Raw genomic sequence first — 45,298 nt, forward strand, 5'->3', positions numbered from 1 at the left:
CCCGCCCACCCCCGCGCCCCCCCGGCGACCGGAGTACAGACGTGTGCTCCTCCGAGCTCCCGCGGCCCCCCCCCCGGGCCCGTACGGCCTGAGGGGGAGCGGGATTCGCCCGGCAGGACCGGACCTCCGTCCCGCGCTTGGTCCCGCGCTGGCCCGCCGACGACACGACGGACGTCCGGTACTCCGTGAGGACCACCGGCGGCCAACGCCTCCTGAAGGCCACCCTCCCCGACCGCACCCTCCCCGCCCGGTGCGCGGCGCACCCCGGGGCCGCGCCGAAGGCGCCGGAGATCGAGGCCGAGTGGTTCCCCGAGGGCGTCGAAACCCGGCCCACCGTCCGCTGCGGCCTCTACTACGTCTCCCTGGACGGCGACACCCTCTACGCGTGGCAGCTCAACGACGACTGGCTGAACGCGGGCGCCGACCGCTGATCACCGGACCCCTTCGCGAGACGATCCGTCCTGCCGGCCGGCGTGAGGCATGCCCGCAGGTCAGCGCGGCGTGGCGGACTGCGGGCGCCCCGGATATCTGGTCGGAACCCCGTGGATCCTTTGCTATTGTTGTCCATGTCGCCGCGGGAAACCGGGGCCGACCACCTGGTCCGGGTGGCGGAATGGCAGACGCGCTAGCTTGAGGTGCTAGTGCCCTTTATCGGGCGTGGGGGTTCAAGTCCCCCCTCGGACACCAGTGAGCAGGAGCCCCACACATCGTGTGGGGCTCTTCTGCGTTCCCGTTCCTCCGGGGGAGGCCGGCGGGCGTCACACCCGGAGCACCCCCAGGCCGTCGGGCGGCGGGAGGGTGCCGGGGACGACCTGGGTGAAGGTGCGGGGGAGCGAGAGGCGCGGCCCGTCGGCGTACGGGGCGTCGAAGAGGTAGGCCGTCGCCGCCGCGGGGTCGCTGACCAGGTGGGGGCCGTCCGGCGCGGGCGCGCCGCAGGTCATCCGGGTCAGCGGGGCGCGGAAGAGCCGGCCCAGGTGGCGCAGCGTCTCCGGGGTCATCCGGGTCGACGGGGGCGCGACCTCGGGCGCGGGCTCGGCCCGCGGGGCGTCCGGCGGGATGGCGCCCGAGAGCAGCAGGGCCAACAGCACCGGGACGGCCTTGCGGCGCAGGGCCTCCGTCGCCGGGCGCAGCCGGTGGGCGTGGGCGGCGGGCAGGGACAGGGCGAGGCTACCGGCCGCGTCACCCGTCGCGATCGGGACGGCCGCGCAGACGACACCGGGGGAGTACTCGCGGAGGTCGAAGACGGGGGCGCCCGGAGCGACCGCGTCCAGGGCGCTGAACAGGGCCCGGCTGTCGGTGATGGTGCGCGGGGTGAGCCGGGCCGGACGGTGACGGGCCACGTGGTCGGCCCGCCCGTCGTGGTCGAGCTGCGTCAGCAGGCACTTGCCGACCGCGCTGGCGTGCGCGGCCGCGCGGAAGTCCACCCACTCCCGGACCGGCGGGGCCCCCGGCCCGTCCGCCATCTGGGTGATCCGGACCTCGCCCTCCGCGTACCGACTCAGGTAGACGGCGGCGCCGGCGCTGTCGCGGGCCAGGGCCAGTGTGCGCTGGAGCTGACCGGCCAGGCCCTGTCCGCCGGGGGCCGCCAGCCGGTCCAGGGCGGGGCCGCGCGCCCAGACCCCCGCGCCCGGACGGTACGCGTACTCCTCCTCGCACAACATGGCCAGCAGCGGGCCGAGTTCCGCCTCGGCCAGGCCCGTCTCCCGGCTCAGCCGGCCGGCCCGGACGCCGAGCGGGTGCCGCTCCAGGACCCGTACGAGGTCCAGCGCGCGCCGCGCCTGCGCCATGGCCTCGCCGGTGTCGGCGCTTGCGGCGGGCCGGGAGCCGGCCGCGCGGGCGGCCGAGGTCAGCGCGGGATGGCGCAGCGGGCCCGCGCCGGGGCGGGGCCGGGGGGCGTGCGGCGGGAGCGGCGGCAGGAACGCGGCCAGTACCGTGACCAGCCCGGGCGTCGGCAGCGGTACCGGGCCCAGGTCGGGATCGTCCGACTGGTCGACGTAGCGCAGGACCGCGGCCTGGGCGCACAGGCGTACCTCGCGCAGCTCGCGGCGGGCGCTCGGGCGGAAGCCGCGCAGGCCCACCTCGCGGGCCCAGACGCGGGCGTCGTGGTGTTCACCGCGTCGGGAGTGGTCGAGGAAGAGGCAGTACGCGGCGCTCGCGGTGCGGGCGACGCCGGAGCCGGCGGCGAACTGCCACCAGAACCGGGATCCCTCGCGCAGCCCGGCCAGGTGCAGCAGGCAGCCGAAGACGACCGCGCCGGGCAGGTCGGCGTGCCGGCTGTCGAGGAAGCGACCGAGGTCGTGCTCCGCGCGGGGGTCGCAGACGACGGTGAGGCAGACGGCCTTCAGGTCGCGGCGGGCCCGCTCGGCGTCGAGGGGACAGTCGCGGGCCGGATCGCTCCAGCCGAAGGGACGGCGCCGGACCCGGACGGGGGCGGGCACCCCGGGTGCGAGGGGGACGCGCAACAGGCGGGCCTCGGCGGCGCCGAGGTCGTAGTGCGGGTAGCGGTCGCGGACGCCGGCCCGGTCCAGGAACTCGGCCAGCGCGCGCGGGTCCCCGGCGCGGTCGCGGCCCTCCGGCGGCCTCATGAGTCGCCGGCCGCGTCGAGCAGCCGGGCCAGCCGTCGGTGCGCCTGGCCGAGCTGCGAGCGGACCGTGGCCTCGTCGACGCCCATCACGGCGGCCGCCTCGCCGGGGGTGCACCGGAGCCCGTAGCGGAGCATCACGGTGTCCCGTTGGCGCTCCGCGAGGCGGGAGACGGCGGAGTAGAAGCGGATCGTGTCGGTCAACACCTCGTACTGATCGGCGTGCGCCTCCTTGAGGGCGGCCTCGAAGGCGCTGATGTCCATCGGCTCGGGCTGCCCGCACCGGGGGTCGCGACGACGCTGCCGGTCGACGAGGCGCTGCTTCAGGACGGTCCAGGCGTACGCGTCGAGGCGGTCCATGTGGAGCATCCGGAGCCACTCGTTCATGATCGAGTCGAAGGTGGCGTCCACGGCGTCCTCGGCGGCGGCGTCGGAGCCGAGTTGGAGGTACGCGAAACGCATGTACGCCGGCCGCCGGTTCGCGTGGAAGGCCCAGTACGACAGGCGCGCGGTCGGATCCCACTGGCTCATCGGCGTCGGCTGCCGGCGCCGACTCGGCAGCCCCACGGCCCCACCGGACTCCTCCGGTCCGCCATCGTTCACCGTTCTTCACCTCATCCCCTGGTGCGGGGGCCATCAGAGCAGCACGGGCGCACTCGGAGGGCGCAGAGGAGAAACCTGGAAATATTACGTTCGGTGATGTCTGATTCTTGATCGACCTTGACCGCGTAACGGCCTGACCAGTGCGTATGCATATGCCGGAGGCGTCCCCGGGGGTCGTGCACATCCGCGGCGGGCCACGACGTGTGACCATCCCAAGATTCACTCGTTTGTCTGAGCGTGGCCACCTCACAGCGATTCGGCTCCACCGCCGTCGAACAGGCCGAGGCGGTGCTCGTCGAGCACTACCCCCACTTGGTCCGCCTCGCGTACGTCTCCCTCCCGGGCTCCCTCGGGCGGCACACCCGGGTGCTGCTGGCGCACCGGGTCGTGCAGCGGGCGCTGCCCCGGGCCGGCGGCGGCCCCGATCCGGGCGGCCCCGACAGCCCGGGCGGACCCCTGGGCGGCGTACGGGTCCGGGTGCTGCGCGCCGCCCTCGCCCCCGCCGGGCGGGCGCGCGCCCTGCTCGCCCGGGTCGGCTGGCCGGCCGCGCCGCCCTTCGTCTGGGGGCTGCGGTTCTGGCCCCCGGCCGGCGGGATCGACGAGGCGGCCCGGCTGTTGGAGGGGGCGCCGGCCCCGGTCCGCGCCGCCTTCGTGCTGCACCGGCTGGACGGACTGCCCGAGGAGGCCGTCGTACGGCTGCTCGGCGCGGCCGGCGCCGCCGACCCGGCCGACGGGGTCCGCGAAGCCCTGGCCGTACCCGTCGACGCGGAGCTCCTGTCGGCGCTGCGCGCCCCGGAGTTCGACTCCAGCGTGGTCAGCACCCGGCCCACCGACCTGCTGCGCCGCCGCCGCAGGGTCCGCGCCGGGTGGGCCGGCGTGGCGGCGGTGGCCCTGATCGGCGGGGTCCTCGCCGCCGACGGGAGCCCGGCCGGAACCCCGACCGCACCCGCCGCGGGGCCGGTCGCCGCCGGGGTGCTCGACCCCGCGCGACTGCTCCGGGTCCCGGCCGAGGCCTGGGCCGACACCGCCCGGGTCGACTTCACCGCCTGGCCCGCGCGCGGCGCCCGCACCGCCGACCGCTCCCTCCTCGCCCGGGCGCTGGGCGCCTGGGCGGCCCGGCCCGGCGGCGTCACCGTCACCGCCGCCCCCGGCACCGCCACCGATCCGCCGGCGCACCACCCCCACCTGCTGTACGCCGGGAACGTCCCGGGCCCGGCGTCCGGGGCGGCCGGCGCGGAGGCGGCCCGTGCGGTGGTGCTGCTCCTCGACGGCGACCGCGTCGTGCGCTACACCGAAGCCGCGGCCGGTCCCCGCGGGCGGACCCTCGACTTCGCCCGCACCGACGAGGCCGGGGTCACCACCGCAGCCGCCCTCGCCCTCGGCCCGCGCGCCGACGGGGAACCCGCGCGCTACCTGCTCGCCCCCTGGATCGCCGGCGCCGGCACCCGCGATCTGCTCCGCCCCGGGGACGCCACCACCGCACTGGCCGTCGGCGCCGACGGGGTCACGGCCCCGGCCGCGGTGCCCCGTGCCGCCGGGCCCTGCGACGCTTGGCCCGCGCTCGAACTGACCTCCTCCGCCCGGATCGTGGAGAAGCACTCCTTCGTCCTCGCCGACCTGGGCACGCCGACCCCCGTCCACCTCACCTACACCCCGCTCCCCGACGGTCCCGGGGCCGTCGCCGCCCGTCAGCCCCGCGAGGCCACCGGCTCCGCCGCCCGTGCCGCCTGGGCACCCGTCGCGTGCCGGCTGCGGGAGCTGCGCGGCGGCGGCGTACGGGCCGTCAACGTCTGGGACTTCGCCGCCTCCGAACTCCCCGACGGCGCCGGCCGGGCCGTGTGGACCTGCACCCGCGCCTCCGGCTGGGCCGGGCCGGGCGACGTCCTCGTCCAGCTGCGCCTGCCCGCCGGGCCGCCGCAGGACGTCACGCGCGCCCGGTCCACCGCCGCCTGCGGACGCTTCGGCCAACACCTCCTCGCGGGCACCCGCTGGCGCTCCCCGGCGGGCCGCTGGTACCTCCTCGCCGCCGGGAGCCGCGAGGTCGCCGGCATCACCGCGTCCGGCGCGGTCCGCGCGGAGGCGAACGGCCGCACCCTGACCGCCCCGGCCGCCGCGGAAGCCGCTCCGGTGTCGTTGACGGGCCGACTCGTGAGCGGCGGCCGGATCACGGCGCTCGACGGAGCGGGGGGCGGCCGGGACTGAGGGGCAGGTGGGACCTGGGGGACGGGCGATCGCGCCCGCGGTGTGTGCGGTGTCCGTCGCCGGGGGCGGACCGCCGTCGCGGCCGGTCCGGGTCCCGGACGCCGGTCGGTGGCCTGGTCCGCCGCCTGTAGCATGGGCCCATCGCGAGGGCCGTGACGGAGAGGTCACGACCCTCGCTTTTGCGTTACGTCCACCCCGACAAAATGCGGCGCGTGCCCTTTCGACGGTTCGATACGATGAACCCCATCACAATCCGTCACCGGCACATCGTCACCGCATGAACGAAATGGAGCATCCGAGGATGGCTCGACACCTGATCACCAGCGCGCTTCCCTACATCAACGGGATCAAGCACCTGGGCAACATGGTCGGGTCGATGCTTCCGGCGGATGTGTACTCCCGGTACCTCCGCCAGCGCGGCCACGACGTCCTGTACATCTGCGCCACCGACGAGCACGGCACCCCCGCCGAACTCGCCGCGAAGGAAGCCGGCATCTCCGTCGCCGACTTCTGCGCGCAGGCCCACGACGCCCAGAAGGCGGTCTACGACGGCTTCGCGCTGTCCTTCGACTACTTCGGCCGCAGCTCCTCCCGGCAGAACGCGGAGATCACCCAGCACTTCGCGCGCAAGCTCCAGGAGAACGGCTTCATCGAGGAGCGGGCGATCCGGCAGGTCTACTCGCCCGCCGACGAGCGCTTCCTGCCGGACCGCTACGTCGAGGGCACCTGTCCGCACTGCGGCTACGACAAGGCCCGCGGCGATCAGTGTGAGAACTGCACCCGCGTCCTGGACCCCACGGACCTGATCGAGCCCCGCTCGGCCATCTCCGGCTCCACCGAGCTGGAGGTCCGCGAGACCAAGCACCTCTTCCTCCTCCAGTCCAAGCTCCAGGTCGAGGTCGAGGCATGGGTCGCCGAGCACGAGGAGGAGTGGCCGCAGTTGGCGTCCTCCATCGCCCGCAAGTGGCTGACCGAGGGCCTGCACGACCGCGCGATCACCCGTGACCTCGACTGGGGCGTGCCGGTCCCGGCCGACACCTGGCCCGAACTGGCCGCCGACGGCAAGGTGTTCTACGTCTGGTTCGACGCGCCGATCGAGTACATCGCCTCCACCAAGGAGTGGGCGGACGCCGAACCGGCCGACCGCGACTGGAAGTCCTGGTGGTACGAGGCCGAGGACGTGCGCTACACGCAGTTCATGGCCAAGGACAACGTCCCGTTCCACACGGTGATGTTCCCGGCCACCGAGCTCGGCACCCGCGAGCCGTGGAAGAAGGTCGACTACGTCAAGGCCTTCAACTGGCTGACGTACTACGGCGGCAAGTTCTCCACCTCGCAGAAGCGCGGCGTCTTCACCGACCAGGCCCTCGCCATCCTCCCGGCCGACTACTGGCGCTACTTCCTCATCGCCAACGCCCCCGAGTCCGACGACTCGTCCTTCACGTGGGAGCACTTCGCCGCCACGGTCAACAAGGACCTCGCCGACACCCTCGGCAACTTCGTCAACCGCGTCCTGTCCTTCTCGCGCAAGCGCTTCGGCGACGACGTCCCCGCGGGCAACGCGGCCGGCGAGGCCGAGGCGAAGCTCGGCGACCAGATCGCCGACCTGCTGGCCGAGTACGAGGGCCACATGGAAACCCTCCAGTACCGCAAGGCCGCCGCCGCGCTGCGCGCCCTGTGGTCGGCCGGCAACTCCTACCTGGAGGAGAAGGCCCCCTGGTTGGAGATCAAGACCGACCCGGAGGGCGCGGCGCTGACCCTGCGCACCGCGATGAACCTCATCCACCTCTACTCGGTGGTCTCCGAGCCCTTCATCCCGGCCTCGGCGCGCGCCATGCGCTCCGCGTTCTCCCTCGCCGAGGACACCGCGACCTGGGTGACGCCGGAGCAGGCGAAGGCGCTGGACGCGGTCCCGGCCGGCACCCCGTTCACCGTCCCGCCGGTGCTCTTCGCGAAGATCACCGAGGAGGACCTGGAGTCCTACCGTGAGCGCTTCGGCGGTTCACCGGAGGCCTGAGGCCCTCGGAGGCCCCAGGCTCCCACGCTCGAACGCCCGGAGGGGCGCGGCCCCACCACGGGCCGCGCCCCTCCGGCGCGTGCGGGCGGCGTCGGAAGGCCGGCGGACCGGGCCGGTGGTAGGGAAAACCCCACCACGAAGAGGCCACCTGGGTATGCAGACCCGCAGGGGGCCGCACGGCTGGAATGGGTCCATGACCCCTTCCCTCACCGCCCGGTGGACCGCCGGCTGGTTGCTCGCCGCCGGCTGGGCCTTCTCGTTCCCCTTGTTCTCCTCGCTCGGGCCGCACCGGCTGTGGGGGTGGTGCGCGGGCGCCGGATACCTCGCCGCCGCCGGGGCCCGCGCCTTCGGCCGGCGCCGTGCGGCGCTCGGCGCGGCCCTGCTCGGGGCGATCGCGATACCGCTGGTGTACCTGGTGCTGACGGGACAGGGACAGTCGGAGGTCGGCGTGATCGAACGGTCCGGGCGGCTCCTGCTCCGGACCGGACGGATCTACGTCGACCAGCCCGCCGGAGTCGAGGAGTACACCCCCTACCTGCCCGGCATGGCGCTCCTGGGCGTGCCCCGCGCCCTGCTGGAGGGCGCCTTCGGCGCGGGCGGGAGCTGGGCGGTGCGGCCGCTGGGGGACGCCCGGATCTGGTGCGCGGCCGTCCTGTTCGGCGCCCTGTGGGCGGGGCGTCGGCTGCTCGGCGGCACCCGCTCGCCCCTGCTGCCGGTGCTGGTGGCCTCGCCGGTCGTGGCGCTGCCGCTGGTGGTGAGCGGGGTGGACCTGCCACTGGCCGGCCTGTGCTGCCTGGCGCTGGCCGCGGCCGGATCCGGGCGGCCCGGGCTGTCCGGGGCGGCGCTCGCCGCGGCCTGCGCCCTCAAGTGGACCGCGCTGCCCGCGGTGGCGGTCGCCGTCGCGCTGCTCGGGGTGCTGCGGGGAACACGGGCCGCCGTACGCTGCGCGGCCGTCGCCGTCGGGGGTACGGTCGCGCTGGTGCTGCCGGGCCTGTTGCTCCAGCCGGCGGAGCTGTGGCGGCAGGTGTTCGCCTTCCCCACGGGCCGCGCGGACGTCCCCACCCCGGCGAGCAGCCCACTGCCAGGACACCTGTTGGCCGAACTCGTCCCGTGGGGGTGGTATCTGACGGTCAGTCTGTTGCTGCTCGGCGGTGTGGCCGTCGCCGTCTCGTTGGTGGTGCGGCCGCCCCGTACGGTCGTGGCCGCCGCCCATCGGCTCGCCCTCGGCCTGACCCTGGCCTTCCTGTTGGCGCCGGCGGGCCGCTTCGGCTACCTGGCACTGCCCGTGCTGCTGGTGGCCTGGGCCCGCACCGCGACACCGGTGGGCGCGTCCCGCGTGGTGGCCCGCTCCCGGCGGCGCCCGGAGCCGGCCGGGGCCCGGTAGGGATCCCCGCGCGGACGGCCCCTGCGGTGCGGGCGGCTCACGCCCCGGCGGAGCCGCGGAGGTGGGCGAGGACCGCCAGGACGCGGCGGTTGCCCTCGGTGGGGTCCAGCTCCAGCTTCGCGAAGATGCTGCCGGCGTGCTTGACCACCGAAGCCTGCGTGATGAAGAGGCGCTCCGCCACCGTCTGGTTGTTGAGCCCTTCCGCCATAAGGGACAGCACCTCCCGCTCACGCGGGGTGAGGCGGCCGAGGGGCTGGTCCCGCGGCGCGGGGGCGAGCAGGACGCGGACCACCTCCGGGTCGATGACGGTCTGCCCGGCGTGCACCCGCCGCAGGGCGTCGAGGAACTCGGTCACCTCACCGACCCGGTCCTTCAGCAGGTAACCCAACCCGCCTCCCGGCCCCGCCGAGAACAACTGGGTGGCGTACGCCGTCGCCACGTACTGGGACAGCACGAGCACCGGCAACGAGGCGTCCCGGGACCGCAGTTCGAGCGCCGCGCGCAGGCCCTCGTCGCGCAGGCCGGGCGGCATCCGTACGTCGGTGACGACCACGTCCGGCCGCTCGGCCTCCACGGCCCGCAACAGCCCGGCCGCGTCGCCGACGGCAGCGAGGACCCGGTGCCCGCCGAGGGTCAGCAACTCCGACAGGCCGGCCCGCAGCAGTACCGAGTCCTCGGCGAGGATCACTCGGAGCACGGCACCTCCACCCGGAGTTCCGTCGGCCCGCCCACCGGACTCGACACGATCAGCCTGCCCTGCAACATCGCCACCCTGTCCGCGAGACCCGCCAGACCCGCCCCCGCGCCGGGATCCGCCCCGCCGCGGCCGTCGTCGGTGATGGTGAGGGTGAGCCGGCCGTCCTCGACCCTACCGGCGACACCGACGTGCGAGGCGCCGCTGTGCTTGGCGGCGTTGGCGAGGGCCTCCGTGACGGTGAAGTAGGCCGTGGTCTCCACCGGTTCGGGCAGCCGGGGCACCGGCAGGTCGACCGTCACCGGCACCGGATGGCGCAGCGCCACCTCGGCCACGGCCGCAGCCAGCCCGTGGTCGCTCAGCACCTGGGGGTGGATCCCCCGTACCAGGTCACGCAGTTGCTCCAGGGCCAGCTTCGCCTCACCGCGTCCCCGGGTCACGAGACCGGCCGCGCCGGCCGCTCCGGGAACCTTGCGCAACTCCATCTCGGCCAGCCCCAACGTCATGCTGAGCGCCACCAGTTGCTGCTGCGCCCCGTCGTGCAGGTCCCGCTCGATCCGGCGCCGCTCCGCCTCGAAGGCGTCGACCAGACGCACCCGCGAGCGGGTCAGCTCCAGTACCCTGCCGTCCTCCTCGCGCGGCCCCAGCAGCAGGCGGGCCGCCTTCACCTGCGCGCCGCTGAGCAGCGCGCCCGCGTACGCGGTGACCACCAGCCCCACCAGCCCCACCGCGCTCCCGGCCAAGCCCTCCACGGGATCCGCCACCGCGCGGCCGGGGATCAGCATCACGGTGTCCGGGGCGATGGCCCACACGAGGACGGGCGTGGCGATCAGGATCGCGGAGAACGCCAGCAGCGCGATCACCCCGAACCCGGCCGCCCCGAACACGGGCCCCAGCAACGCGGCGTACCCGAACTCCCGCCAGGTGGCCCGCTCCCGCAGCCGCGTCCGCAGCCAGGCGGCCGCTCCCGCCCCGGCCAGGGAGGTGTGCGGATCCGCCACCGGGTGCGGATCGACCCAGCGCAACCGGTGTCGCTCCAACGTCCCGAGCGGGACCGCGCCGGCCACCGCGGCGAGCAGCAACCCCAACCCGATCCCGACCACGGACAGCACCACCCCGAACCCGACGAGCACCACCAGCACCACCAGCACCGGATACCCGAGCACGGCCCCGCTCGCGAGGTACGCCCAGCAACGCCACGGCCACCACGACCCGAGGAACCCCAGCGGCCGCCGCACCACGCCCCACACGGCAACGGCCGGCCCACCACCGGGGGCGTCCGCGACGTCGGGCCGGGGCATGGATCTCCTCTGCGCGTAGGTAGGTTGCGGACCGGGGCAAGCCTACGCAAGGCAACCGCGGGGTGGTGCGCCGCACCGGCAGGCCGCGGTGGGTACCGCCCCGGGGCGTTCGAGGTTCGGACACAGATCCCGCCCGGTCCGCCGCGTGTCGAACTCGCCCCTTGATCGTTTCTTCAGCCGTAACCCTCATGTGGCTGCCGATCGAGAGGACCGCGGTGACGGCTTGGCAGTACTTCGCCGGGGCGGGCCTGGTGGCCGCGCTCTGCCCCCTGCACGGTCACGTGGCCGTCGCGGGTGACGGCAACGGTCGTGGCGCCCGGGTGGACGTGTGCGTACCCGGTGGGACGGTACGGCCCCCCGGCGGCCGGCCGCGTCCCGTCGAGCCGCCCGTGGCGCGGCCCCCGGCGGCGTCCCCGGTGACGCCCACCCCCGGGGTCACGGTGTCCCCGGCCGGGGAGCCCACGGTGCGCCACCCCGGGGTCGCCCCGGGCCTCCCCGGGGTTCCGGTGCTCCCCGCCCCGTCCGACCCCGCCGGCCCGCCCGGGGCCGCGGCCCCGGCGCCGGGTGACGACGCGAAGCCGGCACCGGCTCCGCCGGCCGCCGGGGAACGACCGGAGACCGCGTCCGCCGAGGCCGTCGCCCCGCCCGCGCCCAGGGCCGCCGCCGCCTTCGCCAGTGCCTTCCGCATGCGCCCGTACCACTCGGCGGCCTTGGAGCGGCGCGGGCCGGACGGTCTCGGCACCATGACGCTCATGGCCGTCGTCACCACCCCCGCCGTACTCGCGGCCGCCGCGCTGCGCCCCCGCTCCAAGGGCCGCGGCTAGCGAACCCGCCCCCCGCACCCCTCGTACCACCGCACCCACGAACGGGAGATCCCTCGTGTCCGAATGGCTGGTCCTGGCCATCGCCATGGCGCTCGTCTGCGCCGTCGTCCTCACCATCACCACGATCCGGCACCGCCGGGTCGCGGCCGACGAGGACACCAGCGAAACCCCCGACGTGATCGAGTACATGACGATGATGGTCGGGGTGGTCTACGCGATCGTCCTGGGCCTGGCCATCGCGGGCGTCTGGGAGGCGCGCGGCGCCGCCGAGGACAGCGTGCGCCGCGAGGCCCAGTCCCTGTACGAGGTCACCCAGCGCGCCGACGTCTATCCGGCCGCCGTACGCGACCGGATCCGCGGCGAGGTGGACGCGTACGTCACCCACACCGTCGACGTGGACTGGCCGCGGCTGACCGCCGGCGAGGCGACCACGCCCGAGGGCGGCGTGCTCCTCGGCAAGCTGCGCACCGACGTCACCCACCAGAGCCCGGCCACCGAACTCCAGGCCCAGGCCTACCAGCCGCTGCTGGACCACATCGCGACCGCCGACGACGCCCGGCACTCGCGCACCCAGAGCTCCGGTTCCACCCTGCCCGGGGTGGTCTGGTTCGGGCTGCTGGTCGGCGGCATCGTCACGATCGGGCTGATCTTCACCCTGCAGATCCGCCGCTCCGGGCGCGAACTGCTGCTGGCCGGCCTGTTCAGCGCGCTGATCGTGTTCCTGCTGTTCATGGTCTGGAGCTTCGACGCACCCTACGGGCGGGACGGCATCGACTCCGCCGGACCGTTCCAGGACCTGTTCCCGGCGGTCTCGGTGACGGCCTCCCGCTGAGCGCGGCCGGTGGCGCCGCCCGATCCCCGTCCGGGGTCAGGCCCCCGGCAGGGCCGGGTGCCGTCGGGCGGCGGCCACCAGCGGCGAATGCCGCAGGGCGTGCGAGATCCGGACGAGGTCGCGCGGCCCGTCGGCCATGATGAGCACCTGGTCCTCCGCGTCCGCGTCGAGGTCCCCGAGGCCGTCCGGGTCGGCGGCGCAGGCCCGGACGGCGGCCGCCACCATCGCCGCGTCGGCGACCGCGCCGGCGGTCTCCTCGTCCGCGCCGTCCGCCAGGGCCCGTTCGTAGGCGTCCTCCCGCTGTCGGCGGTCGAAGCAGGGGCCGAGGCGCAGGAACCCGTCGTGGATGTCCGACTCCCGCTGGATCACCCGGATCTCGGCCGGTGACCACCAGGACATCCGGACCGACGGCGTCCCGCGCGGGGCGGTGCTGTGCACCTCGTGCCACAGGGCGCCGAGCCGCCGGTACGTCGCCCAGGTGTGCCAGTGGTCGGACGCCCGCTGGCACACCAACGGCATCACGAAGCCCACGGCGCTGACCAGCGCCCCGGCGGAGGCCAGCGGAGGGGCGGCGTAGGTGCTGAGGTCGTCCAGGTTGTGGCCGGTCCAGCGGGCGATGACCGCCGTGAACTTGGTGGCGTCGTAGGTGAGGCTGAATGCGTACCCCGAGACGATGGTCACCAGACCGGTCCGCAGCCAGCCGTGCACCTGGAGGGACCAGCGCCAGCACATGGCGACCATCGTCACGGCGGCCACGTTGTGGGCCAACAGGTAGAAGGCGATCATCACGCGGATGTACGGGGTGTTCGCGTAGTGCGTGTCGAAGTCGCGCAGCCGTTCCTCGGGCACGTCACCGAGTACGAACAGCACGATGATCGCCACGATGACGACGGCGTAGCCGGCGATCCACCGTTGCGAGGTGCGCCGCGTCTCCTCGGGCGGACCGCCGCGCCAGTTGAACACCAGGACCAGGCAGGAGGCGCTGAAGGCCGTCATCAGGCAGTAGACCAGCGGGGCGGAGAGGTTGGGGATCCCCGTCCAGCGGTTGACGGCCGCGATGGTCGGCGGGGCGGCGAACGTGAACACCGCTCCGGCCAGGACGAGCAGGACGCAGACGGACCGCAGGAGCGGATCGCGCCAGTTGCTGCGCAGCGCCGGCAGTTTGAAGACGAGGGAGATCGCCATCGCGGCTGCCGGGATGTAGTAGTCCTGACCCTTCAACGGTGGTTCCTGTTCGACATCAACGTTCTTTCCTGTGCCCCCGGTAGCCGAGCGAGGTCTCGATGCGACCCGCCAGTTCGTCGCGTTGGGCCGGGGCCCGGTGGCCGGCGGATCCGGCGAGCCAGGTGCGACACCTACTGCCGAGGAGTAACCCGAAGGTCTCGGCCTCGGTCTCCTCCTGGACGTCGGCGCGGGTGCGCGCGGCGACCCGGCGGACGGTTTCGCCGAGGTCGGCCTCGTCGGTGAGCAGGCGGGCGGCGACGGCGGCGCCGTCGACGTGGTGGCTGCAGTGACCGGCCTTCATGTGCCACAGCTCGTGGCCGAGGATCACCAGCTGGTGGTCCGGCGCGGTGCGTTCCTCGATGACCACCAGGTCACGGTCCGCCATGTCGAGCCACAGCCCGCTCGCCGTGCCCTGCGGGAACGCGGCCATGCGGAAGTCCACCCGACGACCCCGGTGCCGGCTCATGCCCTCGCACAGGGCGGCGTAGAGGTCCACGGGTTCCACGGGGGCGGCCAGCCTGATACCGGCCACCAGCTCCGCGCACAACCGCCGCTGCGCTCTGCCTATGCTCACCGTTCTCCCCGTCGGCGTGGATCCGGATCAGGATTCAAGGATCAGATCCAGACTTTCGACTGGGTCATGATTCGTTCGGTTTGACACTTTCGAGAAGCATGTCCAGCCATTCGGTCACCTTGTCCCGGTGCTTGTCGCTGGGCAGTTGGGCGGCGCGCCAGGCGATGCCCCGTACACCGTGGTTCTGCAGGAGTCTTGCCAGCGGATCGCCGGCCGAAGCGGCTTCCGCCGGTACGGTTTGCCGCTCGCGCCCCGCGAAGTCCTGGAGCAACTGTTGCTCGGTGCGCTGGAGGGCGTCGGTGAGGGCGTCGGCGTCGTGCGCCGTGAGGAAGCCGGCGTGCACTCCGAAGAAACGCTGGATCGCGTCACAGTGTTCCATGGTGGGGCGGCGGTCGCCGTTGATCAGGGCGCCCGCCTGCTGCCGGGACATCCCGGCGCCGTCCGCGATCTCCTGCTGCGTGTAGCGGCGACCGTTGGGTTTGACCCGGGTGCGTCGGAGCAGGTCAAGGCGCTGGAGGAAGCGGGCCTGGAGATCGGGTTCGCCGGCGGGTCGACCGTCGAGGAGGGTTTTGATCACGTCCGTCGGGACACCTGAAGCTTCGGAGAGCCGCCGCAGGTCGAAGACCTGGTTCAGGGGGCGGCCCATTTTGTTCGCGAGCTCGGCGACCCGCGTGACGGTCGCTGCCAGGGGCGCGTTGGCCACCGCGACGGGAGCCGGGAAGCCGTCTGTCACCAGTGGTTCTCCTAGATCGCGCGAGGTCAGTGGGCACGTGGTCGGCCTCAGGGAATCTATCCGCTCTGCCTCGGGAGAGCTAGAACTTGCCACAGCTGTGGCGGGAATGAGCTGTCGCCAGGCTGGAATTGCCACAATAGTTGACACTCGAATGAAGTCGGTAGCAGGATCGCCACACGGAAATGAAGATCCAGACCGTGAGGAGGGGGAGCTCTCGGTGCCACATCTCGCAGCGGTGGGCCCGTCCGATGGCCTCGTCCGAGCCGGTGAGGAACGCCTGCCGGGCGAAGAATCCGCGCGTGGCGCAGTGCGGTCGGAACGGCGCAAGGAGATTTTGCGCCAGCGCCGTGAGGAACTCGGGCTGAGCCAGGAGGACCTCGCGTCGCGGCTGCGCATCAGCGTGCGCGCCTACGGAAACTGGGAGCGCGGACTCGTCAAGGAGTGGACGGACCGCAAGCTCCTCGCCCTGGCCGAGGCCTTGGAGATGAGCGAGCGGCAGTGCTTCTGGCTCTTCCGGGTCATGGTTGACCGCGATCCGCCGCCCACCTGGCGCGCGGCCGAGGAGAGTCGGCTGCCCCAGGACCCGGCCCAGCGCGACTACCTGTGTGACTACGCGGCCCTGATGGAGGCCGTGCCCTACCCGAGTTTCCTGGTGGACCACCGATGGGACGTGGCCCTCACCAACTCCGCCTTCGACCAGCTCTTCCAGTCGGTGCGCCCGCATCCGACGGCCCTGCCGGACGACAACTTCCTGCGCTTCGTGCTGTTCCACCCGGACGCCGCGGCCGTGCTGGAGGACCACGAACCGGCATGGTGCGTACCGCTGCTGGCACAGTTCGCGACCGCGCTGTCGGCCGCGCCCGAGGACGAGGGGCTGCGGAGCATCCGGCAGGAGGTGGCCCGGGACCCGTTCATGGAGGCCGCCTACCGCTACGGCGTCCCGCACTGGCTGAGCACCCACGGCGAGGGGGCGGCCGAACAGGACGGAGCGGTACGAACGGTCCGTCATCCCGACCCGGAATGGGGCGCGGTGCGCTGCCGCATGGTGGCGGAATCCAGCCGAATGCTGGAAGCGATGGGACTCACCCGGATCACCCTGGTGCTCTCGGCCCCGCAGGGCCTGCCCAAGGGGCCGGTGCGCGGCGGGGGCGGAATCCCGCAGCAGCAGGGGGCGCGGCTGCGGGCCGTGCCGTCGCTGGAGGACTGACCGGCCGGGGGCATCGGCCCTCCGCCCGGGTGTCGCGGTGGGGTGCCACCGCTCGGATGCCACGATCCGTGCCACGATCCGCGTCACGCGCGGAGGCCACGGACCGTGGCATCGTTCGTGTGGGGGACCGCGGCCCGGGACCGCGGCTCCCGGTGGGTGCGGCGGGCCCTTCGGGTCCGACGGGTCCGGTGGTTCGGCGGGTCTGGTCGGTCCGGTGGTTCGGCGGGTCCGGTCGGTCCGGTGGTTCGGCGGGTCCGGTGGTGACGGCGAAAGGGCGGTAAGAGGCGTGCGGTTGACCATCCTCGGCGGGGGCGGATTCCGCGTCCCGCTCGTGTACGGAGCACTTCTCGGGGACCACGCCGAGGGCCGGGTGTCCCACGTGACCCTGTACGACGAGGATCCCGGCCGGCTCACCGCCATGGCCCGGGTGCTCGCCGGCCAGGCGGCCGGCGTCCCGGACGCCCCGACGGTCACCGCCACCCGCGACCTGGACGAGGCCCTGCGCGGGGCCGACTTCGTCTTCTCCGCCATCCGCGTCGGCGGCCTGGACGGCCGGGCCGCGGACGAGCGGGTGGCGCTGGCCGAGGGGGTGCTGGGTCAGGAGACGGTCGGCGCGGGGGGTGTCGCGTACGGCCTGCGGACGGTGCCGGTGGCCCGGGAGATCGCGCGCAGGATCGCCCGTACGGCGCCCGAGGCCTGGGTCATCAACTTCACCAACCCGGCCGGCGTGGTCACCGAGGCGATGGCCGAGGAGCTGGGCGACCGGGTCATCGGCATCTGCGACTCGCCGGTCGGGCTCGGCCGCCGGATCGCCCGACTGCTCGGCGCCCGTCCCGAGGAGGCCTGGATCGACTACGTCGGCCTCAACCACCTCGGCTGGGTACGCGGCCTGCGGATCGCCGGCCGCGACGAACTGCCCCGACTGCTGGCCGACACCGCGGCGCTGGAGTCCTTCGAGGAGGGCCGGTTGTTCGGCGCCGAGTGGCTGCGCTCGCTGGGGGCGATCCCGAACGAGTACCTGCACTACTACTACTTCAACCGTGACACCGTACGGGCCTACCAGGAGGCCAAGCAGACGCGCGGCGCCTTCCTGCGCGACCAGCAGCGCAGCTTCTACGCCGAGGCCGGGGGCCCCGGGGCGTCCGCCGGATCCGCGCTCTCGGCCTGGGACCGGACGCGGGCCGAGCGGGAGGCCACGTACATGGCCGAGAACCGGGAGGTGGCCGGCGTCGGCGAGCGCGAGGAGAGCGACCTGGAGTCCGGCGGCTACGAGAAGGTCGCCCTCGCCCTGATGCGGGCCATCGCCCGGGACGAACGCGCCACCTTGATCCTCAACGTCCGCAACCGGGGCACCCTGTCCGTCCTCGACGCGGAAGCGGTCATCGAGGTGCCCTGCCTCGTCGACGCGAACGGAGCCCACCCGGTCGCCGTCGCCCCGCTGCCCCTGCACGCGGTGGGGCTGGTGACCTCGGTCAAGGCGGTCGAACGGGAGGTGCTGGCCGCGGCGCGGAGCGGTTCGCGGACGGACGCGGTCAAGGCCTTCGCCCTGCACCCGCTGGTCGACTCCGTGAGCGTGGCCCGCAAGCTGGTCGACGGCTACGCGGCGGAGCACCCGGGCCTCGCCCACCTGCGCTGATCCCGGGCGGGGATCACCCGTACGGCCTCGTGCCGCATGCGGGACGGCGGGGGCGCTGTGAGAGTGCGATGTGTGACCACAGCCCCCGCCACGGCCCCCGCGCCCCCCGTGCTCGACCGGCGGCGGCGCAACGTCATCTTCGGCACGATCATGCTGGGTGTGCTGCTCGCGGCCCTCGACCAGACCATCGTGGGCACCGCGCTGCCCACCATCGTGGCGGACCTCGGCGGCGGCGACCACATGTCGTGGGTGGTGACCGCCTACCTCCTCGCGGAGACCGTCTCGACGGTGCTGGTCGGCAAGTTCGGTGACGTCTTCGGCCGCAAACTGATCTTCCAGATCTCCGCGATCGTCTTCATCACCGGCTCCTTCCTGTGCGGCCTCGCGAGCAACATGACGCTGCTGATCCTGTGGCGCGGTGTCCAAGGCATCGGCGCGGGCGGACTCATGGTCACGGCGATGGCGCTGATCGCCGACGTGGTGCCGCTGCGCGAACGCGGCAAGTACCAGGGCGCGATCGGCGCCGTCTTCGGCGTGGCCACCGTCATCGGGCCGCTGCTGGGCGGCCTGTTCACCGACTCCCTCAGCTGGCGCTGGTGCTTCTACGTCAACGTGCCCATCGCCATCCTCGTGGTGATCACGGCGGCGCGGACCATCCCCACCGTCCGCGCCGCCGGCAGGACCGTGATCGACTATCTCGGCATCGCGCTGGTCTCGGTCGGCGCGAGCGCCCTGATCCTGGGTACCAGTTGGGGCGGCAACGAGTACGCCTGGTCCTCCCCGGTGATCATCGGCCTGTTCGCGGGCGGCGTCGTGGCCCTGGCCCTGTTCTGCCTGGCGGAGGTCCGCGCCGCGGAATCGATGCTGCCCATGCGGCTGTTCGGCAACCCGGTCTTCTCGATCTGCTCCGTCCTGAGCTTCGTCGTCGGCTTCGCGATGCTCGGCGCGATGACCTTCCTGCCGACCTACCTGCAGTACGTGGACGGGGACTCGGCCACCATCTCGGGCGTCCGGACCCTGCCGATGGTCATCGGACTGCTCATCGCCTCCGTCTTCAGCGGCAATTTCGTCAGCAAGACCGGCCGCTACCGGATCTTCCCCATCCTCGGCTGCGCGGTGATGGGCCTCGGCCTGTACCTGCTGTCGCTGATGGGACCGGGCACCAGCGCCTGGTTGGCGTCCCTCTACATGTTCGTGCTGGGCACCGGCATCGGCCTGTGCATGCAGGTGCTGACCATCGTCGTGCAGAACACCGTCGACTACGCCGACCTCGGTACGGCCACCTCCGGCGTCACCTTCTTCCGTACGCTGGGCAGCGCCTTCGGGACGGCCGTGTTCGGCACCATCTACGCCAACACCCTGGCCCCCGCCCTGAAGACGGCGGTCGGCGAGGCGGCCCGCGCCACGGGCGAGGACCCCGCGCGGCTGGCCGCGGCCGCGCAGAGCCCGATGGGCGTGCGCGGTCTCGATCCGGAGGCGGCGGGCCCGGTGATCGCCGCGTACTCGGACACCATCCAGACGGTGTTCCTGTGGACGGTGCCCGTGGCCGTGGTCGGCTTCGTGGTCGCGCTGTTCCTCAAGGAGGTCAAGCTGCGGGACTCGGCCCGCGCCGGATCCACCGACATGGGGGACGGCTTCGGTTCGCCCGCCACGGCCTCCGGGGACTCCGCCAAGCTGCTGGAACTGGCGGTCGGGAAGATCGTGCGGAACATGGGCGCGCAGGACGCGCGGGGCATCGTGAACGCCTCCGACACCCGGCTGGACATCGCGGGCGCGTGGGCGGTCATGCAGGTCGAACGGATGACCCGGACGATCGGCCACGCGAGCCTCGGCCTCATCGCCGGGCGGCGGTCCGTGCCGCCCGAGGTCCTGCTCCCCGTCTACGACCGGATGGTGGAGGAGGGATACCTCACGCGCGACGATCACTTCTTCTCCCTCACCCGGGCCGGGCAGCGGGAGGCGGACGTCATCTCGGCGGCCTGGGCGCAGTGGCTCGGCGACCAGTTGGAGAAGGACCGCGGCCGGCCGCGCAGCGCCGAACTGCGGGTGGCGGCCGACGCGATCGCGAAGCGGCTGCTGGCAGAGGACCTGGCCGAGGGCAACTTCGCGCCGTACGCGGGGCAGCGGGCCTGAGGGGGGCGCTCCGGTTCGCTCTCGCCGGGCGTGGGGGGAACCGTCGTGCGGACCGGGGGACTCCCGTGCGGACCGGCGGAACTCCGGGTGGAGCCGGGGGAACTCCGGGTGGACGCCGGACGTCCTACGGGGTGAGACGCGTGCGGTGACGGGGACGACGGGGGACGAGCATGGCGATCACACTTGCCGAGGAGATCATGCTGTTGTCCCTGGACGACGAGTCCGGGGCGGCGAAGCAGCGGCAGGCGGCCGGATGGGCGGTCGCGGGCGCCCTCCTGCTCGAACTCGTCATGGCGGAACGGGTGTCGGTGTCGGGCAAGTACTTGACGCTCGTCGACCCCACCCCCACCGGGGAAAAGCTGCTCGACGGCAGGATCCTGTCGATCCGGACCTGGCTGCGGGACCGGGACAAGCGTCGGGTGACGGAGTGGCTGACCAAGGACGCCACCAAGGCGGTCGCCGCCACCCTGGAGAGCCTGGGGGAGCGCGGGCTGGTCGTCGAAGAAGTGCGCAAGGTCCTCGGGGTGTTCCCGCAGCGTCGCTACCCCGAGGCCGACGGCTCCGTGGAGCGCGCCCTGCGCGAGCGGCTCGCCGCGGTCGTGCTGGAGGGCGCCGAGCCGGACGAGCGGACGGCGGGGTTGATCGCCCTGCTGCACTCGGCCAAGCTGCACAAGTTGGCCTTCCCGGGGGCGGAGGGCAAGGCGGTGGTCCCGAGGATGCGGGAGATAGCCGCCGACGAGTGGGCGGCCGAGAGCGTGCGCGTCGCGATCCGCGACATGCAGGCCGTGATGGTCGCGGTCACCGCAGCCACCGTGGTGGCGGCCACCGCCTGAGGTTCGGGGCGCGGAGGCCGTCGGGCGGGCCCGGCGGGCCTCGGACGGGCCGCGGCGGGCCCGTCGTTCAGGAGTCGGCGTCGGCCTTGTTGCGGCAGGTGTACGAGGCGTCCTGCGGCGGAGCGGTCAGGTCGGGGCGCCAGCTGTGCAGCACCGCGGCCGTGGGGGCGTAGAGCTCCGCCGGAATCCCGGTCGCGGCGAACCACTCCCAGCGGACGATCTTGTGGGGCTCGGTCACGCGGGGCGTGCCCGTGGCGGAACGGGTGACGGCGGCCGCCGTCAGTCGGGTCACCCCGGACGCCGAGTCGATCCCGACGGCGAGCACCTCGACGGCCCCGGGCGCGGCGCGCAGGTCCGTTTCCTCGGCCAGTTCTCGGGCGGCGGCCTGTTCGAAGCCCTCACCGGGGTCGACCTTGCCGCCCGGGAGCTCCCAGCGGCCGTCGTGCGCCTGCCCGAGCAGGATCCGGTCATCGGCCCCGATCACGATCAGCCCGACGCCGACCACGGCGTGGGGGCGGGGCGCGGCTCGTCCGGGGCGTTCGTTCCCGTCGGTCATGGTTCCATTTGCCGGTTCGGCAACGTGATTTGTCAAGCGCCGCCGGCCGGGCGCACCCTCGCGGCCATGGACGATGTGACGCGGACCGAATACGACGTGGTGATCGTGGGCGGCGGAGCCGCCGGGCTCGCCGGGGCGCTGACCCTGGCCCGGGCCCGCAGATCGGTGCTGGTGCTCGACTCGGGGGCGCCGCGCAACGCGCCCGCCGCCCACCTGCACGGATACCTCGGCCGGGACGGTGAGAGCCCCGCCGGGCTGCTGGCGCGGGGCCGGGAGGAGGCGGCCGGCTACGGGGCGCTGTTCCGGTCCGGGCGCGCCGGGACCGCGGTCGCCGCCGACCGGGAGGAGGGCGGCTTCCTGGTGCGCTGCGGGGACGGTTCGTCCGTCCGGGCACGGCGGTTGCTGGTCGCGACCGGGTTGGTGGACGAGTTGCCCCAGGTGCCCGGGCTGCGGGAGCGCTGGGGGCGGGACGTGCTGCACTGCCCGTACTGCCACGGCTGGGAGGTGCGGGACCAACCCCTGGCCGTGCTGGCCACGGGCCCGCTCGCGGTGCACCAGGCCCTGCTGTGGCGGCAGTGGAGCCCCCGGGTGACCCTCGTCGCGCACGGCACGCGGCTCGGCCCCGAGGACCGGGAGGCGCTGGCCGCCCGTGGCGTCGCCGTGGTCGACGGGAAGGCGACGGGCCTGGTCGTTCACGGGGACCGGCTGACGGGGCTGGCGCTGGCGGACGGCGCGACGGTGGCGTGTCGGGCGTTGGTGGTGGCTCCCCGGTTCACCGCCCGTTCGGGCGTATTGACCGGCCTGGGTCTGCCGACGACGACGGTGGAGCGGGGCGGGGCGCCGATCGGTACCTGCGTCGAGTCCGAGGCGGCCACCGGAGCCACGGCCCTGCCGGGCGTGTGGGTCGCCGGGAACGTGACCTCCCCGGTGGAGCAGGTCGCCGGCGCGGCGGCCCAGGGCGTGCGGGCGGGCGCCGCGATCAACGCGGACCTCGTCGCGCAGGAGACGCGCGAGGCGGTCGCGGCGTGGCGGGCCGGGGGCGGGGAGGGCGGTCGGTAGGGCCGCACGGATGGCCGGTCGCCGGGTGCCGGGGAGGCCGGGCGGCGGCCGCGAACACGGCGATTCGGACAACCGTGCGGGTTTTGTTCGAGGCTCGTCCGTGCAGGCTCTGGCGGTGTGATCGTCGTACGGTTCATCGGCCGCCCAGGGGGACGCAATGGCACACGTACTGGTCATCGGCGGAGGGATCGCGGGGCTGGCCACGGCCCTGCTCGCGGCACGGCGCGGGCACACCGCCGAACTGTTCGAGCGGGACACCCGCGCCCCCGGTACCGCCCTCGACCGGGACTTCTTCCGCTGGCGGCGACCGGCCGTACCGCAGGCGGCGCAGCCGCACGCGCTGCTCGGAGCGGCCCGCAAGGTGCTGCTCGACGAACTGCCCGACGTACACGCCGAAATGCTCCGGCTCGGCGCCCGCGAGCGACACGAACTGGACTGGTTCGACGCCCGCCCGCCCGCGCTGCCCGGCGACGAGGACCTCGTCATGCTCCAGGCCCGCCGCATCGTGCTGGAGAGCGCGCTCGCCACGGCCCTGCGCGCCGAACAGGGCGTGGTCACCCGGTACGGGGAACCCGTGGCGGGGCTCGTCACGCTGGGCGAGGAGGGGAGCGGAACCGGAACCGACCCCCGGGCCGATTCCCGCGCCGGCATCCGGGTGACCGGGCTGACCACGGCCAACGGGGCGTACGAGGGGGACCTGGTCGTGGACGCCGCCGGGCGGCGCGGCGGCGTCGAGCGCCTGCTGGCGGCGGCCGGCTGCCGTCCCGCCGCCGTCGAACGGCACCGCACGGGGCTCGCGTACTTCTGCCGCTGGTACCGGCTGCCCGAGGGCATGGAGGAGGGGCCGCGCCGGCCGTGGACGGTGACCGGCGGGGGCTTCGCGGGCTGTGCGGTCTTCCCGGCCGACAACCGGATCTTCGCCGTCACCCTGTTCGTGCACACCGACGACCCCAGCCGGGGCGCGCTGCGCACCCCGGCCGTCTTCGACGCCGCCGCCCGCGCCTTCCCGCCGGGCGAGGCCTGGCTGGCTACCGGGGCCGAACCGCTGTCCGGCGTACTGGCCATGGCGAGCCTCGACAACCGGTGGAGCGCCCTGGCGGACGAGCGGGGTCCCGTGGTGAGCGGACTCGTCCCGGTCGGGGACGCCCTGACCCACACCAACCCGACCCTGGGGCAGGGCACCTCGCTCGCCCTGTGGGCCGCACACCGGGTGGCCCGGTCGGCGCACCGGGATCCGGGAACGCTCCGCTTCGCCGCCGAGTACCACGACTGGGCCGTCCGTACGCTGAAGCCCTGGTTCGACTTCCAGGTCGTCGCCGACTCGGCCATCGGGGAGCGCTTCGCGACCCGCGCCGGCCGTACGGGGACGGCGCGCGAGGTGGCCGCGCTGTTCGACTGCGCGCTGGAGGACCCGGAGGTGATGCGGGCCCGCGCGAAGGTCCGCCACCTGGCCGAACCCCCCGCACGGGCGTACGCGGACCCCCGCGTCCGGGCCCGCGTGACCCGATGGCTGGCCGCCCGCCCCGACTACGCCCCGAACGCGGTGGGCCCGGACCGGGCGCGATGGGAGCGGCTCACGGCGGTCTGAGACTCATCGGGGCCGGGGCCAGGGCCGGGGCCAGGGCCTGCGGCTCCCCGGTGTCCGGTCCGTGGTGCGCCGCGGCCACCGAGGGGCCGCAGGCCGGGCCCCGGGCGGCGCGTCAGCCGCGGGCCCCGAGCACTTCGGCGAGGTCGTAGCCGATGACCTCCTCCAACTGGGCGTACGTGCAACTCCGCGGGGTCCGGTCCGGGCGCCAGCGGCGGAACTGGGCGGTGTGCCGGAAGCGGTCGCCCTCCATGTGGTCGTACGCCACCTCACAGACGCGCTCGGGGCGCAGCGGCACCCAGGAGAGGTCCTTCTTGCCGGTCCAGCGGCTCTGGGCGCCGGGCAGGCGGGCGCTCTCGTGCGCGGACTCCTCGGCCCAGGCAGCCCAGGGGTGCTCCCGCGGATCGTCCAGGCGCAGCGGTTCGAGTTCCTCGACCAGTTCGGCGCGGCGTTTCATCGGGAAGGCCGCGCAGACGCCCACGTGCTGGAGGGTTCCGTGCTGGTCGTGGAGCCCGAGAAGCAGCGATCCGATGATCGGACCGCTCTTGTGGAAACGGAAACCCGCGACGACGACGTCGGCCGTACGCTCGTGCTTGATCTTGAACATGAGGCGGGCATCGGGCCGGTACGGGAGATCGAGGGGCTTGGCGATCACCCCGTCCAATCCGGCGCCCTCGAACTGCTCGAACCACTCCCGCGCGAGCGCGGGATCGGTGGTCGCGGGCGCGAGGTGGACGGGGGGACGGGCTGTGGAGAGGACCTGGACGAGGGCGCTGCGGCGCTCGGCGAGCGGGGTGTCGAGGAAGGCGTCGTCGCCGAGGGAGAGCAGGTCGAAGGCGACGAAACTGGCGGGTGTCGTCCCGGCGAGCAGTTTCACCCGGGAGGCGGCGGGATGGATGCGCTCGGTCAGGCGGTCGAAGTCGAGCCGCCCGTCGTGCACGATCACGATCTCGCCGTCCACGACGCAGCGATCCGGCAGGTTGTCCTGCAAGGCCGCCACCAGCTCGGGGAAATACCTGGTCAGGCTCTTACCGGTGCGGCTGCCGATCTCGATCTCGGCGCCGTCGCGGTACACGATCGCCCGAAAACCGTCCCATTTGGCCTCGTACTGCATGCCGGCCGGGATGGCGGACACGGACTTGGCGAGCATCGGCTTCACGGGGGGCATCACCGGCAGTTCCATGTACAGGATTCTGCGGTGGTACGTCCGGCCCCGCCCGGTATGCGCACCCGGGCGAGCCCGCCTACCGTGGCGCACATGGCTGCTGCGGGTGGTGCGATCGAGCTCGACGCGGGCGGACGGGCGGTACGGCTGTCCAGCCCCGACAAGATCTACTTCCCCGAGCGGGGACTCACCAAGAGGGACGTCGCCGAGTACTACCTGGCCGTCGCCGACGGCATCACCCGCGCCCTGCGCAACCGTCCCACGACCCTGGAACGGTTCCCGGACGGCGTGGAGGGCGAGTCCTTCTTCCAGAAACGGGCTCCCAAGAACCTGCCCGACTGGATCCCGACCGCCCACATCGCCTTCCCCAGCGGCCGCACGGCGGACGAGATCTGCCCGACCGAGCCCGCCGCCGTCCTGTGGGCCGCCAACCTGGGCTGCCTCACCTTCCACCCCTGGCCGGTGCGCCGCGACGACACCGACCGGCCCGACGAACTCCGCATCGACCTCGATCCGCAGCCCGGCACCGACTACCACCACGCCGTGGCCGCCGCCCACGAACTGCGGGCCCTGCTGGACGAACTGGGGCTACGGGGCTGGCCCAAGACCTCGGGCGGGCGCGGCCTGCACGTGTTCGTGCCGATCGCACCCCGCTGGACGTTCACCGAGGTGCGGCGCTGCGCCATCACCCTGGGTCGGGAACTGGAGCGGCGGATGCCGGGCAAGGTCACCACGGCCTGGTGGAAGGAAGAGCGCGGCGAGCGCATCTTCGTGGACTACAACCAGACGGCGCGCGACCGGACCATCGCCTCCGCGTACTCCGTCCGCCCGCGCCCCCACGCCCCCGTCTCGGCGCCGCTGCGGTGGGACGAGGTGGACGACGCGGAACCGCGCGACTTCGACATCGTGACCATGCCGGCCCGCTTCGCCGAACTCGGCGACCTGCACGCCGAGATGGACGAGCACGCCTTCTCGCTCGACACGATCCTGGAACTCGCCGACCGGCAGGAACACGATCACGGGCTGGGGGACATGCCCTACCCTCCGGATTACCCCAAGATGCCGGGCGAGCCGAAGAGGGTCCAGCCGAGCCGGGCGAAGCACGAGGACACCCCCGACACCGCCTGAGCGGGCGACCATTCGGCGAGCGCCGAGTGATCATGTTGGGGAACACTGTGCGGATGAGTTTCGTGGCACCTCCGACAGCACAGGACCGGGCCCTTCGGCACGTCGCGGAACGGGCGTCGGGCCCTCCACTGGATCCGACGCTACGGGTGACCCTGAACTTCCACCCGGACCACCTGTCGCAGGGCGTACCGATCCTGGACGCCATGGCCGAGGACGACGTCTACCGTTCGCAGTTCGTCACGGGGACCAGCAACGGCGGCCTGACCGCTCATCCCGGCGGCGACCGATGGCGCTGGGAGAGCCGGATCTTCGACGGCGCGTACGACGCGGCGACCCCTCATGAGCGCCCCGTCTACGGCGCGTTGAACTTCCGTCGCAAGCCGTTCGGCGGGGCGCCGCGGTTCGGCTCCGCGCACTTCCGGCTGACCGCGGAGAGCCTGGAGCGGACGACGTTCTGTTACCCGGACAGTTTCCTCGAGCCCTCGGATTTCGCCGTCGCGGCCCGCATGGGGCTCGTCGCCCTCGCCCTCGCGGATCGGCAGGACGCGCTGGACGACTACATCGAGGCCCACGTGCACGGGCCGGTCCGGCTTCGCCGCGACGTGGAGGCGTTGGTTCTGGACCCCTGCTACCGCCGCACGCCGGTCGAGGCCGCGGCCCTGCGTGTCGGCTGCCCGGTGGAGTGGCACCCCGGCTTTCGGCTCGGGGTCGAGGAACTCCGACGTCACCCGGACTACCGCGGCCGGGAACACGTCGATCTGGGGACGCGGATCGCGGTCGACGGCGTGCTCGATCCTCGGATCGTCGGGCGTGCGGCGAGCGCCGGCCTCCACGACCCCCGGGCGGTCAAGAAGGTGTGGCACTACCTGGCGCGGTTCGGGGCGCCCGCGCAGGCCACCGACGCACCGGTGCCCCCGGTATCGATGGCGGGGGTGGTGGTCGATGGTGAGTGAAGCGGCCGGGCCGGGGCGTCGTCCGCTGTTGTTCCTGGACGTCGACGGGCCGCTGATTCCCTTCGGAGGGTCGGGGTACGGCACGTACCCGGGTCGGTGGGAGACGTACGGTAACCCGCTGCTTGGTCGGCTCGACCCTCGCCTCGGCGCCCGGCTGTTGACGCTGCCCTGCGATCCGGTGTGGGCGACGACGTGGGTCGAGGAGGCCAATGAGACCGTCGCCCCGATCCTGGGACTGCCCCGGCTGCCGGTGGTCGAGTGGCCGGAGCCCGCTGCCGACGAGGGGCGGGACGGCCTGCACTGGAAGACCCGACCCCTCCTGGCCTGGGCGGGGGATCGCGCGTTCGCCTGGTTCGACGACGAGATCGCCCCGGCCGACCGCACCTGGGTCGCAGCCCACCACCCGCAGCCCACCTTCCTCCACCGGGTCGACCCCCGTACCGGCCTCAGGGACCCGGACTTCGAAGCCCTCGCCCACTGGCTGACCACTCTCGTGGCCTGAGGCGGTCGACCGGGAAGCGGGGCGAGGGGCGTTTCCGGCGGCTCCTCAGTCGAGGCAGAACTCGTTGCCTTCGATGTCCTGCATCACGATGCACGACTCGTTCTCCTCGTCGGCGACGAGGACGAGTTGGCGTACCGCGCCGAGCGCGACCAGTCGGGTGCACTCGGCCTCAAGCGTGGCGAGGCGCTCCGCGCCCACGAGACCGGTGCCGACCCGCACGTCGAGGTGCACCCGGTTCTTGACGACCTTCCCCTCCGGGACGCGCTGGAAGTACATGCGCGGGCCCGCTCCTGAGGGATCGGAGCAGACGAAGCCCGCGTTTCGACGCTCGGGCGGCAGCGAGAGGTTGTAGGCGTCCCAGGTGGCGAACCCTTCCGGCGGAGCCGGTACGACGTAGCCCAACACTTCGCACCAGAAACGGGCGACGCGCTCCGGGTCCGCGCAGTCGAAGGTGACCTGGAACTGCTTGATCGTTGACATCGGACCACCATAAGTGGCGCGTCGAGACATCGGTGCTGGACGGGGGGACGGGGTGGGGTCTAAATAAGCACGAACGGCCGTGCTGATATCCTTGCTGGGGTCCGGCCGACGCCGGTCGGTTCTGCGGAGATCCCGAAGGAGTGGGCATGCGTCCCATGGCTGCACTGGTGAGCGTCACCCTCGACATCGCCGCCCGGGTGGCCCCGGGCCTTGCGGGGAAGGCCGCCTTCGCGTTGTTCATCCGGCCCCTCGGGCGGCCCCCGTTGCGACCCGGGGAAGTCGAGGTGATGGGGCGGGCGGAGCGGGGGCGGCTGACCGTCAACGGCGCGTCCGTCACCACGTACCGGTGGGGCGACGGCCCGCGCCCGGTGCTGCTGGTGCACGGCTGGTCCTCGCGCGCCTCGCGGCTCGCCGCCTTCGTGGAGGCGCTCCGCGCCCAGGGCCACAGCGTGGTCGCCTTCGACGCCCCCGGACACGGGGAGTCCGGGGGCCGCGCCGCCTCGATACGCGACTTCCGCGAGATCATTCACGGACTGCACCGCGAACACGGGGAGTTCTCCGCGATCGTGGCCCACTCCATCGGGGTCCTGTCGACCCTGTTCACCCTGCGGGACGGCGTCCGAGTGGAGCGGGTGGTAGGCATCGGGGGAGTGGCCCACTTCGACCACGTCATCGACGGGTTCCGCCGCGCCCTGCCCGTCGGGCCCGCCGTCGTACGGGCGCTGCGCGGCCATGTGGAACACCGACTCTTCGCCGGGACCCCGGACATCTGGCGCCGCCTGGACGCCCGACTGGATCCGGGCCCGGCTCCCGAACGCATCCTGCTCGTGCACGACACCGAGGACGACACGACGACGCCCGCGCAGTCGCGGGCGCTCGCACAGGCCTACGGGGAGCGCGCCCGACTCATCGAGACGCACGGCCTCGGCCACCGGCGCATCCTCCGCGACCCCGAAGTGGTCGCGGCGACGACCGAGTTCCTCGCCGGCATGCAGTCCGCCGCCGCCCCCTGAGCCGCCCCGGGCCGTTGCGGGGCGGACCCGGTTCCGGGGGGTATGGGCGTGCTGCCGCCCGGCCCGCCACTCGCCTTATCGGGCGCCCGATCGCACGCGGCGTAGGGGTTGTACGGGCTGCCGGCCCGGTCGGCTGTGCGTGCGGGCCGGTCCGGCGAGCCGGAGAGGCGAGGTCGCTCCGTCCGGGCCGACCCGTCCCCGTCACCCGGTCGCGCCCGCCGCAGGCGGTCGTTCCGGGAGTTGCTCCGGGGCGGCCGCCACACCCCTCAGGCGGTCGAGGATGCCCCGGCCGGCCCGCTCGTACGCGACGGAGTCGTCCAACAGCAGCGAGTGGGCGTTGGACAGTTCCATCAACGCGATGACCTCGAAAGCCAATTGCGGCACGTCCGCCGGCCCGAACGTCGCGCGGAACGCGCCCGCCAGCCGGGCCTCGTCCAGGACCCGTTCCACGTACCGCGTCCAATCGGAGCGGGCCGTGGCGATCTCGTCGCGCACCGGGCCGGGCCGTGCGTCGAACTCGGCGGAGACCGTGGCGAAGAAGCACCCGCCGGGAAACACCCGTCCCGCCGAGTAGGCGATCCACCGCTCGCACAGCAGCCACGCCTTGGCGACGCCCGGCGGCTCCTCGCGCAGCGGGCGCACGACGTGCTCCACGAACACGTCCACCGCGGCGCGAACCGTCGCGAGCTGAAGGTCCTCCTTGGAGCCGAACAGGGCGAACACCCCGCTCTTGCTCAGCCCCAGGTCGGTGGCGATCCTGCCCAGCGAGAGCCCTTGAGGCCGTCCACCGATGCGATCCGCACGGTCCGGTCGAGTACGGTCCGCCGCGTCTGGTTCCCGCGCTCCACGCGCCCGTCTGCCATTCGGCCAGCGTACCGAACGCACGATCGTTCACTCTCTGCCGCAGCCGCAGCCGCAGCCGGATGCCGGTGTGCACAGGTGTTGATCGCGTGTTGATGAGACGTACATCGGGGGGAGCCACGATCGGCGCATGTCGATGAACACCACCACCAGCACCACCCCCGCCTGGTACGCCCTCGCCCTGTGCGCGCAGACGGGACCGAGCTTCTTCTTCCCGGAACCCGGCTCGTCGCTGCGGGACGCGAAGCGGCTGTGCGGGGCGTGCGAGGGCAGGGCGGCGTGCCTGCAGTACGCCTTGGCCAACGACGAGCGCTTCGGCGTCTGGGGCGGCCTCTCGGAAGCGGAACGGCAGGCCCTGCGCCGGCGCGGCTGACCCGCCGCCCACGGGCGCGGCGTCCCGGGCGCACCTGCCCGGGTGCCGCCCCGCACCCGACGAAGCCCCGGGGAGCGTGGCTCTCCCGGGGCTCTCGTCGTGGGCCGCCCCACAGGGGCGGCGGGGGCCGGTCTCAGCCCTTGCGGGCGGCCACGCGTGCGGCGCGGGCGGCGAGGCGCTCGTCGAACTTACGGGCCTCGCTGTCGAGCCCGTCCATGAACAGGCCGAGTTCCTGCTGTGCCTGCTGACCCTCGGGGCCCAGACCGTCGATGTCCATGATCTTGAGGAAGCGGATCACGGGGCTGAGTACGTCGTCGTGGTGGATCCGCAGGTTGTAGACCCCGCCGATCGCCATCTGCGCGGCCATCCGCTCGAAGCCGGGCATGCCGTGACCGGGCATCCGGAAGTTGACGACCACGTCCCGGACGGCCTTCATCGTCAGGTCCGGGGCGATCTCGAAGGCCGCGCCCAGCAGGTTGCGGTAGAAGATCATGTGCAGGTTCTCGTCCTGCGCGATGCGGGCCAGCATCCGGTCGCAGACCGGGTCACCGGACTGGTGGCCGGTGTTGCGGTGCGAGATGCGGGTCGCCAGCTCCTGGAAGGCCACGTACGCGACGGAGTGCAGCATCGAGTGGCTGTTGTCCGACTCGAATCCCTCGGACATGTGCTGCATGCGGAACGCTTCGAGCTTGTCCGGGTCGACGGCGCGCGAGGCCAGCAGGTAGTCGCGCATCACGATGCCGTGCCGGCCCTCCTCGGCGGTCCAGCGGTGGACCCAGGTGCCCCAGGCGCCGTTGCGACCGAAGAGCGTCGCGATCTCGTGGTGGTAGCTGGGGAGGTTGTCCTCGGTCAGCAGGTTGACGACCAGCGCGATCTTGCCGATGTCGGTGACCTTCGACTGCGCCGGGTCCCAGGCTTCGCCGTCCTCGAAGAAGCCGGGGAAGTTCCGGCCCTCGCTCCACGGGACGTACTCGTGGGGCATCCAGTCCTTGGTGACCGTCAGGTGGCGGTTGAGTTCCTTTTCGACCACCTCTTCCAGCGCGAACAGCAACTTGGCGTCGGTCCACGCCTCCGAGCTGCCGAGGTGGGGAGAGGTGATCGTCACGGGTACTCCTGGGTGCAAAGCGAATTACCTACGGTTCCGTAGCCTACGGAGTCGTAGGTTAAGCGCGACATCAAGGCCAGCCAAGCCCCAGGGGTGGCTATGCGCCGTTACGTCCGGTTATTTACGCAGTTTGAAAGCGTGCTGAGCGGGGTTTGTGGTTCGAAAATCACGCCGAAAGAGGACGACGGTCTCTCAATTTGACGTTCCGGGTTGCCGAACCGAGGCCCCATGGGGGCGTGGTCGGCGCAGGTCCTGACATGCCACGGGAAAAGATCATGTAGCCGTACAAGTGGTAGCAGTGGTGGCCGCTGTTGCGCTACGGTCGGTAGCGCGGATCTCACGCGGGGCGACCCCGGGTCCGTGGCGCCGGCTTGCCCTCCCCAGTGGGTTCGGCCGGAGGCGGCGACGCGCGCCCCACCGCACGTACACCGCACCACCCTCTTGTACACCGCTCCACCTCGCCCGGCCAATCCCCCCGCATCCCCCCTGTGCACGGCATCCCCCGCACACCGCATCACCGGCGCAATACGCCACCGCGCGCTCCGCGCGCACCCCGCACCGAGGACAGCAGAAGTGGGAGCAGCACGATGACGGGCACCCTCCGTGGCCTGCCGGTGGACCGCGAGTTCCGGTCGGCCCCGCCCCTCGCGGAGAAGCTCCGCCACTCGGTACGCCTGCCCGGCGGCCCCCACGGCGCGGGAGCCGCCCGGGCGACCGTACGGTCCCTGCTGCTGCGGCACGGGCTGGCCGACCTGTGCGGCACCGCCGCCCTCGCCGCCTCCGAGCTCGTCTCCTGCGCCGACCGGTTCACGCCCGGCCTGGAGATGACGCTCACGGTGCGGTGGCAGTTCGACGCGCTGCGCATCGTCCTCTACGACCAGCACCCCGCGCACGCCTCGCCCGACGACGGGGAGGAGTGCCGGCGGCAGCGCAGTCGGGCGATGTGGCTGCTGGCCCGGGCGGTGGAGTCCGGCGGTGGGGACTGGGGGCTCACCCCCGTACTGACCCCGCGGGGCGGCACCAAGTCCTGGGCCTTACTCTCCCGTTGAGGGCGGACCGGACCGGGCCCGGTCGTACCCGACCCGACCCGACCCGACCGACCCATCGCGACGCTCAGTCCTCCCAGCGGGACTCCCTGACCTCCTCCGCCGTCGTCGACCGCAGCTCGCCGTCGAGCAGCAGCCACCGGGTGATGCCGATCGACTCCAGGAACGGGACGTCGTGGCTCGCCACCAGCAAGGCGCCCTCGTACGACTCCAGGGCGTCGGTGAGCTGCCGTACGCTCGCCAGGTCCAGGTTGTTCGTCGGTTCGTCCAGCATCAGCAACTGGGGAGCCGGCTCCGCGAGCAGCAGCGCCGCGAGCGCCGCCCGGAAGCGTTCGCCGCCCGACAGGGTGCCCGCCGCCCGGTCCGCGCGGGCCCCTCGGAAGAGGAAGTGCGCGAGCCGTGCCCGGATCACGTTGTTCGTGGCGTGCGGGGCGAACCGCGCCACGTTCTCCGCGACCGTGCTCTCGTCGTCCAGTACGTCCAGGCGCTGCGGCAGGTAGCGCGTCGGCACGTGCGTGAGCGCCTCGCCGGAGGTGGGCGGGACGAGGCCCGCGATCGTCCGCAGCAGCGTGGTCTTGCCCGACCCGTTGCCGCCGACCAGCGCGATCCGTTCCGGCCCGCGCACCTCCCACACGCCCGCCACCGCGGCCCCGTGGGCCAGGCGCAGATCGGTGGCCGTCAACACCCGGCGTCCCGGGGGGACCTGGGTGGCGGGGAGGTCGATGCGGATCTCGGCGTCGTCGCGGACCGCCTCCACGGCCTGGTCCAGCCGCTCCCGGGCTTCCGTCAGCTTCTCCGCGTGCATGATGCGGTGCTTGCCGGCCGACTCCTGGGCGGCCCGCTTGCGGGCACCCATCACGATCTTCGGCTCGCGCTTGTTCTCGTACATCTTCTGGCCGTACCGCTTGCGCCGGGCCAACTTGACCTGCGCTTCGGCCAGTTCGCGCTTCTGGCGCTGTACGTCGCCCTCCGCGACCCGGACCATCCGCTCGGCGGCCTCCTGCTCGCCGGCGAGCATGTCCTCGTAATCGGCGAAGTTGCCTCCGTACCAACGGACCTCGCCGTCCCGCAGGTCCGCGATCTGGTCGACCCGGTCCAACAGCTCGCGGTCGTGGCTGACCAGCACCATCACCCCGGTCCACGATGCGACGGCCGCGTACAGGCGGCGCCGGGCCCGCAGGTCCAGGTTGTTGGTCGGTTCGTCGAGGAGCAGCACGTCGGGTCGGGCGAGCAGCAGGGCGGCCAGCCGCAGCAGGACGCCTTCGCCGCCGGACAGTTCACCGACCGTGCGGTCCAGGTCGATCCCGGCGAGCCCGAGTTGGTCGAGCGTCGCCAAGGCCCGCTCCTCCACGTCCCAGTCGTCACCGAGGGCGGCGAAGTTCGCCTCGGTGGCCTCACCCGCCTCGATGGCGTGCAGGGCGGCGCGGGTGGCGCGGATGCCGAGGACCTCGTCCACCCGTGCCCCGGTGGCGAGGGTGACGTCCTGCGGGAGGTAGCCGATGGACCCGGCGACGGAGATCTGGCCGGTCGTCGGACGCAGTTCACCGGCGACGAGCTTCAACAGGGTCGACTTGCCACAGCCGTTGAGGCCGATCAGGCCGGTGCGGCCGGGGCCGACGGCCCAGTGGAAACCATCGAGGACGGGAGTGCCGTCGGGCCATTCGAAGGAAACGTCGGAACAGGTGACATGGGTGGGGGCATGACTCATAGAGGCCTCCAGGTTGCGTGGAATGGTGCGTGCAACGCGGGGAGACAGCCGACCGTCACGTGATCGTGTCGGTGGTCGGTGTCTCGGACCTCAGATGAGCAACGTCCTACTCCGTTTCGACGGCAATGGGGCGTTCACGAAGCTACGGACGGCCCTGGCCGCCCGCAACCGAATATCGGGCGCGGGTCAGCGGGAACCGCGCATCAGCTCGGCCAGGCTGTGGTCCATGTCCAGGTAGTGGTGCTCCAGACCCAGCGGGACGACCGCCGCGGCGCGTTCCAGGAAGCGCTGGAGCTCGGCCGTCACCATCAGCACGATCGCCACCCCCTCGGCCGCGTGGAACTCGATCGTCGTGCGGTCCCCGTCGTACGGGCGCACCCGTACGTCGCCGCTGCCGGACGGCTGCCGGATGCCCGACGCCAGCAGCTCGCGGGCGAAGGTCCACGAGACCTCGACGCCCTCCAGGGTGGCGAGCGCGGGGAAGGCCATGCGGACGGCGAAGGGATCGGCGCGGTCGTAGCAGAGGGTGACGGGCACGGTCTCGACCTTCGGCGCGGTGGCGATCAGTCGGGCCTGCACGGCCTGCTCGATGACAGTGATCAAGGCTCGCTCCCTTGCGGCGGATCTGCTGTCGGGCCCTGGGGTGGAGCCCGGCAACCGGATAGACGCCGGAATCGGCACGTCCGTGCATGCGGGATGACGTGAGCTGTGTCACCGATTGGCCGGAACTCGCCCGTGTGATCGCACAGAGTGACGACTGGGGGACGATGCGCCAAGGATCGCCGGTCGGGCCGGTGGAGTCCGGGCCCTTCGGATTAAGTCCTGTTACCGCTCACTCCACAGGCCCAAAGCCGCCCGGATGTGCCCCGGACGGCCCCCTGAGGCGCCCTGGACGGAGATCGCGGGGTGCGTTAGCTTCCGGCGCCATGAGACTTCTAGGAGTTGGCATGTGCGCGGCAGCCCTGTTGGTGGGGTCGGTGGCCGCTCCGGTACAGGCGGACACCGGCGGCGCGGCCCCCGCCGCAGCGGGCTTACGGGGCCACGCCTGGTCGGTGAAGCCGACCGACAAGGACTCCCGTTTCCGCGGCCTGGCCGCGGTCGGCCGGAGCACGGCCTGGGTCGCCGGCTCCAAGGGCGTGGTGCTGCGCACCGTCGACGGGGGCCGCAGTTGGCGGGACGTCTCGCCGCCCGGCGCCGTCGCCGAGGGGCTGGAGCTGCGCGACATCGAGGCCTTCGACGCCCGCCGGGCGGTGGCCCTGTCCATCGGCGAGGGCGAGGCGTCGCGGGTCCTGCGGACCGAGGACGGCGGCGCCACCTGGACCGAGGCCTTCCGCAACCCCGATCCGCGGGCCTTCTACGACTGCCTGACCTTCTTCGACTCCCGCCACGGGCTGGCCATGAGCGACCCGGTGGACGGCAAGTTCCGCATCCTGGCCACCGACGACGGCGGCCGCAACTGGAAGGTGCTGCCGGACGCCGGGATGCCGGCCGCCCTCCCCGGCGAGGCCGGGTTCGCGGCGAGCGGCCAGTGCCTGGTGGCCTCCGGCCCGCGCGACGTATGGCTGGCCACCGGCGGCGGCCCGACCGCCCGCGTACTGCACTCCGCCGACCGCGGCCGCACCTGGCGGGCCGCCGACACCACGATCCCCGCCGGGGACCCGGCGCGCGGGGTCTTCGCCCTCGCCTTCCGCGACCGTACGACGGGCCTCGCGGTGGGCGGCGACTACCGCACCGGCCAGGCCTCGCCGCAGGCCGCCGCCCGCTCCACCGACGCGGGCCGCGGCTGGAGCCCGTCGGCGACGCCGCCGCCCGGCTACCGGTCGGGCGCGGCCTGGTACCCGTACGGGCGGTCCACCGCCCTCGCCGTCGGACCCACCGGCACCGACGTCACCACGGACGCCGGCCGCACCTGGCGGGCGCTGGACCCCGGCTCGTTCGACACCGTCGACTGCGCGCCCGACGGCGGCTGCTGGGCGGCGGGGGAGAAGGGGCGGGCGGCCCGACTGGAGCGGCGCTGAGGCCCGTCTGGCCGTGGGGGCAAGGGGCCGTCGAACAGGTCCGTCCCCGGGCCCCGCGGGGCGGTGAACCGCACCGCGGGGCCCGCCAGGGAGGCGTGACGTGTGGGGCGGTCAGGTCGCCGGGTTCTCGCGGACCGTCGCAAGGTCCGCCGAGGTCCTCGTGGCGAGGAACTCGGTGATCCGGTAGGAGCAGACGCCGGCGACGACGAAGGGGTCCCCGGCCGCGATCTCCTCGATCTCGGCGCGCGAGACGCCACCGGCCAGGATGACGCCGCCGTCGCGCGGGACCTTGCGGCCGGACGCCAGGAAGACGCCGTTCGCGTAGTGGCCGGCCAACCAGGCGACGTGCGCGTCCATTTCGTCCTCGACGTCTTCGATGGGCGCGATGTAGGTGAGCTCCATGACGAACATGATCACCAGGCTACTCTCGGACCATCATGACCACTGTGAAAACCCCCGCCGACGAGGCCGAGGCCCGGGCGGTACAGGACGAACTGCGCCATCACGTCGTGCTCGCCGAGACCGGCCCGCCACCCGGCGCGGGCCTGGTCGCCGGCGTGGACGTCGCCTACGACGACGCACGCGACCTCGTCGCGGCCGCCGCCGTCGTGCTGGACGCCGCCACCCTCGCGGTCGTGGCCGAATCCACCGCCGTCGGGCCCGTCAGCTTTCCCTACGTCCCCGGACTGCTCGCCTTCCGCGAACTGCCCACCGTGCTCGCCGCGCTGGACGCGCTGACCGTCACCCCCGACCTCGTCGTCTGCGACGGCTACGGCCTCGCCCACCCGCGCGGCTTCGGCCTCGCCTGTCACCTCGGCGTGGTCACCGGGCTCCCCAGCATGGGCGTCGCCAAGAACCCCTTCACCTTCACGTACGAGGAACCGGGCGCCCGGCGCTCCGACGCCGCCCCGCTGCTCGCGGCGGACGGCGCCGTGGTCGGCCGGGCGCTGCGCACCCAGGACGGGATCAAGCCCGTCTACGTGTCCGTCGGCCACCGTGTCACGCTGGACAACGCCTGCGCCCACGCCCTCGCGCTGAGCCCCCGCTTCCGGATCCCGGAGACCACCCGGCACGCCGACTCGCTGTGCCGCCGCGCCCTGCGCGAGGCGACGGGCTGACGCGTCCGGCCGGTCGCGCCGCCCGCCCCGCCCGCGCCGCACGACCCGCTCAGTCCTCCGCCGCCACCCGGAAGCGGATGCCCGCCTCCTGCAACCGGTCCAGCAGGGCGTCGCCCATCGCCACCGCCGTGGTGAGCTGCCCGGCGGTGTCCGGCAGGGCGTCGTGGGCCAGGCACAGCGCGGACTCGGCCAGCATCTTCGCCGTCTCGCCGTACCCCGGGTCGCCGCCCGAGACCTCGGTGAACACCCGCCGGCCCCCGCCCTCCCCGACGAAGCGGAGGGTGAACCAGCTGCGCGCCCGGCGTTCCGCGTCCGGGCCGCTGCCCGGCTCCCAGCGGCCCATCAACCACCGGCGGGCCGCCGGGACCTGCGCCAGCGCGGCCACCGCGCCCACGGCCGCCGTACCGCCGACCGCGACCGGCAGATGCCGTACGGCGGCGTAGTGCCGGTAGCGGAAGTCCGGACCGTACCGCGCCAGCGCGGCCGCCGACCGGGCCACCACCGCCGGGTCGAGGGTGGGCAGCGGCAGCGCCCAGGAGCCGGTCTCCCGGCTGAAGCGCGGGGCGCCCACGGGCCCCCGTACGCGACGCCCGGGCAGCCGCGGTTCGTGCAGGCGCCGGGAGCGGGCCGCGGCCAGGGTCTGCGGACCCCGGCCCAGCGCGGTGAGGGCGGAGGCCAGGGTGCCGCCGGAGAACAGGGCGTTGGAGCGGACGAACCCGTCCACCCGCAGCGGTACGCCCTCGGGCAGCCGGTTCACCGTGAACCAGGCCCCGAGGTCGGCCGGAACCGAGTCGAAGCCGCAGGCGTGCACCAACCGCGCCCCCGTCTCCCGGGCCCGGGCGTCGTGGGCGACGTACATCCGGTCGACGAACTCCGGCTCGCCGGTGAGGTCGACGTAGTCGGTGCCCGCCTCGGCGCAGGCCTCGACCAGCTCCGCCCCGTACCAGACGTACGGGCCCACGGTCGTGGCCAGCACCCGGGTGGAGGCGGCCAGTTCGCGCACGGCCGGGCCGTCGGAGGCGTCCGCCCGCAGCAGCGGCAGGTCGGCGCAGGCCGGGTTGAGGGCGGTCAGCCGCTCGCGCAGCCGCTCCAACTTGCCGAGGTCGCGCCCCGCGAGGGCCCACCGGCAGGCCGCCGGGGCGTGCGCGGCCAGGTACTCGGCGGTCAGGGCTCCCACGAAACCGGTCGCGCCGAAGAGTACGACGTCGTGGGCCCGTTGCGGACCTTCCTTGCGGACGTGCTCGTTCATGAACCGCTCCTCCCGGCTGGTATCGGTGGCTGAGGCTAGCGTGGGACGCGACTGTCCGTGCGCGCAGGTGTGACCTGCGGTAAGTGGGAGGCGTCGATGAAGGCTGCGGTGCGCAGGTGGGAGGCGGTGCGGGAGTTCGCGCTGGGGCTGCCGGAAGCCGTGGAGGAGCATCCGTGGGGGCCCGAGGACGCGGTGGTGAAGGTCAACAGGAAGATCTTCGTCTTCCTCGGGAACGCGGACGGCCCCGAAGCCCCCGGCGTGTCGGTGAAGCTCAAGGACGAGGCCCTGCACGGCCACGCGATGACGGCGCCGGGGGCCGAGCCCACCGGGTACGGGCTGGGGCGGGCCGGCTGGGTCTCCGTGCCGCTGGGGGAGAAGGGGGCGCCGACGGCCGAGGTGCTGTGCGAGTGGGTGGAGGAGAGCTACCGGACGGTGGCGCTCAAGCGGCACGTGAGGGAACTGGACGCGCGGATCGCGGACCGGGCCGCGGGTCGGGCTCCGGAACGGGACGGCGGCGAGAACGACTGGGCGAGAACGACTGGGCGAGAACGACTGGGCGAAAACGACTAAGCGCTTGCTCTTGTGCTGAGTGGAGCGCGTTCCTAGCATCGCTGGTGTTACATCGGTTGTGTCACACACTCGCACCAGGGGCGCTGGGGGCTCGATGGCAGTGACGGGATCAGGAACGGAACCGGGCGCGACACCGGCCGCGGAGACCGGCGCGGGCCCCGCGTCGGCGGGCGGCCCGCTCGCGGGCGTGCGCGTCGTCGAACTGGCGGGCATCGGCCCGGGCCCGTTCGCCGCCATGCTCCTGGCCGACCTGGGCGCGGACGTCGTCCGGGTGGACCGGCCCGGCGGGGGCGGCCTCGCCGTCGACCCGGCCTACGACGTCACCAACCGCAACAAGCGGTCCGTACTGATCGACCTCAAGGCCGCGGACGGGCCCGCCCGGGTGCTCGACCTGGTCGAGCGCGCCGACGTGCTGATCGAGGGGTTCCGCCCAGGGGTCGCCGAGCGGCTCGGGGTCGGCCCCGCCGACTGCCACGCCCGCAACCCCGCCCTGGTCTACGGTCGGATGACCGGCTGGGGCCAGGACGGGCCGCTCGCCCACACCGCCGGGCACGACATCGCGTACATCGCCGTCACCGGGGCGCTCGGCATGATCGGCCGGCCCGACGAGCCGCCCGCCGTGCCCGCCAACCTGGTCGGGGACTACGCGGGCGGCTCGCTCTACCTCGTCATCGGCGTCCTCGCGGCGCTCCGGCACGCCCGCACGCCCGGCGGCGCCGGGCAGGTCGTGGACGCCGCGATCGTCGACGGCACCGCCCACCTCACCGCCATGATCCACGGCATGGTCGCCGCGGGCGGCTGGCAGGACCGGCGCGGGGTCAACCTCCTCGACGGCGGCTGCCCCTTCTACGGCACCTACGAGACCTCCGACGGCGGCCACATGGCGGTCGGCGCGCTGGAGCAGCAGTTCTACGACACCTTCGTCGGCCTCCTCGGCCTCGGCGACCGGGCGCCCGCGCGCAAGGACCTGGCGCGCTGGGGCGAACTCCGCGAGGCGGTCGCCGAGCGCTTCAAGTCCCGTACGCGCGCCCAGTGGACCGAGGTCTTCGAGGGCACCGACGCCTGCGTGGCCCCCGTGCTGTCCCTGCGCGAGGCGCCGCACCACCCGCACCTCGCCGCCCGCGGCACCTTCACCGACTTCGGGGGCATCACCCAACCCGCCCCCGCGCCCCGGTTCTCCCTCACCCCGACGGCCGTCACCACGGGTCCCGCGCGGCCGGGCGCCGACACCGCTTCGGTCGCCGCCGACTGGGACGTACCGGCCCTGCTCGGTGAGGACGCCTGATGGAACTCTCGATGATGCTCGACCACGCGGGCGACCCGCGGATCGAAACCGTCAAGAACTGGCTCTAGGAGGCCCCCTGATGAAGCGCCGGATCTTCGACGTCGACCACGACGCGTTCCGCGAGAGCGTCCGCACCTTCCTGAGCAAGGAGGTGCTGCCGCACTACGAGCAGTGGGAGAAGGACGGCATCGTCAGCCGCGAGGCCTGGCTGGCCGCGGGCCGCCAGGGGCTGCTGGGCCTGGCCGTCCCGGAGGAGTACGGGGGCGGTGGCAACACCGACTTCCGCTACGCCGCCGTGATAGCCGAGGAGTTCACCCGCGCCGGCACGCCGGGGCTCGCCATCGGCCTGCACAACGACATCATCGGCCCGTACCTGACCTCGTTGGCCACCGAGGAACAGAAGCGCCGCTGGCTGCCCGGTTTCTGCTCCGGCGAGACGATCACCGCCATCGCGATGACCGAACCGGGCGCGGGTTCCGACCTCCAGGGCATCCGCACCTCCGCCGAGGACCGGGGCGACCACTGGCTGCTGAACGGCTCCAAGACGTTCATCTCCAACGGCATCCTCGCCGACCTCGTCATCGTGGTCGCGAAGACCACCCCCGAGGGCGGGGCGCACGGGCTGTCCCTGTTCGTCGTCGAGCGCGGCGCCGAGGGCTTCGAGCGGGGCCGCAACCTCGACAAGATCGGCCAGAAGGCCCAGGACACCGCCGAGTTGTTCTTCAACGACGTACGCGTCCCCAAGGAGAACCTGCTCGGCGAACCGAACGGCGCCTTCCTCCACCTGATGACCAACCTCGCGCAGGAGCGGATGGGCATCGCCATGGCCGGCATCGCCGCCGCCGAGCACCTGCTGGAGATCACCAGCCGGTACGTGAAGGAACGGGAGGCCTTCGGCCGCCCCCTGTCCAAGCTCCAGCACATCCGCTTCGAGATCGCGGAGATGGCCACCGAGTGCGCGGTCACCCGTGCCTTCATCGACCGCTGCATCACCGATCACTCGCACGGCGAACTCGACCACGTCCACGCCTCCATGGCCAAGTGGTGGGCCACCGAACTCCAGAAGCGGGTCGCCGACCGCTGCCTGCAACTGCACGGCGGCTACGGCTACATGAGCGAATACCGGGTCGCCCGTGCCTTCACCGACGGCCGCATCCAGACCATCTACGGCGGCACGACCGAGATCATGAAGGAGATCATCGGCCGTTCCCTGCTGGGCTGAAACCTCCCCTGGGAAACTCCCCTTGGAAACCTCCGAAAGGCTTGACCAGTGAGCACCGAAGCTTACGTATACGACGCGATCCGCACCCCGCGCGGGCGCGGCAAGGCCAACGGCGCCCTGCACGGCACCAAGCCGATCGACCTGGTCGTGGGCCTGATCCACGCCCTGCGCGAGCGCAACCCCGGCCTGGACCCGGCCGCCATCGACGACATCGTCCTCGGCGTCGTCGGCCCCGTCGGGGACCAGGGCTCCGACATCGCCCGGATCGCGGCCATCGCCGCCGGACTCCCCGACACCGTGGCGGGCGTACAGGAGAACCGCTTCTGCGCCTCCGGTCTGGAGGCCGTCAACCTGGCCGCCGCCAAGGTCCGCTCCGGCTGGGAGGACATGGTCCTCGCGGGCGGCGTCGAGTCCATGTCCCGCGTCCCGATGGCCTCCGACGGCGGCGCCTGGTTCGCCGACCCCATGACCAACTGGGACACCGGCTTCGTCCCGCAGGGCATCGGCGCCGACCTCATCGCCACCATCGGCGGGTTCTCCCGCCGCGACGTGGACGAGTACGCCGCCCTGTCCCAGGAACGCGCCGCCGCGGCCGTCAAGGCGGGGCGCTTCGCCCGGTCCGTCGTCCCGGTCACCGACCGCAACGGCCTGGTCGTCCTGGACCACGACGAGTTCATCCGCCCCGGCACCACCGCCGACTCGCTGGCCAAGCTCAAGCCGTCCTTCGCCGACATCGGCGACCTCGGCGGGTTCGACGCCGTCGCCCTGCAGAAGTACCACTGGGTCGAGAAGATCGACCACGTCCACCACGCCGGCAACTCCTCCGGCATCGTCGACGGCGCCTCCCTCGTCGCCATCGGCTCCCGCGAGGCGGGGGAGCGGGGCGGTCTCACGCCGCGGGCCCGCATCGTCTCCGCCGCGGTGTCCGGCTCCGAGCCCACCATCATGCTCACCGGCCCCGCCCCCGCCACCCGCAAGGCCCTCGCCAAGGCCGGGCTCACCATCGACGACATCGACCTCATCGAGATCAACGAGGCCTTCGCCGGCGTCGTACTGCGCTTCGTCGCGGACATGGGCGTCTCCCTCGACAAGGTCAACGTCAACGGCGGCGCCATCGCCCTCGGCCACCCGCTCGGGGCGACCGGCGCGATGATCCTCGGCACGGTCATCGACGAACTGGAGCGCCAGGACAAGCGCTACGGGCTCGTGACCCTGTGCGTCGGCGGCGGCATGGGTGTCGCCACCATCGTCGAACGCCTCTGATCCGTCCTGTACCCACGCCCCCCGGACCTTCCGAAACGAAAGCAGTGACCATGAGCGAGTCCACCACGATCCGCTGGGAACAGGACGAGACCGGCGTCGTCACCCTCGTCCTCGACGACCCCGACCAGTCCGCCAACACCATGAACCAGGCCTTCAAGGACTCCATCGCGGCGATCGCCGACCGCGCCGAGGCCGAGAAGGACTCCATCCGGGGCATCATCTACACCTCCGCGAAGAAGACCTTCTTCGCGGGCGGCGACCTCAAGGACATGATCCGGCTGCGGCCCGAGGACGCCCGGCTCGCCTTCGACACCGGCACCGAGATCAAGCGCTCGCTGCGCCGCATCGAGACCCTCGGCAAGCCCGTCGTCGCCGCCATCAACGGGGCTGCGCTCGGCGGCGGTTACGAGATCTGCCTGGCCTCCCACCACCGCGTCGCGCTCGACGCGCCCGGCTCGAAGATCGGCCTGCCCGAGGTCACCCTCGGTCTGCTGCCGGCCGGCGGCGGCGTCACCCGTACCGTCCGCCTCATGGGCATCGCCGACGCGCTGCTCAAGGTCCTGCTCCAGGGCACCCAGTACAACCCGGCGCGGGCCCTGGAGAACGGCCTGGTCCACGAACTGGCCGCCACCCCGGAGGAGATGCTGGCCAAGGCGCGCGCCTTCATCGACGCCAACCCGCAGTCGCAGCAGCCGTGGGACGTACCCGGCTACAAGATCCCCGGCGGCACCCCGTCCCACCCGCGGTTCGCGGCGAACCTGCCGGCCTTCCCGGCCAACCTGAAGAAGCAGCTGAACGGCGCCCCGTACCCGGCCCCGCGCAACATCCTGGCCTGCGCCGTCGAGGGCTCCCAGGTGGACTTCGAGACCGCGCTGACCATCGAGGCCCGGTACTTCACCGAGCTGGTCACCGGGCAGACCGCCAAGAACATGATCCAGGCGTTCTTCTTCGACCTCCAGGCCGTCAACGCCGGCCGCAGCCGCCCCGGCGGCGTCGAGCCCCGCACGGTCCGCAGGGTCGCGGTCCTCGGCGCCGGCATGATGGGCGCCGGCATCGCCTACTCCTGCGCCCGCGCGGGCATCGAGGTGGTGCTCAAGGACGTCACCCCCGAAGCCGCCGCCAAGGGCAAGGCGTACTCCGAGAAGCTCCTCGACAAGGCGCTCTCCCGGGGCCGCACCACCGAAGCCAAGCGCGCCGAGATCCTCGCCCGGATCACCCCCACCGCCGACGCCGCCGACCTGGCCGGCTGCGACGCCGTGATCGAGGCCGTCTTCGAGGACACCTCCCTCAAGCACAAGGTGTTCCAGGAGATCCAGGACGTCATCGCGCCCGACGCGCTGCTCTGCTCCAACACCTCGACGCTGCCGATCTCCGGCCTCGCCGAAGGGGTGAAGCGGCCGGCCGACTTCATCGGCCTGCACTTCTTCTCGCCCGTCGACAAGATGCCCCTCGTCGAGATCATCAAGGGCGAGCGGACCGGCGACGAGGCCATCGCCCGCGCGTTCGACCTGGTCCGCCTGATCAACAAGACGCCGATCGTCGTCAACGACTCGCGCGGTTTCTTCACCTCGCGGGTCATCGGCCAGTTCATCAACGAGGGCGTCGCGATGGTCGGCGAAGGCATCGAGCCCGCCTCCATCGAGCAGGCCGCCGCCCAGGCCGGCTACCCGGCCAAGGTGCTCTCCCTCATGGACGAGCTCACCCTCACCCTGCCGCGCAAGATCCGCAACGAGACCCGCAAGGCCTTCGAGGCCGAGGGCCGTACCTGGGCCGAGCACCCGGCCGACACCGTCATCGACCGGATGGTCGACGAGTTCGACCGCCCCGGCCGCAGTGGCGGCGCCGGCTTCTACGCGTACGACGAGGCCGGCAAGCGCGCCGGCATCTGGCCGGGCCTGCGCGAGCACTTCACCAAGGTCGGGTACGAGATCCCCTTCGAGGACATGAAGGAGCGGATGCTGTTCTCCGAGGCCCTGGACACCGTCCGCTGCCTCGACGAGGGCGTCCTCACCTCGATCGCCGACGCCAACATCGGCTCCATCATGGGCATCGGCTTCCCCGCCTGGACCGGCGGCGTGATCCAGTACGTCAACGGCTACGAGGGCGGCCTGCCCGGGTTCGTGGCCCGCGCCCGGGAACTCGCCGAGCAGTACGGCGAGCGATTCACCCCGCCCGCCTCCCTGGTGGCGAAGGCCGAGCGCGGCGAGACGTACGCCGACTGAGCGCGGCGGGGCGTCGCCCCGGCGCGGGCGCCCCGGTCC

General features: G+C 73.1%; 39 protein-coding genes, 1 tRNA gene and 2 pseudogenes. 26 read left to right on the forward strand and 16 right to left on the reverse strand.

The window, feature by feature from the left end; all coding sequences use genetic code 11:
• Positions 1-185: 185 nt before the first annotated feature.
• A complete protein-coding gene (locus tag AB0D46_RS32705) occupies positions 186-431 on the forward strand; it encodes a hypothetical protein (RefSeq protein ID WP_362882870.1) in 246 nt (81 codons plus the stop codon).
• Positions 432-599: 168 nt separating this feature from the next.
• A tRNA-Leu gene (locus tag AB0D46_RS32710) sits at positions 600-687 on the forward strand.
• Positions 688-1,067: 380 nt separating this feature from the next.
• Here the strand turns inward: AB0D46_RS32710 and AB0D46_RS32715 are convergent.
• Positions 1,068-1,787: pseudogene (locus AB0D46_RS32715) on the reverse strand (IclR family transcriptional regulator C-terminal domain-containing protein); the annotation flags it as partial.
• A 794-nt stretch (positions 1,788-2,581) separates the two neighbouring features.
• A complete protein-coding gene (locus AB0D46_RS32720; RefSeq protein ID WP_362882872.1) occupies positions 2,582-3,184 on the reverse strand; it encodes a sigma-70 family RNA polymerase sigma factor in 603 nt (200 codons plus the stop codon).
• A 237-nt stretch (positions 3,185-3,421) separates the two neighbouring features.
• On the opposite strand from AB0D46_RS32720, the gene AB0D46_RS32725 reads away from it, so the two are divergent.
• From AB0D46_RS32725 to AB0D46_RS32735, 3 genes are all read left to right on the forward strand, one after another.
• Positions 3,422-5,386, forward strand: coding sequence for a hypothetical protein (locus AB0D46_RS32725; protein WP_362882874.1), 1,965 nt, complete (start codon positions 3,422-3,424; stop codon positions 5,384-5,386).
• Between the two features lie 301 nt (positions 5,387-5,687).
• Positions 5,688-7,403, forward strand: a complete 1,716-nt coding sequence (metG, locus tag AB0D46_RS32730) for a methionine--tRNA ligase (RefSeq protein ID WP_362882940.1) — start codon at positions 5,688-5,690, stop codon at positions 7,401-7,403.
• A 193-nt stretch (positions 7,404-7,596) separates the two neighbouring features.
• Positions 7,597-8,787, forward strand: coding sequence for a glycosyltransferase 87 family protein (locus AB0D46_RS32735; RefSeq protein ID WP_362882876.1), 1,191 nt, complete (start codon positions 7,597-7,599; stop codon positions 8,785-8,787).
• Positions 8,788-8,824: 37 nt separating this feature from the next.
• Here the strand turns inward: AB0D46_RS32735 and AB0D46_RS32740 are convergent, their stop codons facing one another.
• A complete protein-coding gene (locus AB0D46_RS32740; RefSeq protein WP_362882877.1) occupies positions 8,825-9,484 on the reverse strand; it encodes a response regulator transcription factor in 660 nt (219 codons plus the stop codon).
• On the reverse strand, positions 9,472-10,782 hold the full coding sequence (locus AB0D46_RS32745; protein WP_362882879.1) for a sensor domain-containing protein: 1,311 nt from the start codon (positions 10,780-10,782) through the stop codon (positions 9,472-9,474). Before AB0D46_RS32745 ends, AB0D46_RS32740 begins: the two co-directional genes overlap by 13 nt.
• 215 nt (positions 10,783-10,997) lie before the next feature.
• On the opposite strand from AB0D46_RS32745, the gene AB0D46_RS32750 reads away from it, so the two are divergent.
• Positions 10,998-11,606: a hypothetical protein gene (locus AB0D46_RS32750; protein ID WP_362882881.1), complete on the forward strand. Its 609-nt coding sequence runs from the start codon at positions 10,998-11,000 to the stop codon at positions 11,604-11,606.
• A gap of 55 nt (positions 11,607-11,661) precedes the next feature.
• Positions 11,662-12,438 (forward strand): hypothetical protein, encoded by a 777-nt coding sequence (locus tag AB0D46_RS32755; protein ID WP_362882882.1) that lies wholly within the window; start codon positions 11,662-11,664, stop codon positions 12,436-12,438.
• A gap of 36 nt (positions 12,439-12,474) precedes the next feature.
• On the opposite strand, the gene AB0D46_RS32760 is transcribed toward AB0D46_RS32755, so the two are convergent.
• From AB0D46_RS32760 to AB0D46_RS32770, 3 genes are all read right to left on the reverse strand, one after another.
• Complete coding sequence (locus AB0D46_RS32760; RefSeq protein ID WP_362882884.1) at positions 12,475-13,659, reverse strand: MAB_1171c family putative transporter; 1,185 nt, start codon at positions 13,657-13,659, stop codon at positions 12,475-12,477.
• A 19-nt stretch (positions 13,660-13,678) separates the two neighbouring features.
• Entirely contained in the window at positions 13,679-14,236 is a 558-nt protein-coding gene (locus tag AB0D46_RS32765) for a toxin-antitoxin system, toxin component (RefSeq protein ID WP_362882886.1), read from the reverse strand.
• 64 nt (positions 14,237-14,300) lie between these two features.
• Positions 14,301-14,969 (reverse strand): helix-turn-helix transcriptional regulator, encoded by a 669-nt coding sequence (locus AB0D46_RS32770; RefSeq protein ID WP_362882888.1) that lies wholly within the window; start codon positions 14,967-14,969, stop codon positions 14,301-14,303.
• 334 nt (positions 14,970-15,303) lie between these two features.
• Here AB0D46_RS32770 and AB0D46_RS32775 point away from each other — a divergent pair, with 334 nt between their 5' ends.
• The 4 genes from AB0D46_RS32775 (at position 15,304) to AB0D46_RS32790 (ending at position 20,778) form a co-directional block, all read left to right on the forward strand.
• Positions 15,304-16,176 carry a helix-turn-helix domain-containing protein gene (locus tag AB0D46_RS32775; RefSeq protein ID WP_362882890.1) on the forward strand — a complete coding sequence of 291 codons (873 nt, stop codon included), beginning with the start codon at positions 15,304-15,306 and terminating at the stop codon, positions 16,174-16,176.
• Between the two features lie 286 nt (positions 16,177-16,462).
• Positions 16,463-17,812: a 6-phospho-beta-glucosidase gene (locus tag AB0D46_RS32780; protein WP_362882892.1), complete on the forward strand. Its 1,350-nt coding sequence runs from the start codon at positions 16,463-16,465 to the stop codon at positions 17,810-17,812.
• Between the two features lie 36 nt (positions 17,813-17,848).
• Positions 17,849-19,945: an MDR family MFS transporter gene (locus AB0D46_RS32785; RefSeq protein WP_362882894.1), complete on the forward strand. Its 2,097-nt coding sequence runs from the start codon at positions 17,849-17,851 to the stop codon at positions 19,943-19,945.
• A 170-nt stretch (positions 19,946-20,115) separates the two neighbouring features.
• Positions 20,116-20,778: a GPP34 family phosphoprotein gene (locus tag AB0D46_RS32790; RefSeq protein WP_362882896.1), complete on the forward strand. Its 663-nt coding sequence runs from the start codon at positions 20,116-20,118 to the stop codon at positions 20,776-20,778.
• A 67-nt stretch (positions 20,779-20,845) separates the two neighbouring features.
• Here AB0D46_RS32790 and AB0D46_RS32795 read toward each other — a convergent pair whose 3' ends face one another.
• Positions 20,846-21,334 (reverse strand): NUDIX hydrolase, encoded by a 489-nt coding sequence (locus AB0D46_RS32795; RefSeq protein WP_362882898.1) that lies wholly within the window; start codon positions 21,332-21,334, stop codon positions 20,846-20,848.
• A gap of 66 nt (positions 21,335-21,400) precedes the next feature.
• On the opposite strand from AB0D46_RS32795, the gene AB0D46_RS32800 reads away from it, so the two are divergent.
• Positions 21,401-22,393: an NAD(P)/FAD-dependent oxidoreductase gene (locus AB0D46_RS32800; RefSeq protein WP_362882899.1), complete on the forward strand. Its 993-nt coding sequence runs from the start codon at positions 21,401-21,403 to the stop codon at positions 22,391-22,393.
• Between the two features lie 157 nt (positions 22,394-22,550).
• Entirely contained in the window at positions 22,551-23,981 is a 1,431-nt protein-coding gene (locus AB0D46_RS32805) for an NAD(P)-binding protein (RefSeq protein ID WP_362882901.1), read from the forward strand.
• Positions 23,982-24,093: 112 nt separating this feature from the next.
• On the opposite strand, the gene AB0D46_RS32810 is transcribed toward AB0D46_RS32805, so the two are convergent.
• Positions 24,094-25,161, reverse strand: a complete 1,068-nt coding sequence (locus AB0D46_RS32810; RefSeq protein WP_362882903.1) for an ATP-dependent DNA ligase — start codon at positions 25,159-25,161, stop codon at positions 24,094-24,096.
• 75 nt (positions 25,162-25,236) lie between these two features.
• Between AB0D46_RS32810 and ligD the strand changes: the two genes are divergently transcribed.
• The 3 genes from ligD to AB0D46_RS32825 are packed head-to-tail and all read left to right on the forward strand — an operon-like array spanning position 25,237 to position 27,726.
• Positions 25,237-26,271, forward strand: coding sequence for a non-homologous end-joining DNA ligase (gene ligD / locus AB0D46_RS32815; RefSeq protein WP_362882904.1), 1,035 nt, complete (start codon positions 25,237-25,239; stop codon positions 26,269-26,271).
• A 53-nt stretch (positions 26,272-26,324) separates the two neighbouring features.
• On the forward strand, positions 26,325-27,224 hold the full coding sequence (locus AB0D46_RS32820; protein ID WP_362882906.1) for a DUF3626 domain-containing protein: 900 nt from the start codon (positions 26,325-26,327) through the stop codon (positions 27,222-27,224).
• Positions 27,214-27,726, forward strand: coding sequence for an HAD domain-containing protein (locus tag AB0D46_RS32825; RefSeq protein WP_362882907.1), 513 nt, complete (start codon positions 27,214-27,216; stop codon positions 27,724-27,726). The genes AB0D46_RS32820 and AB0D46_RS32825 overlap by 11 nt, the downstream gene beginning before the upstream one ends.
• A gap of 45 nt (positions 27,727-27,771) precedes the next feature.
• On the opposite strand, the gene AB0D46_RS32830 is transcribed toward AB0D46_RS32825, so the two are convergent.
• Positions 27,772-28,206 (reverse strand): VOC family protein, encoded by a 435-nt coding sequence (locus AB0D46_RS32830; protein WP_362882909.1) that lies wholly within the window; start codon positions 28,204-28,206, stop codon positions 27,772-27,774.
• A 146-nt stretch (positions 28,207-28,352) separates the two neighbouring features.
• Between AB0D46_RS32830 and AB0D46_RS32835 the strand changes: the two genes are divergently transcribed.
• Positions 28,353-29,219, forward strand: a complete 867-nt coding sequence (locus AB0D46_RS32835) for an alpha/beta fold hydrolase (RefSeq protein ID WP_362882911.1) — start codon at positions 28,353-28,355, stop codon at positions 29,217-29,219.
• Positions 29,220-29,420: 201 nt separating this feature from the next.
• On the opposite strand, the pseudogene AB0D46_RS32840 reads toward AB0D46_RS32835, so the two are convergent.
• A pseudogene (locus AB0D46_RS32840) lies at positions 29,421-30,082 on the reverse strand (TetR/AcrR family transcriptional regulator).
• A gap of 128 nt (positions 30,083-30,210) precedes the next feature.
• On the opposite strand from AB0D46_RS32840, the gene AB0D46_RS32845 reads away from it, so the two are divergent.
• The gene (locus AB0D46_RS32845) at positions 30,211-30,453 is read left to right on the forward strand and encodes a WhiB family transcriptional regulator (RefSeq protein WP_362882913.1); all 243 of its coding nucleotides are present in this window, start codon (positions 30,211-30,213) and stop codon (positions 30,451-30,453) included.
• A gap of 133 nt (positions 30,454-30,586) precedes the next feature.
• Here the strand turns inward: AB0D46_RS32845 and AB0D46_RS32850 are convergent, their stop codons facing one another.
• Complete coding sequence (locus tag AB0D46_RS32850; protein ID WP_362882915.1) at positions 30,587-31,558, reverse strand: acyl-ACP desaturase; 972 nt, start codon at positions 31,556-31,558, stop codon at positions 30,587-30,589.
• A 587-nt stretch (positions 31,559-32,145) separates the two neighbouring features.
• Between AB0D46_RS32850 and AB0D46_RS32855 the strand changes: the two genes are divergently transcribed.
• A complete protein-coding gene (locus tag AB0D46_RS32855; protein ID WP_362882917.1) occupies positions 32,146-32,607 on the forward strand; it encodes an ATP-binding protein in 462 nt (153 codons plus the stop codon).
• Between the two features lie 64 nt (positions 32,608-32,671).
• Here AB0D46_RS32855 and AB0D46_RS32860 read toward each other — a convergent pair whose 3' ends face one another.
• Entirely contained in the window at positions 32,672-34,312 is a 1,641-nt protein-coding gene (locus AB0D46_RS32860; protein WP_362882919.1) for an ABC-F family ATP-binding cassette domain-containing protein, read from the reverse strand.
• A 186-nt stretch (positions 34,313-34,498) separates the two neighbouring features.
• Positions 34,499-34,915 carry an SsgA family sporulation/cell division regulator gene (locus tag AB0D46_RS32865; RefSeq protein WP_362882921.1) on the reverse strand — a complete coding sequence of 139 codons (417 nt, stop codon included), beginning with the start codon at positions 34,913-34,915 and terminating at the stop codon, positions 34,499-34,501.
• Between the two features lie 344 nt (positions 34,916-35,259).
• On the opposite strand from AB0D46_RS32865, the gene AB0D46_RS32870 reads away from it, so the two are divergent.
• Positions 35,260-36,330, forward strand: coding sequence for an oxidoreductase (locus tag AB0D46_RS32870; protein WP_362882923.1), 1,071 nt, complete (start codon positions 35,260-35,262; stop codon positions 36,328-36,330).
• 111 nt (positions 36,331-36,441) lie between these two features.
• Here AB0D46_RS32870 and AB0D46_RS32875 read toward each other — a convergent pair whose 3' ends face one another.
• Positions 36,442-36,741 (reverse strand): YciI family protein, encoded by a 300-nt coding sequence (locus tag AB0D46_RS32875; protein ID WP_362882925.1) that lies wholly within the window; start codon positions 36,739-36,741, stop codon positions 36,442-36,444.
• 26 nt (positions 36,742-36,767) lie between these two features.
• Between AB0D46_RS32875 and AB0D46_RS32880 the strand changes: the two genes are divergently transcribed.
• Positions 36,768-37,448 (forward strand): endonuclease V, encoded by a 681-nt coding sequence (locus AB0D46_RS32880; protein WP_362882926.1) that lies wholly within the window; start codon positions 36,768-36,770, stop codon positions 37,446-37,448.
• Positions 37,449-37,497: 49 nt separating this feature from the next.
• On the opposite strand, the gene AB0D46_RS32885 is transcribed toward AB0D46_RS32880, so the two are convergent.
• Entirely contained in the window at positions 37,498-38,697 is a 1,200-nt protein-coding gene (locus AB0D46_RS32885; protein WP_362882928.1) for a saccharopine dehydrogenase NADP-binding domain-containing protein, read from the reverse strand.
• A 96-nt stretch (positions 38,698-38,793) separates the two neighbouring features.
• Between AB0D46_RS32885 and AB0D46_RS32890 the strand changes: the two genes are divergently transcribed.
• From AB0D46_RS32890 to AB0D46_RS32910, 5 genes are all read left to right on the forward strand, one after another.
• On the forward strand, positions 38,794-39,267 hold the full coding sequence (locus tag AB0D46_RS32890) for an MmcQ/YjbR family DNA-binding protein (RefSeq protein WP_362882930.1): 474 nt from the start codon (positions 38,794-38,796) through the stop codon (positions 39,265-39,267).
• A 94-nt stretch (positions 39,268-39,361) separates the two neighbouring features.
• Positions 39,362-40,552, forward strand: a complete 1,191-nt coding sequence (locus tag AB0D46_RS32895) for a CaiB/BaiF CoA-transferase family protein (protein WP_362882932.1) — start codon at positions 39,362-39,364, stop codon at positions 40,550-40,552.
• A gap of 79 nt (positions 40,553-40,631) precedes the next feature.
• The gene (locus tag AB0D46_RS32900; RefSeq protein ID WP_362882934.1) at positions 40,632-41,774 is read left to right on the forward strand and encodes an acyl-CoA dehydrogenase family protein; all 1,143 of its coding nucleotides are present in this window, start codon (positions 40,632-40,634) and stop codon (positions 41,772-41,774) included.
• 48 nt (positions 41,775-41,822) lie between these two features.
• Positions 41,823-43,037: an acetyl-CoA C-acetyltransferase gene (locus AB0D46_RS32905; RefSeq protein WP_362882936.1), complete on the forward strand. Its 1,215-nt coding sequence runs from the start codon at positions 41,823-41,825 to the stop codon at positions 43,035-43,037.
• A 50-nt stretch (positions 43,038-43,087) separates the two neighbouring features.
• A complete protein-coding gene (locus AB0D46_RS32910) occupies positions 43,088-45,259 on the forward strand; it encodes a 3-hydroxyacyl-CoA dehydrogenase NAD-binding domain-containing protein (RefSeq protein WP_362882938.1) in 2,172 nt (723 codons plus the stop codon).
• Positions 45,260-45,298: the final 39 nt, after the last annotated feature.

Origin of the sequence: Streptomyces sp. NPDC048383 (assembly GCF_040651775.1) — a bacterium.
In the GTDB taxonomy this organism is placed as follows: Bacteria; Actinomycetota; Actinomycetes; order Streptomycetales; family Streptomycetaceae; genus Streptomyces.

Excerpts from the sequence above, each read along its gene's own strand:
- metG (WP_362882940.1), top strand. The coding sequence starts at position 5,688 with ATGGCTCGACACCTGATCACCAGCGCGCTTCCCTACATCAACGGGATC.
- AB0D46_RS32735 (WP_362882876.1), top strand. The coding sequence starts at position 7,597 with ATGACCCCTTCCCTCACCGCCCGGTGGACCGCCGGCTGGTTGCTCGCC.
- AB0D46_RS32745 (WP_362882879.1), bottom strand. The coding sequence starts at position 10,782 with ATGCCCCGGCCCGACGTCGCGGACGCCCCCGGTGGTGGGCCGGCCGTT.
- AB0D46_RS32785 (WP_362882894.1), top strand. The coding sequence starts at position 17,849 with ATGCGGGACGGCGGGGGCGCTGTGAGAGTGCGATGTGTGACCACAGCC.
- AB0D46_RS32790 (WP_362882896.1), top strand. The coding sequence starts at position 20,116 with ATGGCGATCACACTTGCCGAGGAGATCATGCTGTTGTCCCTGGACGAC.
- AB0D46_RS32795 (WP_362882898.1), bottom strand. The coding sequence starts at position 21,334 with ATGACCGACGGGAACGAACGCCCCGGACGAGCCGCGCCCCGCCCCCAC.
- AB0D46_RS32800 (WP_362882899.1), top strand. The coding sequence starts at position 21,401 with ATGGACGATGTGACGCGGACCGAATACGACGTGGTGATCGTGGGCGGC.
- AB0D46_RS32805 (WP_362882901.1), top strand. The coding sequence starts at position 22,551 with ATGGCACACGTACTGGTCATCGGCGGAGGGATCGCGGGGCTGGCCACG.
- AB0D46_RS32810 (WP_362882903.1), bottom strand. The coding sequence starts at position 25,161 with ATGGAACTGCCGGTGATGCCCCCCGTGAAGCCGATGCTCGCCAAGTCC.
- ligD (WP_362882904.1), top strand. The coding sequence starts at position 25,237 with ATGGCTGCTGCGGGTGGTGCGATCGAGCTCGACGCGGGCGGACGGGCG.
- AB0D46_RS32820 (WP_362882906.1), top strand. The coding sequence starts at position 26,325 with ATGAGTTTCGTGGCACCTCCGACAGCACAGGACCGGGCCCTTCGGCAC.
- AB0D46_RS32825 (WP_362882907.1), top strand. The coding sequence starts at position 27,214 with ATGGTGAGTGAAGCGGCCGGGCCGGGGCGTCGTCCGCTGTTGTTCCTG.
- AB0D46_RS32830 (WP_362882909.1), bottom strand. The coding sequence starts at position 28,206 with ATGTCAACGATCAAGCAGTTCCAGGTCACCTTCGACTGCGCGGACCCG.
- AB0D46_RS32835 (WP_362882911.1), top strand. The coding sequence starts at position 28,353 with ATGCGTCCCATGGCTGCACTGGTGAGCGTCACCCTCGACATCGCCGCC.
- AB0D46_RS32845 (WP_362882913.1), top strand. The coding sequence starts at position 30,211 with ATGTCGATGAACACCACCACCAGCACCACCCCCGCCTGGTACGCCCTC.
- AB0D46_RS32855 (WP_362882917.1), top strand. The coding sequence starts at position 32,146 with ATGACGGGCACCCTCCGTGGCCTGCCGGTGGACCGCGAGTTCCGGTCG.
- AB0D46_RS32860 (WP_362882919.1), bottom strand. The coding sequence starts at position 34,312 with ATGAGTCATGCCCCCACCCATGTCACCTGTTCCGACGTTTCCTTCGAA.
- AB0D46_RS32870 (WP_362882923.1), top strand. The coding sequence starts at position 35,260 with ATGTGCGCGGCAGCCCTGTTGGTGGGGTCGGTGGCCGCTCCGGTACAG.
- AB0D46_RS32875 (WP_362882925.1), bottom strand. The coding sequence starts at position 36,741 with ATGTTCGTCATGGAGCTCACCTACATCGCGCCCATCGAAGACGTCGAG.
- AB0D46_RS32880 (WP_362882926.1), top strand. The coding sequence starts at position 36,768 with ATGACCACTGTGAAAACCCCCGCCGACGAGGCCGAGGCCCGGGCGGTA.
- AB0D46_RS32885 (WP_362882928.1), bottom strand. The coding sequence starts at position 38,697 with ATGAACGAGCACGTCCGCAAGGAAGGTCCGCAACGGGCCCACGACGTC.
- AB0D46_RS32890 (WP_362882930.1), top strand. The coding sequence starts at position 38,794 with ATGAAGGCTGCGGTGCGCAGGTGGGAGGCGGTGCGGGAGTTCGCGCTG.
- AB0D46_RS32895 (WP_362882932.1), top strand. The coding sequence starts at position 39,362 with ATGGCAGTGACGGGATCAGGAACGGAACCGGGCGCGACACCGGCCGCG.
- AB0D46_RS32900 (WP_362882934.1), top strand. The coding sequence starts at position 40,632 with ATGAAGCGCCGGATCTTCGACGTCGACCACGACGCGTTCCGCGAGAGC.
- AB0D46_RS32910 (WP_362882938.1), top strand. The coding sequence starts at position 43,088 with ATGAGCGAGTCCACCACGATCCGCTGGGAACAGGACGAGACCGGCGTC.